Below are 49,455 nucleotides of genomic sequence, written 5' to 3' on the forward strand. Positions count from 1 at the left end.
ACATTTCCAAAGTAAACGACGGATACATACACTTTCCACTGTTCTTCCTAAGGTTCTTCTCCATCACTCAAATAAAGAAGATACCCTATATATCTATGAGAAAATCCTCAGTCATATAGAACCTGATTTATTGAAAACGGTCAAAACATTACTCGACTGCAATTTGAACCATACACATGCGGCCAAAAAGCTTTTCATTCATCGTAACAGTCTCCAATATCGGATTGAAAAGTTCACTGACCTTACCGGGCTGGATCCAAAAGAATTTGATGATGCGGTAACCATTCATTTGCTTCTCACGATAGTAGAGTGAGAAGCTTTTGTACAAATCGCCTAAACCTCGACAGAATTTTTGTGCATCCCTCCAATTTACGTTTGAAATGCTTAGGTCTACACTATATATAACCAAAGTAAAGAAAACGTTTGCAAACGAGAGGAGATTCACCCAATGGCAGAAATCACAATGAAAAATATCGTAAAAGAATACGATAACAAAGTAACAGCTGTACAAGACTTCAATCTTGATATCAAAGATAAGGAATTCATCGTCTTCGTAGGTCCATCCGGTTGCGGTAAGTCAACAACATTACGTATGATCGCCGGGCTTGAAGAAATTTCGGACGGTGACCTTTTTATTGGTGAAAAACGCGTAAACGATGTAGCTCCTAAAGACCGTGATATTGCAATGGTGTTCCAGAACTATGCTCTTTATCCACATATGAATGTTTATGACAACATGGCATTCGGACTTAAGCTCCGTAAATTCGATAAAAGAGAAATGGACAAGCGTGTTAAAGATGCTGCCCGTATTTTAGGGCTTGAAGAATATCTGGATCGTAAACCGAAAGCACTATCCGGAGGTCAGCGCCAGCGTGTTGCATTGGGACGTGCCATCGTCCGTGACCCACAAGTATTCTTAATGGACGAGCCGCTTTCAAACCTGGATGCAAAGCTCCGTGTACAAATGCGCGCTGAAATCACAAAGCTCCACCAGCGTTTGCAAACGACAACGATTTATGTAACACATGACCAAACTGAAGCAATGACAATGGCTACTCGGATTGTTGTTATGAAAGACGGCGTCATCCAACAAGTTGGTTCACCGAAAGAAGTGTATGATACACCTGAAAATGTTTTTGTCGGTGGGTTCATCGGGTCACCAGCAATGAACTTCCTCCATGGGAAGCTGCAGGACGATACGTTTGTAATGGACAACATCAAAATCAAAGTACCAGAAGGAAAGATGAAACTTCTTCGGGAAAATGGACTTGCAGGTAAAGATGTCATTCTTGGAATCCGTCCAGAGGACATCCACGATGAACCTGTGTTCACTGAAGCGTCAGAAGGCTCGAAGATCACAGCAGCGATCGATGTTGCCGAACTGATGGGTGCTGAGACCTATCTCTACTCAACGGTTGCAGGTCAAAACTTCACTGCTCGTGTGGATTCACGAACAGATATCCAAAACGGACAGAAGCTTGAACTAGCTTTCGATATGAACAAATGTCATTTCTTTGATCCCCAAACCGAAAACCGCATTCGGTAATTCGTTACAATACAAACTCACTTGATTAACCTAAAAGTGTCAGAGTCACTCCGAACTTAACAACATACAAAATGTTGTGTTCGAGGTATCTGACACTTTTCTTTTTAGGGTGTTGATTTCTGCCTGCGGAAAGCGAGTATATTTCTCGTCCATTAATTTGTGAGAAGCAGTAATTTTACTAAAAGAGCTATCATACCCCTCTTTCCCCAACATTCTTTTTGAGAAGATGTACATACTACAATATAATTGACTTGATGAAGGATTCTTATTAAAATATAATTTGTACTTATCCTATGAAATTAATCAGATTTAAATAACATAAAAGGGAGAAATAACATGAAAAAGAAATACTTCTTATTTACACTGATTTCCGTACTTATGCTTAGTTTAATTTCAGCTTGTGGAATGAAAGAAAATAAGGAAGGTGCCGGTGGAGATGTACGGGAAAAGCTGAAGATTGGAACAGAAGCTACTTATCCTCCTTTCAGTTACCGTGATTCAGAATCCAATGAAGTAACTGGTTACGATGTAGATATTGCACGTGAAGTTGCTAAACGTATTGGTATGAAAGCTGAATTCATCCCAACAGAATGGAAAGGTATGTTCGGTTCTCTAGACTCCAAACGTTTCGATATGGTGGCGAACCAGGTTACGATAACAGATGAACGGAAAGAGAAGTATGCATTCTCTGAGCCTTATACAAAATCAGGAGGGCAAGTCATCGTTCATCAAAATAACAATGAAATTAAAAGCATCGAGGATTTAAAAGGAAAAACAGTCGGAACTACACAAGGTAGCAACTATGCTGAGGCTGCTAAAGAAGCTGGGGCGAAGATCAAATATTATAAAGGGATTGCTCAGGTCCTTGCAGATTTGAATGTCAATCGAATCGACGCTGCATTGAATGACAGACTGTTCATCCAGCAGGAATTGAAAGACAGTAATTATAAGGTGAAACCTGTCGGTGATCCTTTCAATGAAAATCAGATGGCATTTGCATTCCGTAAAGATCAGGACGAACTGATTGAAAAAGTGAATAAAGCTTTGAACGAGATGAATGAAGATGGCACAATCGCTAAAATATCAGAGAAATACTTTGGAGAAGACGTAAGTGAATAAAGAAACATTAGACCTGATGATCAACTCCCTCCCGTTCTTACTGGAGGGAGTTCAAATTACCGTAATGTTAAGTGTCATTGCGATTTTCGCATCTTTAATCTTAGGTCTAGTGATCGTTTTGATGAGGATATCCGATTTTAAAATCCTTTCAGGGGTTGCAAGGTTTTACGTATCCTTCTTTCGCGGTACACCTTTGCTTACACAGCTGCTTGTCATCTATTTTGGTTTGACATGGCTTTACGCCTTTAGTGGTTGGCAAGCTGCCATTCTGGGATTGACGTTACATTTCAGCGCTTATATTTCGGAATCTTACCGTGCTTCAATTTTATCGATTTCCAAAGGACAATGGGAAGCAGGTTATTCACTGGGAATGAATACCGCTCAGGTTTTGAGAAGTATCATCCTTCCACAGGCATGGAGACGCTCAATCCCTCCTGTTTGGAATTCACTGATCGATATCGTCAAAGCGTCTTCCCTTGCTTCAGTATTAGCTGTCGAGGAACTTACAGCTCGTGCGGAACAAATTGCTGCTTCCAATCTGGTCGTTTTCTGGATCTTCCTTGAAATCTTATTTATGTACTGGGCTTTGACGACAATACTAAGCGTCATACAGACTTACCTGGAGCGTAAACTCAAAACTTAAGCTGTTACCTTAAAGAGCAATAGCCATTCGTGCTGTTGCTCTTTTTAGTTACACTCAGCCCTCCATTCATGGATCAATAAGACGTTATCTGCAGCACATTGTGTACAGTGGAAAACATGGGGACATTGTTTTTCCTGTTCATCCTCTGGATAGCCATCTTCCATTTTCAATGAATCGATATCGAAATATGGACTGTAGTCATCATAATAATCCATTACTCTCCCATTATCCTGCATCATTCCTAAACATGATGGACAACGGTATTGTGTGTCACTCAGTTGGTTACATACAGGGCACATCGACATGATACCTACTCCTTTACTGATTGATTCTTTTATACGAAAGCTGTTTTCGCAAACTTTGTTGCACTTGAAAGTCGTTGATTTCCGCTCCAGGATGCTCGCTTTCCGCGGGGCGTGCGGTGAGCCCACTCGTCGCCTTGCGACATGGAATGGTCTCACCTGTCCCGCTGACCCCGCAGGAGTCTCGCACCTTGCTCTCCCATCAACTTGCACAAGGTGATTTTTTTAAATGACTCAAAAGAAACAATCTTTTAGAAAAGAGCCTATATGAAAGCTGCAATATGGAGCCTGATAAATGGAAATGTGGAAAGAAGGGATGGATTTCTCCACCCCTTCGGAAGCCATAGTTTTAATGTTATCTTCCACCCATTTGGGATTGAGCTTGTTGAACAAGACGCTTAGTGATTTCTCCACCTACAGATCCGTTAGCACGAGAAGTTGTGTCTGGTCCAAGTTGTACACCAAATTCAGAAGCGATTTCAGTCTTCATTTGGTCTAAAGCTGCTTGAGCACCTGGTACTACTAATTGGTTACGGTTGTTGTTTTGAGCCATGTATCTCACCTCCTCCTTGGTACACATAGTTTGCGTTATTGAGAATGCCTTATTCATATATTTCGATTGGAAATTATTACAGCTATAGACATATCAGAAGGAAAATAAACCTTGATGAATAGGGATGCTTTAATGAAAAAATTGCAAAGGCAATCCTTGTAGGCTATGCCTTCTTTACACTTATACTTTCTTAATGCAAAACAAAAAAATCGACCAGGCTTTCGCCTGATCGATCTAACCGATAATGACCTGTTCTTTTGGATAATGATATGTTTCTTTTACAATCTTTCCTCGGATGATGAACAAGAAAGAAAGAATTCCTACACGACCGATGAACATCAATAGGATGACAATGATTTTGCCAAAAGAGCTCAACTCCGGTGTCAGCCCCATCGATAAGCCGCATGTACCGAAGGCAGATGCAACTTCAAATACAATCGGGATCATTGGTGCAGATTCGCTATACATCAATAATAGTACTGCGATAACAAACATCATGACAGCAACACTAAGCACGACGAATGCTTTATGGACATCTTCCATCAACAGTTCACGTCGGAATACTTTAATCGTCTGATTTCCTTTTGCAAACGATAGGATCGCTAAAATGACAATCACAAATGTCGTGGTCCGGATACCTCCTCCTACTGAACTTGGGGAAGCACCAATGAACATCAATGCAGATAGAAACAACTGGGTCGGCTCTGAAAACAAATTCATGTCCATTGTGGATAAACCGCCGCTTCTCGTCGTAACAGATTGGAATAAGGAATAAAACAGTGCTTGATGCCAGGACTTATCTTCATAAAACAAATCATGTTCTAGTAAAATGATAAATAAAGTCCCTGCCACAACTAAAAACAAAAAAGTGACAGTTGTGAGCTTTGTAAAAAGGGAAAATTGATATCTTCCATTTTTTGAAACCAGATATTCTTTAACTTCAAGGAGTACCGGAAATCCGATGGCCCCTAATATCATCAGCAGGATGTTGATGAATTGTACAAAGTAGTCATTTGCAAATGGACTCAAGGATTGTCCAGTGATATCAAACCCGCCATTTGTGGTCGCGCTGACCGAAGCAAAGAATCCTTGCATGAATGATTGTTGCCATGTATCAAAATAATTTATGAAATAGACCCCTAGGATCAATGTCCCAATGGACTCAATGATAAGGATCAGAAACAGAATCTGCTTCATGATCCGAACAAGACCTTGAAGGGTCGAGAGATTTTGGTCAGCCATGATCAGTTGGCGTTCTTTCAGTGTAATACGCTTACCAACCAAAAGCCAGATGAATGTGCCCAGGGTCATGATTCCGATTCCACCGAATTGCAGGACAAAAGCCAAAATGAAATAACCGAATTCATTGAAGGTTTCTGCTGTGTTGACAACAGTCAATCCTGTAACGCTGATGGCACTGACCGCGGTGAATAGAGCATCTATGAAAGACCATTCCATCCCGTCACGATGAGCGAATGGCAGACTAAGCAGTGAGGTTGCCAGAACTACTGCCCCTAGATAGAACAATATGATCATTTGTACGGAAGTTAAACGTATTTTTCGTAGTCTTGGGTTTCTTTTCATTTTCATACAACCTTTTACTATGCCATATATAACGCATCTATCGTACCTAATTTATCGGGCTCTGAAAACCCTCTTTATTAAAATAGTCTTCCCACGATTTGTTTTTTCTTCATTTTTTTATTAACAGGCCTGTCATTAAGAAGTATAATATTGGTATTGTTTCATAAACCCATATAGTGAATACTAAACCTGTCATTAAGCATTTGGTATCATTAGTATCATTTTTAGGAGAAAAACATGAAAATTATATTGAAATATCTTTTATTTTGTTTGCCTCATCATGCCATCACTTACTTTATCGGTTCTTTTATGAAAGCCTCGATCAGCAGATATGCAATAAAGGCATATGCGAAATTTTATAAAATCGATATAAGCTTGATCGGAAAGCCGATTCATGAGTATAAAAACCTGAACGAATTTTTCAAAAGAACCTTAAAACCACAAGCAAGACCGGTTGATGCACACGTTGATACATTAGTAAGCCCTGCAGATGGCACAGTTACTCAGATCGGTGAGATCAAAAACGGCACACTCATCCAGGCGAAAGGTGAATCATACACTGTAGAAAGCCTTTTGAATGATAAAAACAAAGCACGGGCATTCCGTAACGGGTCCTTTATGACCATTTATTTAAGTCCAAAGGATTACCATCGGATCCACGCCCCTATTGATGGTTCAATTACAGACTATTCCTACATACCGGGTCGCCTCTATCCAGTAAATAAATTCGGGGTCGATACGGTTAAGGGAATTTTCACTAAGAATGAACGGATTGCCACCTATCTCCATAGTGCTACCGGCCAATTGGCTATCGTGAAAATTGGCGCCTTGATTGTCGGAAGCGTGCAACTGGCATTTAAGAATCAGGTTGATGAACATCATAAAGGGCAACCATTGAAAAATACATTAGAAACATTACTTCCTGTCGATAAAGGCGATGAAATCGGTCATTTTGAGTTTGGTTCGACTGTCATCCTTTTATTCGAAGAAAATTTGATTGCAATCAACTCCACTTTAGAACCTGGCTCTTCTGTAAAAATGGGGCAACCGGTCGGCTATCGTGTGAAACGACTTGAACGGAAAATCAATTGAATGATTGAATCGACCTCACCTCTATTAAGAGCGGGTCGTTTTTTTTTAGTCTAAGTGTTAATGATTAAAGGACAGATAAGCGAGCCTTGCGCACCACCGAAGAGAGCTCGAAAGCAAGAGTTCACTCACCTCACCAATATCGCTTTTTCAGGGTCGGTCCTGGATTGTTTATAATACGTGATGATCGTTTCAGCATATTGATCGAATGTCGGGCAAATGATACCTGAACCTTGAAGGTCGATAACTGTATTCGAAGTATCATGATGGGTTTCACAAAGGAAATAAGCCATGGTTTCCTTTTCCACCTGGACCCATCTGCGAAAAGCTGGTATAGATAGAAGTCCACTGATAATAGAAGTTGGAATAACCCAGGATGGTTTTTTTTCAAGCAAATGATGAACGATTTCCTGATACAATTCCTTTGCAGGAAAAGGATTTGGATCGGTCAAATGATAGGTTTTCCCTTCCCCAGCCTCAATGTGTGTCAAAAAGCAGACAGCTTTGACGATATAATCAACTGGAACCAGGCAGACGGGCACATCACCTCTCCCGATGTATGGAATCGGGAGTTTCGCAAATTTATCGAGGAATCGCATGATGAAATAAGGGCCATCAAATTTGACCGTCTCTCCAGTCTTCGAATCCCCACGACAATACCAGGGCGGATAATGGTGGTTGGTATCTTCGCCATTTGTTCTTGGACAAGGACTTCCGCCTCAAATTTCGTCGACTCGTAATGATTTTTAAAAGATTGTTTCTTGTTGAGCTCATGCTCGTACACGGTACCGGTGCGGGTCCCTGACACATATGCAGTACTGAAATAGACGAATCTTTTCAAATTACTCAGCGTCGAAAGCCACTCCAACACCCTCCTCGTCCCTGAAACATTTACAAGCTGAGCTACGGATTGTGGCACAGCAAGGTCATAGATGGCAGCTAAATGAAACACATGCGTGATGTCTCTTCCACATAGTGTATCTTCCAATCCCAGTCCTTCTTGCGTGATATCACCAGACAATATTGAATATCTTTCCTGGTTCTCGAGCTTCTCGATTCTCGCCATGGCCTTTTCCAACTGTGAGTCATGAACCAACAGAAGGAAGGATGCATCCGGATCTTGAATAGATAATTCTTCAATCAGCTTTGTAGCGAGAAATCCGGGGAAACCGGTAAAAAAGTAAACATTGGACACATTCTTTCCCTCCAACCGTTTTCATAAATTTTGATATCCGATATAATTCAGGTAGAAGATAAAAATAAAGGTGGCGATCTCATGCCTAATGTCTGGACCCATATATACTTTGGGGAAGTTGTATTAAAGCGCACAGGAATCATCAATTTGAATGAAGAGTCAGAACCATACTTCAATTTTGGGACACAAGGACCCGATCCTTTTTTTTATCATAATTTCTGGCCTTGGAAGTCAACCCCTGTCACAGAAGTCGGGGACCGAATCCACCATGAACACTGTGGCGATTTCCTTCTGAAATTGATTGAGTATACGAAAGAAAAACTTAGGGACGAGAAACTGACTGCATTTACGACCGGATTCATTACGCACCATATCCTGGACAGAAATACTCACCCTTACATAAATTATCGGTCCGGTACAGAAGGCAATCGACACCAAAAGCTTGAAATCATCATCGATACACTCATGATGAAAAAGCACAAAAACATTGAAACCTGGAACACACCCGTGTATAAAGAGCTGGCGATCGGAAAAAAGCTTCATGAGCCAATCGAGAAAATGCTTGAAGAAAAGATCAATGAGACCTTTCCTGAACTTCATGAAAAAATGCCAGCTGGATATGTACAACAGTCCTATCAACATATGCAGAAAGCATTACGTGTCCTTTACGACCCGTCAGGCTGGAAAAACAAGCTTTTAAAAGAAAAGGTCCATCCATTCTCCTATCAAAAACATGTGGATGATGTCGATTATTTGAATGAATCAAAAACGCCATGGAAGCATCCTGCCCAACCCAACGAACATCATGAAGAATCATTCATGGAATTGTTTGAAAACGCAGTAGATGAAGGAACAGAAATTCTCACGTTACTAAAAGGATATTGGTATGATGACAACATAGAGCAATATGAAAAGTTGAAAGAAAAGCTAGGGAACGTTTGCTATGATGTCGGCAAAGATCTATCCTTGCGCCTCGAAAACAAACATTACGAACCGATTTTATAAAGACAGGGCTGTCTCCAAGAGAGGCAGCCCTGTCTTTTGTTTTACATCGTCAAGTCTGAGGTATAACCGGCTTCTTTTTTTCCTTTATCGATATCCACACGTGACAGGATGAAGATTCCTGCAAGGAAGAAGATGATCAGCGATACGATACCTATTCGTGTTGACCCTGTGAGCTGCCCGACAATTCCGAAAACAAACGGTCCGAAGATCGCAGAAAATTTCGCGGATATACCGTAAAACCCGTAAAATTCCGCATGGCGATTTTCCGGTACCATGCTTCCGAAGATCGACCTGCTCAACGCCTGTGCCCCTCCTTGTACAAAACCGACCATGACAGCAAGCGCGTAGAAGTGTGCTGCGGTCTCCATAAAGTATCCTAAAAGAACAATGACCACATACGTCCATAACGCAATATAGAGCGCACGCTTCGCTTGTAGTCTTCTCGCAAGGTACCCGAAAAGGAAAGCAAAAGGAATACCGACAAACTGAGTGATCAATAGGGCTGCAATTAGATCGTTTGAGCCGATACCAATATCCCTTCCATAAATCGTCGCCATTTTGATGATGGTCGATATTCCGTCGTTGAAAAGCCAAAATGCGACTAAAAATAATAACAGCTGCTTGAACTGTCTGATTTCCTTGAAAGTCGTCAGGACCCGTTTGAAGCCGATTTTGACGTAGGAGCCCTTCATTTGAGGTTGGTCATGCTTCACTTCTTTAATATTACGGAACAACGGTATCGAAAAGATGAACCACCAAACGCCCACACTGGCAAATGAAATCTGTGTAGCAAGCAGCGTGTTCGGAATGAAAAACCAGGATGGATTCATGATCATCATCAGGTTGATGAGAAGCAAGACTCCCCCGCCGATGTAACCAAAAGCATAGCCGCGGGCAGATATCCGATCGATCTCATCCTTAGAAGCGATTTCCGGCAAGAAGCCATCATAAAACACGTTTCCGCCAGAAAATCCAATTGTCCCGGCAATCAATAGGATTGAGGCGAGAATGTAATCGCCTTCACCTACAAATGCGAGGAGGATACTTGCAAGAATCCCCATATACGCGAAAAATCGAAGAAACTTCATTTTAGAATTCGAGTGATCGGCAATTGCCCCCAGAATCGGTGCCAATATTGCAACAATCAAGACAGCGATTGATTGCGAATATCCCCAGTAGGCTGTCGCAGTCGTTTTGTCGATATTCTTGGCAGCGACATCATAATAGAAGATCGGCAGCACCGCAGCCATGATGGTAGTGGCGAAAGCTGAGTTCGCCCAATCATACATCGTCCATGAATAAACCTCTTTTTTCTTCATCTTAAACCCCCTTGTCCTTTCCTCTTCAACCTGATAACCCCTTATTATGAATATATGTGCTCATCTTTAAAGAAATCTCATTACTTAATTCGCTTCCTGCTGTTCGTTCCCCTTTTTGTTTCTACTGATTGCATTTTTTGAGACAGGCTAGCGCTGGATTTCTCTTTTTCTGTCCCGTATCGTGCTGTTTCGGGATAAGTTGCCGCTGGATTCTCCTCCTCTTGTCCCGTATAGCGCGGTTTCGGGACAGCTTAGCGCTTTATTCTCCTCCTCCTGTCCCGTATAGCGCGGTTTCGGGACAGCTTAGCGCATTATTCTTCTTCTCCTGTCCCGTATCGCTCCGTTTCGGGACAGGTTCACGCTTTATTCTCCTCCTCCTGTCCCGTATAGTGCTGTTTCGGGACAGCTTAGCGCATTATTCTTCTCCTGTCCCGTATCGCTCCGTTTCGGGACAGGTTCACGTTTTATTCTCCTCCTCCTGTCCCGTATAGTGCTGTTTCGGGACAGCTTAGCGCATTATTCTTCTTCTCCTGTCCCGTATCGCTCCGTTTCGGGGCAGGTTCACGCTTTATTCTCCTCTTCCTGTCCCGTATAGCGCTGTTTCGGACAGCTTGGCGCCTTATTCTCCATCTCTTGTCCCATATAGCGCTGTTTCGGGGCAAGTTCACGCTTTATTCTTCTCTTCCTGTCCCTATCCGAAGCAAACCGGTCACAACCTCCTCCCTTAGCCAATAAAAAAAGACCTCAGCATCTGACTGATACTAAGGTCTTCCGTGTCTTTATTCTTTTCAAACAGCTTGGGATTCTTTTGCCCCTTGCTGCAGTTGATACATTTGATAGTACTTGCCTTTCGCTTCCATCAGTTCATCGTGTGAACCTCTTTCGACAATCCGGCCGCGATCAAGTACGAGAATCTGATCAGCGCTTTTTATCGTAGAAAGTCTATGAGCAATGATGAATGTTGTACGTCCTTTTTTCAGGACTTCCAATGCTTCCTGGATGATTGCCTCTGTTTCCGTATCGATGTTTGCCGTTGCTTCATCCAAAATCAAAATCGCTGGATTATAAGCAAGCGCACGTGCAAAGGAAATGAGCTGCCTTTGACCTGCTGACAATGTACTTCCTTTTTCAATGACAGGCTCATCATAGCCTTTTGGAAGCTGTTTGATGAATGGCTCTGCCCCGACATCACACAATGCCTTTTCTACCGTATCTCTCGTAATCGTCGGATCATCCAAGCTTACATTGGATGCGATCGTCCCTGTAAAAAGGAACGGATCTTGAAGGACGATCCCCATATGCTTACGAAGATCCTGCCTCGTCATCTTCTGGATATCTTGCCCATCGATCATGATTTTCCCGTGTTCTACATCGTAAAAACGGAACAATAGATTCATGATCGAACTTTTTCCAGATCCAGTGTGGCCGACAAGAGCAATTGTCTGGCCTTGTTCCGCTTCAAAGGATATGTTCTTCAACACATATTCATCCTCTTTATAAGCGAATGTAACATCGTCAAAAATAACATTCCCTTTATACCGGGAAATCTCCGTATCTGAAACGTCCTCTCCTTCACGATCAAGCAGTCGGAAAACCCGCTCGCCTGAAACAAGTGCCTGTTCGAGGTTTGCTAGCTGCGTTACGATCCCTGTGATCGGTTGGAATAGACGGTTCAAGTAATCGACAAATGCATAGAGAACACCTACGGAAACAGCAGTCGTCGCCGTCAAGGACGCCCCACCGAAATACCAGATCAACGTCACGAACGCTACGTTTCGAAGCAGGTTTACGAGGTTATGGGACATCAAGGCATCCAAACTCAACAGTTTGTTGCGATAACTAAAGTATTCTTCGTTGATCTTTTCAAATTCATCTGTCGTCTGCTTTTGACGACGAAACGCCTGGATGATCGTCATCCCCTGGATCGATTCATTGATCATCGCATTAAGATCACTCAAACGTTGACGAATGAGATGGTTGTATTTGGATGCATATCTACGGTACATAATGATCCAGACAAACATGATCGGGATGATGATAGAACAAATCATCGCCAATCGTACATCAAGGAAAAACAATGCAGTCAAAATCCCAAAGATGTAGATGATCCCAGTAAAAAACTGTGCTAAAACCGTTACATACAACTCACGGATCGCTTCTGTATCATTCGTGATCCTTGAAACGACCTTACCCGCTGGTAAATTATCAAAATAATTGACCGGAAGCCGTTGGATCTGTCCGAATACATCTGTCCGCATGTTCTGGATGATCCGGTTCGCTGACTTCTGCAGGATATATTTTTGCCAATACGTGAAAATAGCTGATACGACCAGCAAGCCCATGTAGAATGCACTCAAATAGATGAGCCACTTCACTTCAGGCCGGTAAAAGGCCAAAAGTTGATCGGTCGATAATTCTTCTGCATCGTATACAGCTTTCTGATCTCCTTTTTCAATGGTGATCGAGTTGCCATCAACTGAACGGTTTCCATCAAACTCAATCGGTTCATTGATAAAGAAATAGTCCCGCTTTATCTGGAGAATCCGGACTTCATCATATTGGGAAGCATCACCATCAAAATACTCCGTGCGGATATAATGATTCCCTTTATACTCGACGGTGTCCTCACCAGCGTTTTCCACCTGTATCCACGGCTTTTCGATGCCTAGGATGTGATTATCAATCATCTTTTTCGCGATGAACGGACCTGTCAGTTCGGCACTGACAGCAATCGTCAACATCGCTAATGCTATGATGATCATCTTTTTATAACGTAATGCGTATTGAAATAGTCTTTTTCCTACGCTCATTTTTGTTACACCACACCTTCTGAGAGACCGTCTTCTAATTGCTGTCGTTCATACTGCTGTTTGTACCAGCCTCCGTTTTTCAATAAATCTTCATGTGTTCCTTCTTCAATGACACATCCCTCATCCATGACGAGGATCAAATCTGCATGTTGCACCGCAGACAGTCTATGTGTCGTGATGAACGTCGTCTTACCTGAGCGTTCATTTCGGATGCTTTCAATGATTTTCGCTTCTGTTTTACCGTCAACGGCTGACATCGCGTCATCCAACAAAAGGATATCTGGATTGACGAGCAATGCACGTGCAATCGAAATACGCTGTTTCTGACCGCCTGAAAGTGCGACTCCTTTTTCACCAACCAGCGTTTTCATACCCTGCGGCAGGTTTTCAATGTCACCGGTTAACGAGGATAGCTCGACGACTTCGTTCAAGCGCTTTTGTGAAGTTTCTGTAACGCCAAACTGGATGTTCTCTTTTACCGATCTGGAAAAGAGAACTTGCTGTTGGGGTACATAACCCATCCAGCTCTGAATCTGTGAAACCGGAATCTCTTCAATCGGAACACCTGAAATGGAGATTTCTCCTTCACCTAATGGATATTCCCGTAAAAGCTGCTTGATCAATGTCGTCTTTCCGCTTCCCGTTTTCCCGACAATCCCGAGTGTTTGCCCCTGCTTCAATGTGAAGGATACATCTTTCAAGTTATCAACCTGGGAACTTGGATAACGGAAGGTGACGTCCTTGAAGTTGATTTCACTAGCTTCAGAGATTGCTGTGATCTTTTCTCCATCTTTTACATCCGGTTCGTAATCGAGCGTATTATTGACCCGGTCAAGGGATGCGTTACCGCGCTGCATGATATTGATCAGTTCCCCGATCGCAAACATCGGCCAGATCAACATTCCTAGATAAACGTTGAATGAAACGAGTTCCCCTAATGTAATTGTTTTATGGAATACGAGGTAAGCTCCGTATCCTAATCCAATCAGATAACTCACCCCGACCAGCACCTTGATCGTCGGTTCGAATAGCGAATCGATCCGGGCGACAGAAACGTTCTTTTTGTAAACATCATCCGCTAGATTCTCAAAGCGTTTATGGTCTGCTTTTTCTTGGACATAAGCCCTGATGACGCGAACGCCTGAAACGGATTCAAGCACCTGGTCATTCAACTCTCCGAATGAATCCTGGGCCGTCGTAAACCGTTTATGCATCATCTTTCCGTAACGGTTCATGAGAATGGCCATGATCGGAAGTGGCAGCAAGGCTGCAAGCGTCAGCTTCCAACTGATCATGAAGCCCATTACGAAAAGGATCGTGATTAAGAAAAGCGTAGAATCAACTAATGTTAATATTCCGAATCCTGCTGTCATCGATATCGCTTTCAGGTCGTTTGTAGCTCTTGCCATCAAATCCCCTGTGCGATATTTTTCATAAAAGGTCGGCGTCATTTTCAATAAATGGCGCATGAAACTTGAGCGCATCGTACGCTCGACCAGAAATGCTCCCCCGAATAGCTGATACATCCATATGTAACAAAGGATGTAGTTCACAACCATCAGCGCAAGATAAAAACCGACGAACTGGAATAATCGTTCTGCCGTCAAAGACCCGATCGTCATTTCATCGATCGCCATTCCAATCAGTTTTGGAGGTACGACCTCAATCAAGTTGACGATTTGAAGCAATACGATCGCAACCGTATAGCGCTTCCAATGTTTTTTAAAAAACCAACCTAGTTTGATTAATACTGAAAACATGCTTTATCCCCTCTCTTGCCTTTGTTCTCTCCTTCTAGTTGTCAGCCGCCTTCAATCCGATCCAGCAGCCTAGATGTGTTTTTGATTTTTACATGCATTTTCATTTCTCCCTTCGAATTGTAAAAAATAATGTTCAAATTGAACTTCATTTATAAGAAAGTTTGGCAAGAAACCAAACTGTTCTCCCCTGGTTTTATGGATAAAGAAAACTTGGCAAAGCCCAGCCTTGGCGCGAAGAAAGTGTTCTAAACTTTCTTTAAAAAGGACAAAAAAAGTATGCCACACGTTCGCGACATACTTCTTCCTTGGTAATGGAACAGAAATATAAAAGCTCACGCCGAAAAATTGGGCGCAAGCTGATCAGACACTTTATTTTAAAGATAGAAAAGGTCTTTATCGGTTCACGCCACACATTATGAAGTTGTTTGAAGACAATACGACAATTCTTTGTTTCTGGATGATATCGATATATTTTTGCATGACGCTAACCTCCTTTTCTTTTTTTATGATTTATCTTTATTAAGTACTTTAAAAGTTTATACCAACCGTTTCCATTTGGCAATAGACTTTTGTCTATTTTTTAAATTTTTTTGCAATTTCAGCATTTTTTAGACTTGGCTACAGAGTCGCACCGGCACACCTTATTATTTTTTCACCCAGTATTCACTGCAATCTTTGTTCCGATCAAGGAATCCATATTCGATGAGATACCGTCTGACGGTCACATAGTCATCAATGACCGGCTTCAGCACTTCATTCACTTCCATTTCAGTATAGACCCGCTCCGGATCGAACTTGCGGATAATATGCTGCAAAACGATGATCTTCCGCTTTTCCTTACTTGGAAAATGAGTGATCGGGCCATCTGGACCTTTTTTAAAATAAGTCGATAATACTTTTTCCCTTTCCTTTGTGGTAATTGCATAACGTTCATCCACTTGCGTAGCCCCCTTATGAATTTGGACAAGGTCATCTTTTTGATCAGCCTTTTTCAACATTTCCATGATCGCCAGGAAGACCTTTGCCTGTTTTTCTTTTTCCTTCAGCTTGAATCGATGTGTGCGGATCGTCGATGTACTGCCTATATCCAGTTGTTTCGCGATCTCCTTATCCGACTGTCCGCTCTTGAAGCTCATCAGGATTTTTCGTTGTACATCAGTGAGTCCCGTGTACTTTTTGTTCATGCTTAACAAATACTCAAGCATCGATCCATGTTCATCGATGATATGCTGTTTGATTGCCCTTTCTGCATCCATGTACAGTCCCTCTGCCCAAGGAAAGATCAAGCCTTTCTGAAAGCGTTTCCGGCAAATGAGGCAGGTGAATTCTTCAGTTGTTTGATTGAATATATAGCCTTTTTTCAACTCATCTGTTTCTGCATCCCAAAAAAGATCTCGGTCATTCATTATTATAAACACTCCTGATAAATATTCTCTATTTAGTAAACATTTTACACTATCGTTTACTAATATTCAACGCATAAATGGAAAGCGAATCCAAATTTCCATCAATACGCGAAAGCTCATGAAAAAAACCGCCTGTCAGGGCGGTTTTTTTAACAAGCATTCTATTTTTAACAAGCATTCTATAAATTCTTCTTGTGCACGGCTTTACCATCGTATGTGAAGACGACGCCTTTGTTTTCGACTTTAGTTTCAAGATGAACGGATCTTCCCCATAGGTAATGGATGTAAGGCAGTACTTTTTCAAGGTACTTCAAATCGAGTTCCATGTCTTCAAAATGATGCACGAGGAAGAGCTCTCCATTTTTCAAATAATCGCCGTCATTGACCGTGATATATGGGAACCCCCCATTCACTCGGCTGTTGATGAGTTGCTCGCGAACTTCTTCCCACATTTTCGTCGTAATTCTATAATCCTTCCCTTGTTTTTGGAACAGATACAAGTCCTCACGATCACAGAGATCCTTCGTCAAATAGTTGCGGATGAACGAAATGTCCGACTCGATTTCACGGACTTCGAAGATTTTTTCCCTTCCGTCCCCCTTCTTGACCCCTTGCTTCTGTAATTCTTCTGAAGGGTTGTTATAGGTTTCTTCAATATCTTCGAAAATCTTCACTCCGAGGTAATAAGGATTGATCGATGTCCTCGACGGCTGTACGACACCAGCATTAAGCTTGGCAAACTCGATCACTTCATCCGTCGTCAAATCCATCTCCCGTAAAATACGTGCATGCCAAAATGATGCCCAGCCTTCGTTCATGATTTTCGTCTCTAGCTGCGGCCAGAAGTACAGCATTTCTTCCCGCATCATCGAGAGGATATCCCTTTGCCAATCATCCAGTTCCCGACTGTATTCTTCAATGAACATCAGCAAATCTTTTTCAGGATGAGGCGGGACTTTCCGTTTCTTGTTCAATTTCTTCTTTTCCTTTTTCTCAGTCTCATCCATTTCCCACAGGTCATCATAAGGAGTCGCTTTCTTCTCAAGCTCCTCTTCTTCCTCTTCCAACTTGTAATTGAGCTTTGGTCTCATGATGGAAGGATCGATATGTTCCTGGATACTCAACACGGCGTCCAAGAAACTTTCGACTTCTTTTTTCCCATAGAGATGTTCATAGTTGGCGATCCGTTCTGCAGTCGAAGTCATGCTTTCGACCATGTCCCGTCGTGTATTCGTAAATCGTATGTTGTTTTTGAAGAAATCACAGTGTGCAAGTACATGTGCGATGATCAATTTGTTCTGGATCAATGAATTACTGTCTAATAGAAATGCATAACATGGGTCAGAGTTGATGACGAGTTCATAAATCTTACTTAATCCAAGGTCATATTGAAGTTTCATTTTATGGAATTGCTTACCGAAGCTCCAATGGGAAAATCGAGTCGGCATTCCGTAAGCACCAAATGTATAGATGATATCAGACGGACAAATTTCATAACGCATTTGATAAAAATCAAGTCCGAATCCCTCAGCGATTTCTGTAATTTCGTGAATGGCGTTTATTAACTCCTTGTGTTCATCAATGCTCATGCCAGTCCCTCCTAAAAAGGATTCTATAAGACAATGTATGTCAGAAATCCTTTTTCATGAACAGGAGAGTGAATTCGTCATCCTTCTATTTTGGCTGATTGCAATAGTTGAGCAGTTGTCATGATCCTAGCAAATTCCTCATTAAGATTCACGATTGTCATCTGGTGGATATCTTCTGCAAGATAGATCTTTCCATCAGGTCCGCTTCGGTCGAAAGTCGCACAGGCATCCTCAACGAGAATCGGATTCATTCCGTAATTTCCAGCCATTCTCGTCGTCGTTTCCACACAATGGTTGGTGGTCAATCCCACAATGACGACATTTTTACAATGGCGTCTGGTAACCTGCTGATACAAGTCTGTTCCGATGAAAGCACTGTTCACCGTTTTCCGTATAATCACCTCATCGTTCACGGGCCTGCATTCTTCTTCAAAACAAACCCCTTCTCCCCCCACATAGAACAATGACTCAGGATTGTCAGAAACATGTTGAACAAAGAAAATCGGTCGGGAATTCGTTCTCCAATCATCGATCAGGGATGCAATATTCTTTTCAGCTTCGGGATTATTTCGGTTCCCCCAGTTCGGATGTCGGAATGCTTGTTGGACATCGATCACAATCAGTGGTGTATTTTGCTCTATATCCATACGATTACCTCCTTGAATTACTCTCCATTCTTCTTTCTTCATTATTATAATGGACACCTTTTACGGATATTAAGTAAACGGAATTTTCTAAATAAACAGTCTAATAATGGTGTGTGGAATTTCCAGCTTCCAAATACTATCCTCAGTCGAGATTATTTATCCTTAGGGCGGATTTGAATCAAATAAAAGTCGATGTAAACGTTTACCTGGACTTTTTCGCCAATATGCAACCTATTTGGTAATAGCTGTTGAATTAATTTCCGTGAGTGTTACGATAAAAAACGTTGAATTGAACGGACAGAAAAGGAGTGGTTACTTTGTTGAAACAACGCGTTGCCTTTTTAGGCGCTGGGAATATGGCTGAAGCAATGATTTCAGGAATCGTCGAATCAGGAAAATTTGCACCGGGACAAATCATTGCAACCAACCGTAGTAACCAAGAACGTTTAAATACAATCAAAACGAAATATGGAATCGAAGCTATAATGAAAGATCAACTGGATTTCAGTAAGATAGATGTATTTGTTCTTGCGATGAAACCGAAAGATATCGAGACGGTCCTAGCAGATCTTAAAGATCGATTGCGACCAGATCAACTGCTTATTTCAGTATTAGCTGGAATTTCAACCTCTTATATGGAAGAAAACTTGAATGACCGTCAGCAGGTCATACGGGTAATGCCGAATACCTCCAGCATGTTAGGTGAATCAGCAACCGCAATCAGCCCAGGTAAGCATGTATCCATGGATCAAGTATTACTCACAAAAGAATTGATGAAATGCATCGGGGAAGCTTATATCATTGAAGAGGATCAAATGGATATATTCACTGGTATTGCAGGAAGCGGACCGGCTTACTTCTATAATCTGATGGAACACATGGAACAGGCAGGCTATGAAGGTGGTCTGGATCGTGAGTTAGCGAGACAAATCGGAGCTCAAACCATCAGAGGTGCGGCTCAGATGATGCTAGAACGCGAAGAAACACCGACTCAGTTGAGAAAGAATGTAACCTCCCCGAACGGAACGACAGCTGCTGGATTGGAAGCATTAGCTGAACATGGCGGAGGAAAAGCGATCGCTGAAGCGGTAAAAGGAGCAGCATCCCGATCAAAAGAGCTACGCGAAGAACTAGAAAAAGTTTTTGCAGAACAATAAAGAAAACTTGGCAAAGTCAAGCCTTTTGCGCAAACTGAGCTTTAGTTGCGCTTATATTGAAGAAAGTATAGACTACTTTCTTTTAATGAAATAAATCACAGTTAAAACAAACATTTAAAGATAGATATTTAGGAGTGATGGAGAGACCAGTTATGGATAAAAAACGAATTGTAATCAAAATAGGAAGTAGTTCACTAACAAGTTTACACGGAGAGCTTAGCCGTAGAAAAATAGAAAAAATAGTAGATGAAGTGGTTCGATTGAAAGATGACGGACATGAGGTCCTGCTAGTCTCATCTGGAGCAGTGGCTGCAGGCTATCGGAAGCTAGGGTTCATCTCTCGTCCAGAGTCATTGCCGGAAAAACAAGCGGCAGCGTCGATCGGCCAGGGACTTTTAATTGAAACCTACTCTGACCTTTTCATTTCACATGGATATGTAGGTTCTCAAATCTTGATTACGCGTGACGATTTCAAATATGAAACACGATACAACAACGCAAGAAGCACGTTGACTGTCCTGTTGGAAAGAGGAATCATCCCGATCGTCAACGAAAATGACACGATCACGATGGACTTCTTGAAATTCGGAGATAACGATACATTGTCTGCAAAAGTAGCAGGACTCGTTGACGCGGATCAACTCATCATACTATCTGATATCGATGGTCTATTTGATGATGATCCTCGTAAAAATGAAAATGCTCAGCTGCTTGATCAGGTCCATGCAATCACACCTGAGATCGAAGCGGCAGCAGGCGATCCTGGAAGCGCAGTCGGAACAGGCGGAATGAAGTCGAAAATCGACGCTTTCAAAATTTCATTAGCATCAGGAATTCCTGCATTCTTAGGTAAAGCCAACACAAGCAACATCATTTACGACGCGGTCAATCGTGAAGCAAAAGGAACGTATTTCGAACCGAAAGAAGACAACGAGAACTTGAACCAGAAGAAACAATGGATCGCGTTCAATTCAGGTCCTGAAGGTGAAGTCACGATTGATGATGAAGTGAAGGTTTCGATTCAAGAGGGGAACACAAGTCTTGCACCGACTGATTTGCACAGCGTCAAGGGGCGTTTTGATAAAGGTGCGGTCGTCCGCATCATGGACCTCGATGGCGAAAAGATCGGTCTAGGTGTCATGAAATATTCATCAAAAGAATTGAAGAAAGTCATTGATAATAAAAAAGAAGATCAGTTGAAGGACTATTCCGTTGCTGCAGTCGAAAGTGAAGACATGGTTTGTCACCTGGATGCTGCGGTACCTGTAGGTGTTTAATAGGGGAACGATTGTAACTTCGCCCCCCACCCGCTCCTCGCGGAATAAGATGAAAATTGCGCAAGCAACAAATTGATGAAAAAACATTCGAAAGGAATTGATACCCATTACACTTACGATTGAAAAACCAAGTGTTGAAGAACAAGCGATTACAGCTAAGAAAGCTGCAAAGACACTATCTCTATTGACGACTGAGGAAAAGAACCAGGCACTGCATACAGTTGCAAACATCCTCGAAGCTGAATACGAAACGATTTTAAAAGCGAACGAAGAAGATCTTGCTCAAGGTCGTGAAAAAGGCTTTGACGCTGCGTTCATGGACCGTTTATCACTGGATAAAGAACGAATTTTCGAATTTGCGCAAGGTCTTCGTGAGGTATCAGAGCTTGAAGATCCGACAGGTGTCGTGAAATCAGACTGGACACTTGAAAATGGATTGAATGTACAACAAGTGAGCGTACCGCTCGGCGTCATCGGAATGATTTACGAAGCACGCCCGAACGTAACAGTCGATGCGACTGGTCTTGCTTTGAAATCAGGTAACGCAATCGTTCTGAAAGGCGGATCTTCTGCCCTTTCTTCAAACAAAGCGATTGTCGAAGTGATGCATCGTGGTTTGGAACAGACTAAAATTCCAAAAGAGGCAGTACAGTTCATCGCCAGCACAGACCGCTCAGCGACTCAAGAGTTGTTTACGATGAAGGAACACATCGACGTGTTGATTCCACGGGGTGGAGGTTCCTTGATTCAAGCAGTCGTCAATAATGCGACTGTACCTGTGCTTGAAACAGGAGTCGGAAACTGCCACATCTACATCGATAAGGCTGCTGATGTAGAAAAAGCAATCAACATCCTTGTGAACGCAAAGACAGACCGACCTGCAGTTTGTAATGCTGCAGAAACAGTCATCGTTCATACAGAATGGTTGGATACAAATAAAGACGTTCTTATCAAGGCGTTTGAAGAGAACTCGATCACAGCGCATGGTGATGATTATGCTCAACAGGTTCTTCCGGGAACCGTCCCGGCTGGAGAAGCAGACTGGGCTAACGAATATCTTTCAACAGATATCGCTGTAAAAACCGTGACTGATGTGACTGAAGCGGTTGATCATATTGAAGAGTATGGTACAAAGCACTCTGAAGCGATCGTAACGGAAGATGATCACGCTGCGAAAACATTCTTAGGTCTAGTAGATGCAGCAGCAGTCTATCATAACGCATCTACACGATTTACAGATGGCGGAGCACTTGGATTTGGTGCGGAAATCGGCATTTCAACTCAGAAACTACATGCACGTGGTCCAATGGGACTCCCTGCACTTACAACCGTCAAGTATGTAATGACCGGAACTGGACAAATCCGATAATATACTGAAGAAAGCTGCCTTAGAGGGCAGCTTTTTTGTATTGTGTTAGGAATCTGTTCACTTGGCGCGGTATTCTGTTCACTTCTCGGATTATTCTGTTCACTTCCCGAGATAATCTGTTCACTATCTCAAAAGCTTATCCCCTTCGAAAACCTCGCTCCCCCTCATATCATCGAGAACTTGTACATATCTTTTTAGTAAAGCTTCTTTTTGGGGAGAGGTTGAGGATGAAAAAATGGTTTGCTATCTTCATAGGCAGTTTGTTTATCGGGGTCGGTATCAATGGTCTTCTTGCCCCTCACCATTTGTTAGATGGAGGCATCATCGGAATCAGTCTGATAGCCAACTATACATGGGGGCTACAGCCTGGCCTTGTCATCATCCTTTTAAGTTTGCCGCTTTATGGACTAGCCTGGTTCTACCATCGTTCTTATTTTTATAATAGTTTACATGGCATGCTGATTTCTTCTTTTTTCATTGATGCATTTGCTCCGATTCGGCATTGGAGCCATCCCCCGCTTCTTCTTTGCGCTTTGATCGGCGGTTTTTTGGTCGGAACAGGCATCGGAATCATGCTCCAACAGGAAACAACCACCGGGGGGACCGATTTACTCGCACAAATGCTGTCTCGGATGACAAAAGTGAATGTCGGAATCCTCATTTTCCTGATCGATGCAATCGTCATCGTATGCGGAGGTTTGATTCTTGGCACACAATCCTTCTTTTATTCTGTGATAACCATCATCGCAGTCGGAGTGACGACGACATTCATTACATTGACAAAAAGGTCCCCTTCTCTTACTAATTGATTCGCGGTGCACAACCTATCTAGTTCTTTATTCTCATGATTTTGCCAAGACAATGTTTAGCAACGCCGTATCATACATAGAATGATAATAGAAGTTTACCCATGAATAACTGAATTCACGCAATTTCAGGTAGGTGATGATAACTGATGGCAATATTCGTTATTTGCCCAAAATGCAAAGGCACTGGCAAAAAGTCTTCATTGTTCTCTTTTATGAAGAAAAAGAAATGCCTCTCGTGCAATGGAATTGGAAAAATCAAATCAACCAGAGACTTGATAAACACCACTCAATGAAAGAGGCTTCCCCGATCCACGTGTCAGGCTACTCCATGAATGGAGTGACACACGTAAGGGAAAGCCTCTATTCTATGTTCAAAGGATTCGATTCACTTTGTCCATTACATCCTTCTTGATGTTGGCAAGTTGTTCTTTGCTATCTTCGAGTGTAGAGGATTGGACCCCGAAATAGAATTTGATCTTCGGTTCTGTCCCCGACGGGCGTAAGCATACCCATGTTCCGTCCCCAAGTGTGTATTTGATTACATTGGACGGAGGAAGAACGATTTCTTCTGTTTCAGTAGATTTTACTAATAATCTTTCACGGCTTTGGTAATCTTCAATGACCGAAATCGGGATACCGCCAAATTCTGAAGGTGGTTGCTTTCTGAAAATCGAAAGGATCTCCTGAATTTGTTCAGCACCCTTCTTCCCTTTCAGTGTCAACGATTCCAATCCTTCCTGGTAGTATCCATACTCTTCGAATACTTCTATCAAGCCTTCATATAGGGTCATCCCTTTGGATTTATAATAAGCGGCCACTTCAGCTGCCATGAGACATGCTTGTACGGCATCTTTATCCCGTACGAAATCGCCGATCAGATATCCATAGCTTTCTTCGTATCCGAATAGGAATTCATATTCACCCGAACGCTCATACTCACCCATTTTTTCACCGATGAACTTGAACCCTGTCAATGTATCGACAGTAGCAAGACCGTATTTCTTGGCAATCGTCCGACCGATTTCGGACGTAACGATCGTTTTCAATACAACACCGTTCTCTGGCAGGGTCCCCTGCTTCTTCTTTTGTTTCAGCAAATAATTGAGTATCAAAGCACCGGTCTGGTTTCCGGTCAGCACAATATACTTCCCTTGATCATCCTTTACAGCAACACCGACTCTGTCTGCATCCGGGTCTGTAGCGATCAATACATCTGCACCTTCACGTTCTCCATATTTGATGGCAAGTTCAAATGCTGCGTGTTCTTCAGGGTTTGGAGATTTGACTGTTGAGAACTCAGGATCAGGCTTCTCTTGCTCGCTGACAACCGTGACATTTTTGAATCCTAAAGACTCCAGACCTCGACGGACCGGAATGTTCGCTGTTCCATGTAAGGGTGTGAAAACAATTTTTAAATCTTCTTGTTCTTTGATCAATGCAGGATCGACAGAGATTCCGACTAATTTTTCATTATAAGGACGATCGATTTCTTCACCGATGATCTTCAGCAGCCCGATCTTTTTCAATTCTTCCTCTTCAACAACTTCAATATCCAATTCATTTTCAACATCATTCACGAAATTGATGACGTCATTCGCTGCTACTGGAGGAAGTTGACCTCCATCTTCTCCATACACTTTAAAACCGTTGTATTCCGGTGGATTATGACTTGCTGTCACGACAATTCCTGAGAATGCGTTCAAATAACGGACTGCAAAAGATAATTCCGGTGTAGGACGAAGATCTTCAAATACATAAGTTTGTATACCATGGCGTCCTAAAGTCTTAGCTGCTTCCATAGCAAACTCTGGTGATTTATGACGTGAATCATAGGCGATCACAACCCCTCTTAACTTCGCGTTCTCACCAAATGGTTCTATGTACCGTGCCAGCCCTTCAGCGGCCTTCCGTATCGTATATTTGTTCATCCGGTTCGTTCCAGGACCGATTTCCCCACGCATTCCCCCGGTTCCGAACGCTAATGTTTTATAAAAACAATCTTCAAGCTTCTCATCTGAATCCTTCATTAAAAGAAGCTGCTCATGTAATTCTTCATCAAGTTGTTGAAAATTACGCCAACGTTCATAATCTTTTTTCCAGCTCATGACTTCCTCCTAAACTCTTTTATAAAACAGGTATATCACCATTGTATAAGAATTTCACTAATTCAACCACTTCTCTGATGAAGATTTTCCAGAAACCTGACAGGATCACGGCATACTCTTCATAAAATTCGTCAAACAAGGATGGTTCTGAAGGGTTCTTGCCATACTGAGACCTAATGTGCTGTCGAAAACAGTTTGCGGCAAATATTGCAGGGAGAATATGTCAATATTCCCCGGAAAATATAATACGCAAAAAAAGACAGGGCGAGTGCCTGTCTTTACCTTTAGAATCATTGTTCGTCTTGTTTTTTCATGATCACTTCATACAAGTCGCGTCGGCGGTCTCTCAGTTGCATGACACTCCCTGACCTTCTATGTCTCCTTAAGATCTCTAAATCGACATCGCCAACAACTACCGTTTCGATATTCGGGTTACATTCTCCGACAATCCCATCTCGAGGGAAGGTGAAGTCAGATGGCGTAAAGATCCCCGATTGAGCATATTGGATATCCATGTTTTCCGTTTGCGGCAGATTCCCGACCGTTCCAGACAATACCGTATACACCTGGTTTTCGATTGCGCGAGCTTGTGCACAATAACGGACTCGGAGATATCCTTGACGATCATCTGTACAGAATGGGGTGAAGATGATCCGCGCCCCCTTATCGGTCACATATCTCGAAAGCTCTGGAAACTCGATGTCATAGCAGATCAAGATCGCAATTTTTCCGCAATCGGTATCAAAGACGTTGACCTTATCTCCGGGACTGACTCCCCACCATTTCCGTTCATTCGGTGTAATGTGAAGCTTGTATTGTTTTTCAATGGTTCCGTCTCTTCGGAATAGGTAGGCAATGTTATAGATCTTGCCATCTTCCTCGACAAAATGAGATCCCCCAATGATATTTACGTTGTACCGCACAGCCAATTCAGTAAAAAGTTCAATATAATCTTCCGTGTACTCCGTCAATCTACGCACAGCCTGGCTAGGACTCTTTTCATCCAAATACGACATCAGCTGTGTTGTGAAGATTTCAGGGAAAACGGCAAAATCCGAACCGTAATCTGAAGCGACATCGGTATAATATTCAACCTGGTTTGCAAACTCATCAAACGTATAAATCTGCTTCATCATATACTGGATCGTCGTAATCCGCACAGGGAATGACGTTTTGAAATGGCGTTTGGAAGTTGCCCGGTAATCGATATTGTTCCATTCCATCAATGTGGCATGTGCGTTTGACGCATCATCATCCGGCAAGTAGGATGGGTTGACCCGCATCAACGTGAATCCATTCATCAACTGGAAGGTTAGAACAGGATCGAAAATGTTGTGATTGACGACTTCTTTCACATATTCCCTGGGTGACATTTTATCAGCATACTTGTGGTAGTATGGAATTCGACCTCCAATGATGATGCTCTTCAAATTCAGTTTCTCAGCCAGCTCTTTTCTTGCTTCATAAAGCCTGCGACCGATTTTCATACGCCGGAATTCAGGGTGGACCATGACCTCGATACCATAAAGGTTGTACCCTTCAGGATCATGATTCGTAATATACCCTTCATCCGTAATTTCATCCCACGTATGTTTTTCATCATACTCATCGAAATTCACAATCAAGCTCGAGCACGTACCGACCACTTTACCGTCATATTCGACGCAAAACTGTCCCTCAGGAAAGATGTTGAGATGACTCTCGAGATGCTCTCTTTTCCATGGATCCATGTTGGGAAAACAAATCTCTTGTAATTCAAGGATTTGTTCGATATCTTTCTCTTCAATATTCCGAAGTATGATTTTCTTTTCGTATTTCGACTCATCAACCGATGACATGACGCACCATCCTTCCTTATCGCCAATCCTTCATTCTTGTTTTTAAATCTGCGGTGTTCAGTTCCAGTTCGATTCCATTCGGATCAAGGAAGTTCACCACAAGCCCTCCACCCCGTTCAATCGGTCCACGGACAATTGGAACCTGGAATTCATTCAATCGCTGTACGAAATAATCGAAATCATCTGCGTCAACTGAAAATGCAAAATGATCTACACCCGGGGCTTTATTTCCAAGCGTTTCCAGATTCTTTTTTTCTAGAAGACAGATCCAGGCAGAGCCGCTTTCAAGATAAGCATCTGTATTACCGAGATGTACCCTTTTCATACCAAGTATACCTTCATAGAAAAGTAATGATTCATCAAGTGCATTCACATTAAGTGTAATGTGATTGAAGCCTTTTATAGTCATATTCCCTTTCATCATTTATTCGAAAACTGCTCAATCATCTCATTTAGTTTCAATTCAGCGAGTGATTCAAGTTTTAGGTCATATTCTTCGAAAGTCAGATGTCGTGTAACCATATTCGGTATGATGACTGTATGTAATCCTGCTTTTTTAGCGGCCTTCGCACCGTTCGCTGAGTCTTCGAAAGCCAAAGCTTCTTCAGGTTTTACACCCAGGCATTTCACTGCTTCTGAAAACAGCGTCGGATCTGGCTTTACTTTTTCCACGTCATCTGAGGTCTTGATGCATTCAAAGCAATCAAAAATCCCGAGGTTTTTCAGATGGTTCGAAACCCACTTGTACGAAGAACTGGAGGCTAGACCGATCTTTAGTCCTAGATGTTGTGCCGCTTCGAGATACTCGACTACTCCCGGCATTGGTCCTTTGTCTTTGATGAGTTCCTGGAAGATATCTACGCGCTGCTGTTTGATAGTGTCCCGATCGAGTTTTTTCCCAATCTGTTTCTCGAGGTATGCATGAGCATCGAAAAAGTTGGAGTGCGTGCCGATGCACTCTCCCCAGACTTCCAAAGGCAGCTCTGCACCATGCTCCTTATATATCTTCTGTAAAACGTTATATTCACACGATTCCGTATCTAATATGATGCCATCGAAATCGAACACGATCGCTTTGATCATTCCGCCACTCCCTTTCCATGATCTAACACAAATATATCGGGAAATCAGGCTGATTGACAAGCAGAATGGTATTGGTGTTTGGTACTTGCTTCATTATCAATTAGAGGACATCAGAGACCTTATTTGTCCCCAAACCCCCATTTTTAGAAAATTAGAGGACACCAGTGATCTTATTTACCTGAAACAAATAGCGGAACAGTTGTCCTCTAAAAATATTAACAGGTCTCCACTTTACGAAAACATGTTCAATTCTGCAGTAATCTGTGAAACCTAGGAGGCTTTTGGATCGCTCGAGGAAACCTGGCTGAGGCAAAGCTGTCCTTATCCTTTCATACAGTAAAAGAAAAGTGCCAGACACCTCCAACACAACATTTTCTCTAAAATGTTGTGTTAATTCAGAGAGAGTCAGACACTTTTTTGGACAGTCCCGTTCTCAGGTTATTGTTGAGCGTTATTCGGGTTTGAAGGAGTAGAAATGCTTGATAAGGCTTGCCCAGCATCATTAGGATCCTGATCTTTCGTAGCAAGGTCACCAAGTGAAACCATCCCTACGACCTGGTTGTTTTCAACGACAGGAAGACGACGGATCTGGTTTGTGGACATCAATTGAGCAGCCTCTTGAGGAGTCATATTCGGATTCCCCGATACGATGTTGTTGGACATACATTGAGATACTTGTGTATTTCCATCCAAGCCTTGAGCAGTTGAACGTAATGTGATGTCACGGTCTGTGATGATCCCTCGAAGTTGACCATTTTCGACGACCGGTAAAGCACCTACGTTATACTGATTCATTAAAGCTGCTGCCTCTTTAAGCGATTGCTGTGGAGTGACAGAAGCGATGTTATTGGACATAAGTGAACGAAGTTGTTGATTAGTATTCATTGTAAGCATATCCTCCTTTCGTCTTTAGTTTAGCCGACGAAAAAGAAGATTATTTTGCCTATATTTACAACGAATTGAGCATTTCATTTTGTTGGTAATTCATCTACACTAAGAAAGGATCCATATTTTACATCATGAGGTGGAACAATGGCAAAAGAATATTACAATGTTTTAGAAGAAATCGTCCCGACCGTTGTTACAGTATTATTGAATAGTCCTGATTATCAAACCATTTGCCGGTGTAATAAATGTACTGTTGACATCATTGCCTTGAGTCTGAACAGTATCCCGCCAAGATATGTGACTTCACCAGATAAGCGTGAAATCATCTATCAGCTTTTCAATAAGCCTTTCATGCGAACGATGCTCAATAAACATATCATCAGCGCGATCCATGTGGTACGAAAAAATCCGAATCATGATTGATGAAATTCGGTAAAGAACCGTACTGATTTACCATCGCTTTTCATAATGATCGTTCCCAGCTTGTCAGTTCTGAATACCTGTACATTGTGAGTGTTCAATCGCTTCAACACTTCCTTTGAAGGGTACCCATACTTATTTTTCCGTCCGACGGAGATCACAGCATAATCTGGGTCTGTTTTTTTCAACAATCCATTACTTGTCCCCGTGTTCGCCCCGTGGTGCGAGACCTTCAATACGTCGATCTTTTCATCATCCAGTTTTTTCAACAATTCATTTTCTGAAGCCATACCTGCATCTGCCATAAGTAAAATTGTTTTTTTGCCATGGTCGATTTTCAACACTGCAGAATGATCATTAAGTGATTTATACTTTTTCCTTGATGGAGCTACGAACTCCATCTTGATATTTCGGGCTAGTTTCTTCTTAACCCCTGCTTTTGCTTCGATCGGTTTGATTCCAGATTCCTTAATCAATCTTTTCAGCCGTTTATAATATGTCGTGTGGTATTTCACTGATGGCATATAGATCGACTCGATTTGGAAGGATTCGAAAATCGCATCCATACTCCCGATATGATCATGGTGCGGATGACTTGCAATCAAATAATCAATTTCTTCAACTCCACGTTTCTGCAGATAAGAAACCACCTTAGGGCCATCATGTTCATCACCAGAATCGATCAAGATATTCTTCCCATTGGACAATTCGATATAAATGCTGTCTGCTTGTCCAACATCAATCACATGCATTTCGAGACTCGTCTTCCATAAAGCTTCGGCCGGTTGGGGAAAGATGAATATAAGCATCACAATTACAATAATTAGTCTCATTCGATTTTTGAAGAACCTCCCCTTAGATTATGGTCGTCTTAGTTTATGTAGGAAAGGGGAGATTATTTTACCATAAGGCTGTTTTCGAAAAAGTTTATTACTGAATGGATAATGTTTTTCTAAATGTTGTTGCGATTAATTTCTGTATGCGGAAGAACAATACGATACTCCTGGTGACCAGCTTTAGCGACCAGTCACTTGGATCACTTCAACGGAATGGTGTATCCGTAAATTGCATTAAGTATGAAAACTTCCATAAAAATCCCTTCATCGATTATCGTTGATGAAGGGTCAGCTGGCTTAAGCCAAATTCTGTTCGCCTTTCTTGAAAAAGCTTTTCATCGAATGATATACATCTCGTTTTTCTTTTAAAATGTAGTAATTGAATTTAGGATCTTTGATATTTTTATAAACACTCATCAAAGTCGAATGACGGTTGTAAGGATTCACTTCACCATAACCGAACATATTCGATACTTCCATGATCTGTTGAACCAGTTTTATACAGCGTGCGTTATCACTTGTAAGGTTGTCACCATCTGAGAAGTGGAATGGATAGATGTTATAACGGCTCGGAGAATACTTGCCATCGATCAGTTCAAGCGCTTTTCTATAAGCAGATGAACAAATCGTACCACCGCTTTCACCTTTAGAGAAGAAGTCTTCTTCAGTCACAACTTTCGCTTCAGTATGATGTGCGATGAATTCAATTTCAACTGTTTCATATTTAGAGCGGAGAAAACGTGTCATCCAGAAGAAAAAGCTTCTTGCCATATATTTTTCCCAAATTCCCATTGAACCTGACGTATCCATCATCGCAAGTACGACTGCTTTCGATTCTGGTTTTTCTTTTTCATTCCAAGTTTTGAAACGAAGGTCTTCTGGAAAAATAGGTATGATCGACGGGTCGCCTTTTAGCGCGTTTCGTTTATAAGCTGTAAGGATCGTTTTCTTCTTATCGATATTACCCATCAATCCTGTCTTTCGGATATCATTGAATTCGATCTTCTCAAGTACGATATTTTCCTGTTCCTTCTGCTGCAGATTTGGAAGTTCAAGTTCCTTGAACAACAGCTCTTCAAGTTCTAAAAGGGATACTTCTGCTTCATAATAATCTTTACCTGCCTGGTCACCAGCACCTTTTCCTTTGCCGGCACCTTTATTACCGCTGGGCTTTCCATCACGAGCAATGACATCACCGACTTGGCTTTCCCCGTCTCCCTGCCCGACATGCTTTGATTTATCATAATTGTAACGGATTTTATATTCATCCAGGGAACGGATCGGAATTTTAATGACATCGTGACCATTGGATAAAATGATGCTTTCCTCACTGATCAAGTCCGGTAGATTGTTCTTTAATGCATCTTGAACTTTTTCCATGTGACGTTGTTGGTCTTGATAACCTTTTCGGTGGAGGGACCAGTTCTCCTGTGACACGACGAAATTGCCTTTTTTATTGACGGTCATTTATTCCCCTCCTTATTTGATTTCCCCTTAAAGAAAACTTAGGCTTTGCCAAACCTTAGCGCTGGCTGAGCCTTAGTTGCCCTTATATTTGAAGAAAGTATTCATACTTTCTTTAAATGTAAAATAAAAGCACGTTTATACTTTCGGGGATTACTCTATCCTATGCAGTAAATGTTCAGAATTGCTAATAAATTCAAACAAAAAGATGCTTGTCTATGAAGTTCCGCACCTTTTGCAGGAAAGGAAATCAATTCGGGACAAAACTCCTATTACATAAAGGGACGATTATTGCTTTTTGCGAAATAACTCCTTTTCCGATGGCGGCTCTCCAATCAACTTGCACAAGGTGATTTATTAAAAAACCAACAATCTTTAGAAAAAAGCCAAAGCATAAAAAAGGATCAACCCTCATAGGGCTAATCCTTTATTGAAACTGATTATTTATCGTCTTCATCTGTCTTATGTTGCTCTGGATCAGGTACCTTACCGCTTTTCTTCACATCTTCATTGGAAGAAAGATGTTCCATTACTTTGCTGTGTTCTTTCAGTTCTTTTTCATTGCTTACCATTTCACTGTTGCGAGTCTTCTCTTCTTTATTCTTTTTAGTCATCGGTAACCACCTCTTGAACTAACGATACCCAGATTCTTCATAATATAAACATTCAATGGATGACTTCGAATTCTGACATCGGCCAATATCTTAGATTGACTTCCCCGACAACATTTTCAATCGGGACGAATCCGATATGACGGCTGTCGATACTATGAAGGCGGTTATCGCCTAGCACGAAGACGGTTCCCTCTGGCACCCGCGCCTTACCGGTTATGTCTTTCAATGTGAAGTCCCCCGTCAACTGGGAGCCCTCCTGAAGGTCTTTCCTGAATCGTTCTAAGTATTTTTCTTCCACAGGTTGATCATTAATGTACAGTTTATCGTCGCGATATTCGATTTTATCACCAGGAAGACCAATGATCCGCTTGATATAATCCTCCTGTTCATTCGCTTTGAATACTATCAAGTCAAACCGCTGGGGCTTTTTGATGTCATAGTTGATTTTATTAACGATTAAACGATTACCTTCCTGAATGGTAGGCATCATAGATTCACCATATACGACATAGTTCGTAAAGAGAAAATGACGAACTACAAACGCAATCAGAAGTGCAATTCCAATCGCCTTGATCCATTCCCAAAAACTATTTTTTGTTTTGGTCATGTATGCTTACACACCCTTTTTTCTTATTATATTCAATTTACCATTTTATACAATTTAATAGCAAGTACACAACGTGTTAAATTTTTGTAAACAGTATAACAACATCATTCAACAAATACAAAGGAAGTGTATCAAAGGAAGTGTACCAGGCACCGTTTCAGACTCCTTCTCCCACAGGGGGTTTCATTCTGTGCCTGGCACCGTAAAAGGCCCGCAAACAGCACTGAAAGAATAGAGATGCAATTGAAAAAGGCGTGCCGCTCGGGTACGCCTTTCCATTATTTTTTGCACCTTCATTGGTTTATCTGTTAAGGAGGCTTCCGACATATCGGAGAAGTTCGTTTGCAGAGATCGAGTTATAGCCATATTCATCGATTAAACGGGCGATGACTTCATTGACTTTCTTCAGTTGTGATTCATCCGGTGTTTTCGTGGATGTGGTGATTTTCACAACATCTTTAAGATCAGCGAACAGTTTCTTCTGGATCGCTTCGCGGAGACGCTCATGTGAGTTGTAATCGAATTTCTTCCCTTTACGTGCATAAGCCGAAATACGAATCAAGATTTCTTCACGGAACGCTTTCTTCGCATTCTCAGAAATACCAATCTGTTCTTCAATCGAACGCATCAGTTTTTCATCTGGATTCATTTCATCACCAGTCAGTGGATCACGCAGCTTGTTCTTATTACAATACGCTTCGACATTATCGAGATAATTGTCCATAAGTGTTTTCGCTGATTCTTCATAGGAATACACAAATGCTTTTTGTACTTCTTTCTTTGCGATATCATCGTACTCTTTACGCGCAACAGAAATGAAGTTGATATACTTTTCACGGTCTTCTTTGGAAATGGACGCGTGCTGATCCAGTCCATCCTTCAGCGAGCGGAGTACATCAAGCGGACTGATCGCAGGAACATCTTTACGTATGATTGCAGAAGAAATCCGATTGATGACATACCGCGGATCGATCCCGCTCATCCCTTCATCAGGAAACTCTTTTTTCAATTCTTCCACATCAGCATGATTGAACCCTTCAACATTTTCACCATCATAAAGCCGCATTTTTTTTACAAAATCGACGCCCTGTTTCGTGGATTCTTTCATACGAGTCAAAACAGAGAAAATTGCTGCAACTCTCAAAGCGTGCGGCGCAATATGGAAGTCGGCAATATCGCTGTCGTTGATCATTTTTTCATAAATCTTCTCTTCTTCTGTCACTTTCAAATTGTACGGTATCGGCATGACGATGATCCGTGAATGCAATGCCTCATTTTTCTTATTTGATATGAACGACTTGTATTCAGCTTCGTTCGTATGAGCCACGATAAGTTCATCAGCGGAAATGAGAGCGAATCTTCCGGCTTTGAAATTCCCTTCCTGTGTCAACGATAGCAAATGCCATAGGAATTTTTCATCACACTTCAACATTTCCTGGAACTCCATCATTCCGCGATTAGCCTTATTCAGTTCTCCGTCGAACCGGTAAGCACGAGGATCGGATTCTGAACCAAACTCTGCAATCGTGGAAAAGTCGATGCTTCCAGTCAGATCTGCGATATCCTGGGATTTCGGATCAGAAGGGCTGAATGTACCGATACCTGTCCGCTTATCCTCGCTAAAGAAAATCCGCTCGATCATGACGTCTTCAATACGCCCGTCATATTCCTGCTCAAGCCGCATCATATTCAACGGCGACAGCGATCCTTCTACTCGGATCCCATACTGTTTGAAAAAGTCTTCGCGCATTGATTGGGGAATAAGATGCAGCGGGTCTTCATGCATCGGGCACCCCTTTATGGCATAAACAGCGCCTTCATCTGTTCTAGAATAAGCCTCCAAACCTCTTTTCAACATCGTCACAATCGTAGATTTACCACCACTCACGGGCCCCATCAATAGTAGAATACGTTTACGGACATCCAATCGTTTTGCGGATGGATGAAAGTACTCTTCAACTAATCGCTCAACCGCATCTTCCAGCCCGAAAATCTGGTTGGAAAAGAAATTATATCGTTTCTTCCCATTCACTTCTTCAATTCCGTGGCTCTTAATCATATTATAAACACGAGAATGGGCAGATTGAGCAACTTCAGGACGCTCTCGTAAGATTTCCAAATATTCAGCGAAGGTACCTTCCCAAACCAATCTTTTTTCCTCTTCCCGGTATTGCTGTAGTTTCCCTAAAATATCCATGAGTACCCCCTCCAAGGAATAATCGTACATGTAATACATCGTATGCCCCGTCTTGCTTTATCATTCGATGTTCTTTTTCAACCAATTACTTTCATACATGGTAAAATGAAGAAAAGACATGCTTATAGAAGGACAGGATGTAACATTGAAACTTTTCATTGGATATATTGTAATCGTCGCCCTGCTGCTCAGTTCCTTTTTCTTGACCGAAAAAGTTTGGGGAGGAATCGAGAGCATCAAGCCGCCCTCTGAAATAATCGAAAATGAATTGCCGATCGACTCGATCCACTTGTCAAGAAGCTCCACGATTCTTGCAGATGACGGCTCTGTCATTGACATGATCCATGGAACCGAGCATCGGATATACATACCATATGAACAGCTGCCCATTTCGGTGATTCATGCCTTTGTAGCAGCTGAAGATAATCATTTTTTCAAACACCCTGGAGTCGATGGAACCGCAGTTGCTCGTGCCATCGTCGTCAATGCGAAATCCGGAGGGATAGACCAGGGCGGAAGTACCATCACACAGCAGCTCGCTAGAAATTTATTTTTATCCCATACGAAGACATACAAACGAAAGCTGCATGAAGCCTTTTATTCCTATCGTTTGGAACAGGAATTGACGAAGGAGAAGATACTGGAGCTCTATAGCAATGCCATCTATTTTGGAAATGGCATCTACGGAATCGAAACGGCGAGTCAATTTTATTTCGGAAAATCAGTTGATCAGCTTTCCCTAGCTGAAACCGCTCTGCTATGCGGAATTCCGAACAGTCCGAACAAATATGACCCGACTAAAAATATAGATCAATCATTACAACGTCAGCATCATGTCTTGAAAAAGATGCTTGAAAACAAGTACATAAAAGAAGAGGAATACAATAAGGCTTTGGACGAGGAAATTACACTGAATGTCACACGGCCGATCCACGCCTTTCCAGATTATACGTCCTACACGATAAAAGAATTGAAAGAGCTTGTGTCACAATCAGAGGGTTATGAAGATAGGATTGAAAAAGCGGAAACCTCAAAGGAAAAGACCGCAATCCGATCAGAATTGGACCGCTTCGTCCATCAATTGATTTATGAAACAGGGATTCGCGTGGAAACACACCTTGAACAAACCATTCAAACAAATGCTCAAAAACAACTGCAGCATTTACCTAAAGATGTCGAGGGTGCATTTGTGGTGATCGATCACGCCACACACAGATTGAAGTCGATCGTCGGTGGTAAAAGCATGAAAGCGAATGAATTCAACCGGGCATACCAGGCTTATCGCCAGCCAGGTTCAGCTATAAAACCACTGCTGGCGTTTGTCCCCTATATCGAAAAAAATGCACTGCCTCTCAATGTTCCTGTTGATGCGGCGCCATTTTGTAAACGAGGGTATTGTCCTGTTAACTATGGCAATGCAACTTACAACAACGTATCTCTGAAAAATGCACTTGGCAAATCGATCAACACAGCTGCAGTACGAATGGTCGACTCAGTAGGTACCGAATATGCTTTTCAATTTCTAGAGCCTTATTCTTTTCAAAAGGTTTCAAAAGAAGACTACAGAATCACAGCCGTACTCGGAGGCTTCGAGCACGGTATCTCCCCATTGGAGCTAAGCGATGCCTATACGACTTTCAGTAACAAAGGGCAATATCAACCAACACGAGCAATCAAAAGTGTGTACACGACTGACGGGAAGCTTCTTTATCAGTGGAAGGAGAAACCGGAACAAGTTTGGTCTGCTGATACGAATCGAAAAATGCGCACACTGCTGAACTATGCCATGACGGAAGGAACCGGGAGGAAAGCCAGGATCCAATCCAGCTATATCGGCGGGAAAACAGGTACTACCAATAACAATAAAGATTTATGGTTCGTAGGAATGACAGATCAATATACAGCAGGAATATGGGTCGGAAAAGATCGACCAGCTCCAATCAATTCTGTACAAAGTCGAGCACTTCACCTGAAAATTTGGAAAGACACCATGAACCAGATTGAAAAGTGAGGTGACATCTAGTTTGATGTTCTTATCTCCTGAAACAATGGCTTTATTTCCTGAATAGACCTAACTACTGAAAAAGCTGCCTCCAAACAGGCAGCTTTTTCATTATGCTGACATGATTCCAGACATCAGCGCTTTATAAACTTTTAAAACTGAATAAGTGACACCTGTCGAAAAGCTCACCCAAAAAAACAAATGCATGAAGACGAGCCCGAACATCCCGGCAATCGATAGCGTATTACTCGCTTTAAAAACGAAGTAAAAGAAATAAATGAAACAGGAAAGCAAAAAGATGATTGGCAGCAAGGTCGAAGTCTGAACGACAACAATGGAGCAAAGACTCCCTATCAAAAATATCGAACTGCCTCCACGGATTCTCTTCAATGTATCCCCTTCACTTTCTTTTGAAAAGAAAAAAAGTGAGAGCTCGACAAGTGTATCGGAAATCAACTTGAGTGCGGCAAACAACATGAAGAACAACAATGCACAAACGAACCAGAGAGCCACCTGCACCTGACCAATTGAAAACAACTCCGTCATCCCCCGGTATATGCCAAGCCGCTCCAGCTGCCCGATCAATAGAACCTGCGAGTAAAACCCGAAAGATGCACTGAACAAGATGATCGCAAATAACGGAAAATACCCGGTCAAATATGTATTTTTCCCCAACATGACATTCCCCTAATTTTTTCTAGTAGCTCTCTCTATTATTACATTTTCGTCACAGTTTTTCATACACATTTATGTGAAATTTGCTATAATGGGATGTATGAATGGATATACTATGCTCTAAAGGAGGATGTCATATGAGCTTTATCCTCATTTTAGCTGTAATTTTAGCCTTTTTGGTATCTATTTTTACTGCTGGATATAACGATCGTCCAGGTACAAAAAAATAAGGTGGTATCTACATACCACGAAAAAACGACTGAACGATTCAGTCGTTTTTTATTTTCCGTTTGAGGAGATAATTCCTTACTGGATTACAATTGGAAACATGCGAGACTCTTGCGGAAATCAAGCTAAGCGGGATATTTCCATTTGTATAAAAACAGCAAATAGCCTTTCATCATCTCAAATGCAGATAATCCTGCTGCCTCAACGCTTCATATACGAGAATCGCCGCTGTGTTTGAAAGGTTCAAAGAACGGACATTCTCGTTCATTGGAATTCGTAAACACCGCTCTTTATTTTTCTCTATGACCTCATCCGGAAGCCCGTCCGTCTCACGTCCAAACACAAAATAGTAGTTCACTTCCGGTTTGTTGTATTCGAAGGAGGTGTGCGGTTTTTCACCATATTTCGTCAGGAAAAAATATTCCCCTTCTGTTTGCTCGAAAAATTCATCTATCGAATCATAATAAACGATATTCACATACTGCCAGTAATCCAATCCTGCTCTCTTCAGCATCTTATCATCTGTTGAAAACCCAAGAGGACGGATCAGATGAAGTGTCGTATCTGTTGCAGCACAGGTTCTTGCGATATTCCCGGTGTTAGCTGGAATTTCGGGTTGGAAAAGCACGATATGTACAGCCAAATCAATTCACCTCTATATGCACTAAACTAAAAATCCTATCTATTATAGCATGTCCAACCCGCTTCGAAAATCGCCAACTACATTGAGTGTCTTTTACCGGACATCAGAACCTCTATTTGTGACAAAAAAGCGTATTCCAGCATTTTAACGGACACCGGAGACGCTATATGGGAGAAATCAGCTATTTTACGATGAATCACCCTAAATAAGAGCGCTGGTGTCCGTTAAGTTCCAAATCATATCGAATTGGGCTAAATAAGGACTCCTGTGTCCGCTAAAAAATAAATAGACGGATGCTTTTATCCGTCTATGATCCGAAAGAATTTATATTTGATTTCCGGAGTGTATGCAGTAGAGTCGGTATAGTCCCAATAGCGCATCCGGCTGTTATGTGTATGGGCATTCACCAACGGCATGCCCTGTTCATCCTTTGCGACGACAATCGTATTGTGCTGCCATCTTCCGTCACCATTGAAGTCATAACAGATGACATCACCTGGGACCAAATATTCTGGTGAAGGCAACTCCTGACCACGCAGCCCCTGCTTTGAACCGCTCAAGTGCCACCTCAACGTATTGGCAACCGTCCAACTGTAGCTCCAATTGTTGTTTCTGAACCACCAGCCTTTGGAACGATTCGGATACCCTCTCATCGGTGCCCCGCCTGCATGCAAGCACTGTGAAATGAAATTCGTACAATCATTCTCGAACAATTTATAGGCTGGGTTATGTGAATTCCACCATCGTTCTGCATATTTCACCGCTTCAAGCCGATTGTATTGATAACGGGGCATCGACATCACTTCTTCATCACGCTCGACCGAAGGCAAATTAGTGTCATGAAGCCCCTCTTTTTCTAAAGAGTGATCAAGCTCGATTTCGTTATTTTTTATCAACGCTTTCCGTCTTTCGATGGCTTCCTCCACATAAAAGTTGGAAGGCTGTTTGATTAGATATGATCGTTTTATCAGGTACTTGACCTCTTCAGTCTTGGCGTCGACAGAATTCCGTTCAAGAATTTTCGCTTTTACTTGAGCATTGACGATTACTGCATTCCTTGACTTGAGACTTTTTGTACGCCGTAGTAAAGCTTCACGCTCCAGAGTGCTGATACGGCTATCCCTTATCCGGTCTGTGGTGAAGGAGGCATTCTGTTCTTCGATAAATTTTTGCAAAGAAATGAGCCAATCCATTAATACAACCCCCTCAGTCATTCTCCTTTCATGTCTATGTTGGATCAATAAAAAAAGAACCTTAGAAAAGAGGTGGGCCCTAACCTACGAAATACACATCATCCTTTAACCAAGGCATAAAGAAAATTTGGCACAGCCAGGCTTAGCGTAGGCTGTGCCTTAGTTGCTCTTGAAATTCGTTGATTTCCGCTCCAGGAAGCTCGTGTTCCGCGGGGCGTGCGGTGAGCCCACTTGTCGCCTTGCGACCCTTTTCAAGGAAGCATTTGTGCTCCTGCGTCTACAAGAAAGTCCTGTCGAAGCGAGCTTCCTCGTCGCATGCCTTGCGAGGAGATTATTCAGGTAGTAGGCACGCTGATCCCGCAGGAAAAGGAAAGCTCCAACAGCGTTACATCGCACTAAGAAAATGTGATTTTCATTTTCGAGGAGTCTCGCACCTTGCTCAATCAACTTGCACAAGGTGATTTTTTTTACAATCTTTTGGAAAAGAAGCTACATAAAATAAAAAACCTACTTCAGAATGAGTAGGTTATCCATTAAACGCTATTGATTATGAACAGATCTGTGACGGTTGTTGTTCTAAATCCAACAATACTTCTTTCTTATCAAGTCCCCCGCCATAACCAACGAGAGCCCCGTTGCTTCCAATCACACGGTGACAAGGTATGACAATTGGAAGAGGGTTCTTATTGTTTGCACTTCCAACAGCTCTGACAGACTTAGGCGATCCGATCATCGTCGCGACATCCTTATACGAATAGGTTTCGCCATAAGGAATTTTTCTAAGTCCTTCCCAGACTTTACGCTGGAACGGGGTGCCAAATAGTTCAATCGGAAAATCAAAATCCCTGCGCTGATGCAGGAAATATTCCTCGATCTGCTTCATATAAGGGCCAAAAGACTCCTGGTGATGAAAAAGCTCAGCCTTCAAAGATTGTTTCTTCAACCAAGCTTTGATAAGAGGAAGATTCTCCTCGGCAGACCCAAAATCAATGCGACATAAACCATTTTCAGTTTTTAATAACGTAAGTGGACCGATTGCACTGTCCATTTCCCCATATTGTACACTGATTGTCGTCTCCATCTTATCCCTTCTTTTACCCTTTTGCATTATCATACTGAACGCAAAATAATAAAACCATCACGATTTGACGCCATTATCGATCATATCAAGTCCTCTATTTATTTCAGCTAGTACATTCTCCTCATTTTCTCTCTCTTTCGCCGATTTAAGCACGTACTCTGCTTCAGACCCTCCGATTTTTCCGAGTGCCCATGCTGCAGTCCCTCGAATCACAGGACGAGGGTCTTCATTAAGGACATGCACCAGTTCCGGAATAGCTGTATCATCTTTAAAATTACCTAAGGCGATGATGGCATTTCGCTGAATCGGTTTCTTCCCTCTCCAAGAACCAGATACCGGACCGAATTTCTCTTTGAATTCCCGGTTACTGATTGTCAGTAAAGGTTTCAATTTTGGTTTTGCGACTTCCGGGTCAGGCTCCATATCAGGATGTTGATGAAAGTCTTTTCCTTTGTTTTCAGGGCAAACCTGCTGACAAGTATCACATCCATAAAGTCTGTTTCCGAGCTTTTCACGGTACCGTTCTGGAAGAAATCCTTTCGTCTGTGTCAGAAAAGCAATACACTTAGTCGAATCCAATTGGCCGCCTGTTACAAGAGCACCAGTCGGACACGCATCAACACACTTATTACACGTACCACATTGATCTGTCATCGGTTGATCAGGTTCAAATGCAATCGTCGTAATCAATTCGCCTAGATAAACATAGGAGCCAAACTCAGGTGTGATGGTTGCACAGTTCTTCCCGCTCCAACCGATCCCAGCACGCTCAGCAACTGCACGATCCGATAATTCACCAGTATCGACCATCGACAAGACTCTCGCTTCTGGTTCTTGTTCAAGAATATATTGTTCCAGCTGTTTCATCTTTTCACGCAATACATCATGGTAATCTTTCCCCCATGAAGCACGGCAAAAAATCCCTCGTCGCTCTTCCTTTGTGCTTCTCGGTGCATCCTTCATTTTTGAAGGATAGGCGAGCGCAATCGATATGATCGATTTTGCTTTGGGGAGCAATAGTTCTGGATGTGTTCGTTTCTCAATGTCCTGTTCTTCAAATCCAGATTGAAACCCGTTCTCTTGCTGTGTTCTTAGCCGCTCCTTCAATTCAGTGAACGGATCAGCTGTTGTAAAGCCTATTTTATCGATTCCGATTGATTTACTATATGCAATGACCTTTTCTTTCAACTGGGCACCTGTCATGGTTTGACCCCCTTTCTTTAAAATCTCTTAGGAACCAGCTACTGACGTATAGCTAGCGTCCTCAATCTATTCAATGCTGAAGCTAATTCTAACATACGCGGCCTCGCCAAGTCACCAGGATGCTGATTGGGAAAGTCTGTAAAAGAAGCAAGCCCTTTTTCATTCAACTGGGTTTCAATCCGCTCCAAAAGGTCGGCTACCGAAAGCGATCCTAACCATTTCTTTTTCTCTACAAAATGAAGGATTTCAGCAATCGCTCTCGTCTGGCTTGCATCAGTCACCTGCTCAACAAAATCGATTTTGATATCAGTCGTACCGTACTGGATCGTATGAAGTCCTCTTGCCGCCACCTTCGATCGTTTCCCTTTCCTGCTATCGAGACTGGATGCTTGGGGCTTCCTTGACTGAACTTCCCCAAAGCGCTCTCCACCTTCCCTTTTTCGATTGGAAATCGAGTTACTGGCGATGTCTTTTGCTTCACTTGTAACGTCGAATGGGCGGTATTGATCCATTAAAATCACCGTATCCGCTACATCAAAATAATCACCAGAACCACCCATGACGACCAATGTGGAAACTTCATGTTCTTCATAAAGCTGCTTCACTTTATCAATAAATGGTGTGATCGGTTCTTTATCCTTTGATACAAGCTGCTGCATCCGTTCATCCCTGATCATGAAGTTTGTCGCACTTGTATCTTCATCTATCAACAATGCACTAGCCCCAGCCTCCATGGATTCAATAATCGTAGCCGCCTGTGACGTACTACCGCTTGCATCCTCTGAAGTGAATTGAGTTGTTGTTTTTCCATATGGTAAGTTTTGAATGAACGGAAAAATATCCACACTCGTGATTTTACGTCCATCTTCTGCACGTACTTTCATTGCATTCGGATCTGTTAAAACGAACTCACGACCGTCTCCGCTGATATGATCGTAAATTCCCTTCTCAATCGCCTCAAGCAACGTACTCTTGCCATGATACCCACCGCCGACGACGAGAGTGATGCCTTTCTGGACCCCCATCCCTTGAATCGGTTCTTTTCTGTGCGGCACAGGTATCGAGACATTTAAGGACTCTGGTGTTTCAAATGCGATCACATCATCCGAGCGTAGTGGACGGTCATTGATCCCACTCTCCCTCGGTAGAATCGATCCTTCAGCTATAAACGCAACGAGATTGTTTCCTTTCATAAACTCGCGGATCGCATCTTGTTGATCGCACAATTCGATCGCTTCTACAACAGTATCGTCTTTTAATGAGAAAATCGAGTCATCTAGAATTTGTGGGATGATCGTAAACAACATCTTTTCTGCCTGTCTTCCAAGTACTTTCCTTCCTCTTGCTGGTAGTCCGATTGAAAGACAGATGATGACCGCATTTGCCGTCAACCCGACAGCAGTGCGTTGCAACACTTCCTGGGCAGGGCGATCGATGGTTATGACTCCACTTTTACCCGAACCGCCTGCACGCGTCTCCTGATTCCGGATCGCACTCCCTACACTTCGAGCAATCGTATCTTCAACTCTAACCTTACGGGAAGACGTCGATTCCCAATCTTCCCTTAAAATTGTTTTCGATTTTGGCACCTCTAACCTGAGCTTAGATGGGGCTGCAAAAGGATCTCCCTGCACGTGATCGATATGGAGGGTAAAGTCATCAAATCGATATTTCCCCCGGATATCCTTATACGCTTTATAGCCCTTACCGTCAATCCGTTTCAGAATGTCTCTCAGCTTGTCCATAAACGTAAGCACTCCTTTTTCAGTTGCAAAATCTATTATGGTACACTATGGTAAAATACATAAGTTCTTGAGGTGATCAGTATGAAAATATCCATCTCTGATAAATTGAAGAAGCTTGTCCCCGATTTTAAAGTCGGGATCATCCAATACTATGATATCACGGTTGATGAATCACCTAAAATGTTAGCTGGCCGCCTGCAGTTATTCCAGGAATCACTGATGCTTGAAGCAGAAACAAAGCCTATTTCAAAGATTGAACCTATCCAAGAATGGCGGAGTCTGTTTAAGAAAGTCGGAACTGATCCTTCGCGATACCGCCCATCCTCAGAAGCACTTCTCCGCCGGGTTTATAAAGGTTCCCAGCTGGGCTCGATCCACTCTGCAGTCGATACGAATAACTTCTTCTCCCTACAGTACCAAATTCCGCTCGGCGTCTATGATCAATCACATGTCGTTGGAGATGTGAAAATTGATATCGGTTCAGATGATGATGTGTATGAAGGAATCAATGGCCGAGACGTCAATATGGGAGGTAAGATCCTGACCAGGGATGATAAAGGTGCTTTTGGAAGTCCGATCGTTGATTCGAAACGGACAATGGTGACTGAAAAGACGAAACAAGCCCTTCATATCGTCTATTTTCAACCTTCTTTATCACAGGAGCACGCAACTGAAATGCTCCTGGCCATCAAAAAAATGTTCATCCAAATCCATGGCGGAACAGCAGAAGTGGATATCATCAAATAAGAGGAAACCTTAAAATCAACTAAGTTCTTTAACGGACCCGATAAAAAACTTGGCAAAGCCAAGCTTTAGGCGTAGGCTGAGCCATTAGATCCTCGAAAAAGTAAATGGGTTTCCTTCGTACGGAGTTTTGCTTCCGAAACCACCCGCTTGTGCACTTATATTTTCTTTAAGTGGATATAAAAAACGCAACACCCCGTTTCCGAAAAACGAAGCACTGCGTTAGACATGTTTTATTCATTATAAGTACAACTGCATGAAATTATGTACAAAACCTCCTATAAAGGAGGTTTGTTTTTTCACATTTGAAGAAAGTATAATATACTTTCTTCAAATAAGGGCAACTAAGGCTCGACCTTCAGATAGCTTGGCCTAGCCAAGTTTTCTTTATCACGCGATACTTTCTGCGCTTCCCTTATTTACAACCAATAATGCATGAACTGCTCCAGGTATCCACGCGATGATTGTAAGTATGACATTAATCAACGTTTGTGATTTGCTACCATGTAGAAATACAGCAAGAGGTGGAAGCAAAACAGCTAATAGATAACGCATTATTTCTACCTCCTTATCTGTTGTACTTCTAGAGATACCCGCCTAAGGACAAGTGTAAACAAGTAAAATGTTTACAGTAAAAGCAATTACTATATATACCCTCCGTGGGGAGTTGGTAACAAAAGAAAAAGCCAGGAACAAATTTGTTCATTCCCGACTTTTTACTTATAGTTTGTTTTAGTATTGTACCAATTGATACTCACGCTTAACCGGGGAACCAATTTTCTCATTGCGTAAGAGACGTTTTGCTTTTTCGGAAAGATTATCATATGTCTCTTGCGGTATTGAAATGCTCCCATTTTGTGGCGCATTAGCTGCAGATTTATAAATCAGTGCGATGTTAGTTCTAGGCTGTTCGGAGTGATTTGGTGTACCCCGATGCCACATCCTATCATCCCTGATCATGATAGACCCTGCTGGCATCAATGCCTTGAAAGAATGCATATGTTCTGCAAGCTTAGATTTGTCGTAAGCATTAGGCCCATACCAGTTGTCAGGGTGTAAATGCGTCCCTCCCGGCCATACTTCCATTGGTCCATTGTTTTCAGTTACGTCAACAAGTGGGAAGTTGACAACCAAATTAATAATAGGCAGGTTTACCTCACATCTATCACCATATCTCGAACCAGTATCAGCATGAACGTCTTGCGGAGTTTTCCCTCCTTGAACTGAGGTATTCGTATGGAAATAGTTTAGAACACAATCATCGCCTAATATCTGATCTACTACATCTGTTACGAATGGATGAGCAATGATTGATTCATCACAAAATGGTTCCTCGAATGGTAAGTCCATACCTACATGGTTTGTGCCATTATGGAAACCATCGTCAGGATTGAGATCACGGTTCTTCATATAAGACTCTAAATTCTCTCCAAATTTGTTATTTAAGTTTTCTACTTGTTCTTTAGGAAGTACCCCTTCAAATAGTACATACCCGTTAGTTTTTATCAAATTAACAGCTAACTCCACAGTCTCCGGTAGCAGTTTCCCAGCAGCAGTTTCTTTTGCACTTATTCTCATTTAATTTCCACCATCCATTTAATTTTTGTATGCTCCTTAACAACTCATACATAAAACTCTTTCTGTAGTTTAAAAATCCGTAAACCATACAAGTCATGCCTCTACACTTCTAAAGTATATAACTCTTGATGAATGGACTAAGACTCACCTCTTTTTTTATGTTGATAGTAGCACAATAGAAATAATGATACTATCAACAATTCATAATAGTTTGTATATTTCATCAATTAAGTTTGGAGTGATGTTCTATATACTGATTGTTGAAGGATTATCATGATAACAAATCAGCAATGAAGCTTTAGTACATGTAGATGTTCCGAAACATTCGTTTATGTTTGGGTTTTGGGTATTATTAGGTTAGTGTAATAAAATGAGTTCCTGGCAAGAACGGAAGCATCTGTTTGGATGAATCCAATACTGTTGTTGGGGATGATCTTCATATACAATATACAACCGCGAATTTTAACTGGCATGAACCAATGAACTTTATGCATCTTCTTCTAAGTATCAGAAAGCTATTTGGTCGTACTTCATTCACATTCTCTGCACATAATGGATGGGTACACCCATCCCCAATGTGGTGACACAATCAGTGCACAAGATTTGAAGTAAATTTGTCGTGTGAATATCATTTATTCAAAACAACAAAAAACGCTTTCCTACAAACTGTAGAAAAACGTTTTATACGTTGATATCACTTAATTCTTCTGTAATTGATAGTAATAAAAATGGTACCGGTGGTCGGGGTCGAACCGACACTCCGTGAGGAACACGATTTTGAGTCGTGCGCGTCTGCCAATTCCGCCACACCGGCATGTGTCTAATATAACATATTTAATTAATGGTGCCGAGGGCCGGACTTGAACCGGCACGGTAGTCACCTACCGCAGGATTTTAAGTCCTGTGTGTCTGCCAATTCCACCACCCCGGCTGGGTAGTTAGATGGAGGCGGCACCCGGATTCGAACCGGGGGATAAGGGTTTTGCAGACCCGTGCCTTACCACTTGGCTATGCCGCCATACTTCATTTGTATGCTTGATACGAAAATGGAGTACTATTTTCGGCAGTTCATTGTTATTAAAATGAATGGAGCGGAAGACGGGATTCGAACCCGCGACCCCCACCTTGGCAAGGTGGTGTTCTACCACTGAACTACTTCCGCGAAAATGGCTGGGCTAGCTGGATTCGAACCAACGCATGACGGAGTCAAAGTCCGTTGCCTTACCGCTTGGCTATAGCCCAACGCATATGGGGCGACTGATGGGAATCGAACCCACGAATGCCGGAACCACAATCCGGTGCGTTAACCACTTCGCCACAATCGCCATAATACAATTTTTAGAAATATAAATTGGCAGGGGTAGTAGGAATCGAACCCACACTGGAGGTTTTGGAGACCTCTGTTCTACCGTTAAACTATACCCCTAAATGGTGGAGGGGGACGGATTCGAACCGCCGAACCCGGAGGGAGCGGATTTACAGTCCGCCGCGTTTAGCCACTTCGCTACCCCTCCAAAAGAGACAATTTATATTTTAGTACAGTTTACAAAGTGATTCAAGACCTAATTTCAGGAATTAGAACCAACCTTTGCTAAATGCAAAATGGTGCTGGCCAGAGGACTTGAACCCCCAACCTACTGATTACAAGTCAGTTGCTCTACCAATTGAGCTAGGCCAGCAACATGGTGGCTCGAGACGGAATCGAACCGCCGACACGAGGATTTTCAGTCCTCTGCTCTACCGACTGAGCTATCGAGCCATGAAGTTAAATATAAAGTCCGTCGGTTCCCCTGTCCCTTTCTCTACAAGTTAATGCTGACGCTTCTTGCTGCGTCGGGACAACTCGCTGATCATTCAACGATGAACCGCTCGTGACTGAGCTATAGAGCCAAAATGTATTTTTCAAAATGGCGGACCCGACCGGATTCGAACCGGCGATCTCCTGCGTGACAGGCAGGCATGTTAACCCCTACACCACGGGTCCAGCACTAATTATTTTGGTTGTACCCCTTCGGGTACTCCATATGTTCATTGAAAATAAGATATCTCGACGTTGGACAATGAACTTAATTTGGTTGCACCACAGGCACCACGATCTAAAACTAGCTTTGTTGATTAATCGACGTAGTAAGTTTTAAATTGGTTGCACCCCTTCGGGTACTCCATATGTTCATTGAAAATAAGATATCTCGACGTTGGACAATGAACTTAATTTGGTTGCGGGGATAGGATTTGAACCTACGACCTTCGGGTTATGAGCCCGACGAGCTACCAGACTGCTCCACCCCGCGACGATAAAAGTATATGATATGGTGGAGGATGACGGGATCGAACCGCCGACCCCCTGCTTGTAAGGCAGGTGCTCTCCCAGCTGAGCTAATCCTCCATATGAGAATGGTGACCCCTACGGGATTCGAACCCGTGTTACCGCCGTGAAAGGGCGGTGTCTTAACCACTTGACCAAGGGGCCGATAAAATTATGTATTACAGATAGTATCTTATGGCGGAGAGCGAGGGATTCGAACCCTCGGTACGGGTTTAAACCGCACACACGATTTCCAATCGTGCTCCTTCGACCTCTCGGACAGCTCTCCGTGGCTCCACAGGCAGGACTCGAACCTGCGACCGATCGGTTAACAGCCGATAGCTCTACCACTGAGCTACTGTGGATCGAAATAATTAGCCCGGCGACGTCCTACTCTCACAGGGGGAAGCCCCCAATTACCATTGGCGCTGAAGAGCTTAACTTCCGTGTTCGGCATGGGAACGGGTGTGACCTCTTCGCCGTCGTCACCAAGCTTTACTACTTGGATATTCATCTTTGTTAGCTTGCGCCGAGGAAGCATACGACAGAGCGTTGCTCGTCAGACGCAGGCGCAGACTCTTTTAAAGGAACCATTCCTTCAAAACTAGATAATGTCTTTCTTGAAAACATCTTCGATGTAAAATGTGGTTAAGTCCTCGATCGATTAGTATCTGTCAGCTCCACGTGTCGCCACGCTTCCACACCAGACCTATCAACCTCATCATCTCTGAGGGATCTTACTCGCTTGACGCGATGGGAAATCTCATCTTGAGGGGGGCTTCATGCTTAGATGCTTTCAGCACTTATCCCGTCCACACGTAGCTACC

At 42.4% G+C, this 49,455-nt stretch carries 43 protein-coding genes, 16 tRNA genes and 2 rRNA genes (1 of these 61 only partly in view); 13 read left to right on the forward strand and 48 right to left on the reverse strand.

The annotated features are described in order from the left end of the window. From N8M93_RS05510 to N8M93_RS05525, 4 genes are all read left to right on the forward strand, one after another. Positions 1–313, forward strand: partial view of a CdaR family transcriptional regulator gene (locus tag N8M93_RS05510; protein ID WP_261130216.1) — the end only. It extends 581 nt beyond the left edge of the window; 313 of the gene's 894 nt are visible here — the last part of the coding sequence; its start codon lies off the left edge, out of view; it ends in the stop codon at positions 311–313. Between the two features lie 135 nt (positions 314–448). Beyond that, positions 449–1,546, forward strand: coding sequence for an ABC transporter ATP-binding protein (locus N8M93_RS05515; RefSeq protein ID WP_261130217.1), 1,098 nt, complete (start codon positions 449–451; stop codon positions 1,544–1,546). 336 nt (positions 1,547–1,882) lie between these two features. Further along, positions 1,883–2,665, forward strand: coding sequence for a transporter substrate-binding domain-containing protein (locus tag N8M93_RS05520; RefSeq protein WP_261130218.1), 783 nt, complete (start codon positions 1,883–1,885; stop codon positions 2,663–2,665). Beyond that, entirely contained in the window at positions 2,658–3,308 is a 651-nt protein-coding gene (locus N8M93_RS05525) for an amino acid ABC transporter permease (RefSeq protein WP_261130219.1), read from the forward strand. Before N8M93_RS05520 ends, N8M93_RS05525 begins: the two co-directional genes overlap by 8 nt. A 44-nt stretch (positions 3,309–3,352) precedes the next feature. On the opposite strand, the gene N8M93_RS05530 is transcribed toward N8M93_RS05525, so the two are convergent. The 3 genes from N8M93_RS05530 to N8M93_RS05540 form a co-directional block, all read right to left on the reverse strand. Then, positions 3,353–3,613 (reverse strand): hypothetical protein, encoded by a 261-nt coding sequence (locus tag N8M93_RS05530; RefSeq protein WP_261130220.1) that lies wholly within the window; start codon positions 3,611–3,613, stop codon positions 3,353–3,355. 352 nt (positions 3,614–3,965) lie between these two features. Then, positions 3,966–4,163 carry an alpha/beta-type small acid-soluble spore protein gene (locus tag N8M93_RS05535; protein ID WP_221568817.1) on the reverse strand — a complete coding sequence of 66 codons (198 nt, stop codon included), beginning with the start codon at positions 4,161–4,163 and terminating at the stop codon, positions 3,966–3,968. Positions 4,164–4,397: 234 nt separating this feature from the next. Beyond that, a complete protein-coding gene (locus N8M93_RS05540) occupies positions 4,398–5,753 on the reverse strand; it encodes a TrkH family potassium uptake protein (RefSeq protein ID WP_261130221.1) in 1,356 nt (451 codons plus the stop codon). A 231-nt stretch (positions 5,754–5,984) separates the two neighbouring features. Here N8M93_RS05540 and asd point away from each other — a divergent pair, with 231 nt between their 5' ends. Beyond that, entirely contained in the window at positions 5,985–6,839 is an 855-nt protein-coding gene (gene asd / locus N8M93_RS05545) for an archaetidylserine decarboxylase (protein ID WP_261130222.1), read from the forward strand. Between the two features lie 125 nt (positions 6,840–6,964). On the opposite strand, the gene N8M93_RS05550 is transcribed toward asd, so the two are convergent. After that, a complete protein-coding gene (locus tag N8M93_RS05550; RefSeq protein ID WP_261130224.1) occupies positions 6,965–7,327 on the reverse strand; it encodes a hypothetical protein in 363 nt (120 codons plus the stop codon). Next, positions 7,324–8,031 (reverse strand): SDR family oxidoreductase, encoded by a 708-nt coding sequence (locus N8M93_RS05555; protein ID WP_261130225.1) that lies wholly within the window; start codon positions 8,029–8,031, stop codon positions 7,324–7,326. The genes N8M93_RS05550 and N8M93_RS05555 overlap by 4 nt, the downstream gene beginning before the upstream one ends. An 81-nt stretch (positions 8,032–8,112) precedes the next feature. Between N8M93_RS05555 and N8M93_RS05560 the strand changes: the two genes are divergently transcribed. Next, positions 8,113–9,036: a zinc dependent phospholipase C family protein gene (locus N8M93_RS05560; RefSeq protein ID WP_261130226.1), complete on the forward strand. Its 924-nt coding sequence runs from the start codon at positions 8,113–8,115 to the stop codon at positions 9,034–9,036. A gap of 41 nt (positions 9,037–9,077) precedes the next feature. Here N8M93_RS05560 and N8M93_RS05565 read toward each other — a convergent pair whose 3' ends face one another. The 7 genes from N8M93_RS05565 to N8M93_RS05595 all read right to left on the reverse strand — a co-directional run bounded on the left by N8M93_RS05565 (position 9,078) and on the right by N8M93_RS05595 (position 18,567). Next, positions 9,078–10,355, reverse strand: coding sequence for an MFS transporter (locus N8M93_RS05565; protein ID WP_261130228.1), 1,278 nt, complete (start codon positions 10,353–10,355; stop codon positions 9,078–9,080). Between the two features lie 561 nt (positions 10,356–10,916). Beyond that, on the reverse strand, positions 10,917–11,087 hold the full coding sequence (locus tag N8M93_RS05570; RefSeq protein ID WP_261130230.1) for a hypothetical protein: 171 nt from the start codon (positions 11,085–11,087) through the stop codon (positions 10,917–10,919). 56 nt (positions 11,088–11,143) lie between these two features. Then, complete coding sequence (locus N8M93_RS05575) at positions 11,144–13,165, reverse strand: ABC transporter ATP-binding protein (protein WP_261130232.1); 2,022 nt, start codon at positions 13,163–13,165, stop codon at positions 11,144–11,146. A gap of 5 nt (positions 13,166–13,170) precedes the next feature. Beyond that, the gene (locus tag N8M93_RS05580) at positions 13,171–14,925 is read right to left on the reverse strand and encodes an ABC transporter ATP-binding protein (protein WP_261130234.1); all 1,755 of its coding nucleotides are present in this window, start codon (positions 14,923–14,925) and stop codon (positions 13,171–13,173) included. A gap of 644 nt (positions 14,926–15,569) precedes the next feature. Beyond that, a complete protein-coding gene (locus N8M93_RS05585; RefSeq protein WP_261130236.1) occupies positions 15,570–16,331 on the reverse strand; it encodes a DUF2087 domain-containing protein in 762 nt (253 codons plus the stop codon). A gap of 179 nt (positions 16,332–16,510) precedes the next feature. Next, positions 16,511–17,920, reverse strand: a complete 1,410-nt coding sequence (locus tag N8M93_RS05590; protein ID WP_261130237.1) for a SpoVR family protein — start codon at positions 17,918–17,920, stop codon at positions 16,511–16,513. A 77-nt stretch (positions 17,921–17,997) separates the two neighbouring features. After that, positions 17,998–18,567, reverse strand: coding sequence for a cysteine hydrolase family protein (locus N8M93_RS05595; RefSeq protein ID WP_261130239.1), 570 nt, complete (start codon positions 18,565–18,567; stop codon positions 17,998–18,000). Positions 18,568–18,923: 356 nt separating this feature from the next. Here N8M93_RS05595 and proC point away from each other — a divergent pair, with 356 nt between their 5' ends. From proC to N8M93_RS05615, 4 genes are all read left to right on the forward strand, one after another. Further along, a complete protein-coding gene (gene proC, locus N8M93_RS05600) occupies positions 18,924–19,724 on the forward strand; it encodes a pyrroline-5-carboxylate reductase (RefSeq protein ID WP_396125375.1) in 801 nt (266 codons plus the stop codon). 152 nt (positions 19,725–19,876) lie between these two features. Beyond that, a complete protein-coding gene (gene proB / locus N8M93_RS05605) occupies positions 19,877–21,001 on the forward strand; it encodes a glutamate 5-kinase (protein WP_261130241.1) in 1,125 nt (374 codons plus the stop codon). 106 nt (positions 21,002–21,107) lie between these two features. Next, positions 21,108–22,370: a glutamate-5-semialdehyde dehydrogenase gene (locus N8M93_RS05610; RefSeq protein ID WP_261130290.1), complete on the forward strand. Its 1,263-nt coding sequence runs from the start codon at positions 21,108–21,110 to the stop codon at positions 22,368–22,370. Between the two features lie 227 nt (positions 22,371–22,597). Next, complete coding sequence (locus N8M93_RS05615; RefSeq protein ID WP_261130242.1) at positions 22,598–23,179, forward strand: YitT family protein; 582 nt, start codon at positions 22,598–22,600, stop codon at positions 23,177–23,179. 371 nt (positions 23,180–23,550) lie between these two features. On the opposite strand, the gene N8M93_RS05620 is transcribed toward N8M93_RS05615, so the two are convergent. The 5 genes from N8M93_RS05620 to N8M93_RS05640 all read right to left on the reverse strand — a co-directional run bounded on the left by N8M93_RS05620 (position 23,551) and on the right by N8M93_RS05640 (position 29,090). Continuing rightward, positions 23,551–25,284 carry a phospho-sugar mutase gene (locus N8M93_RS05620; protein WP_261130243.1) on the reverse strand — a complete coding sequence of 578 codons (1,734 nt, stop codon included), beginning with the start codon at positions 25,282–25,284 and terminating at the stop codon, positions 23,551–23,553. Positions 25,285–25,574: 290 nt separating this feature from the next. Continuing rightward, complete coding sequence (locus tag N8M93_RS05625; protein WP_261130244.1) at positions 25,575–27,122, reverse strand: bifunctional GNAT family N-acetyltransferase/carbon-nitrogen hydrolase family protein; 1,548 nt, start codon at positions 27,120–27,122, stop codon at positions 25,575–25,577. Positions 27,123–27,138: 16 nt separating this feature from the next. Continuing rightward, the gene (locus N8M93_RS05630) at positions 27,139–27,531 is read right to left on the reverse strand and encodes a VOC family protein (protein ID WP_261130291.1); all 393 of its coding nucleotides are present in this window, start codon (positions 27,529–27,531) and stop codon (positions 27,139–27,141) included. Positions 27,532–27,542: 11 nt separating this feature from the next. Further along, complete coding sequence (locus N8M93_RS05635; RefSeq protein WP_261130245.1) at positions 27,543–28,205, reverse strand: HAD family phosphatase; 663 nt, start codon at positions 28,203–28,205, stop codon at positions 27,543–27,545. A 438-nt stretch (positions 28,206–28,643) separates the two neighbouring features. Further along, positions 28,644–29,090 (reverse strand): CBS domain-containing protein, encoded by a 447-nt coding sequence (locus N8M93_RS05640; protein ID WP_261130246.1) that lies wholly within the window; start codon positions 29,088–29,090, stop codon positions 28,644–28,646. Positions 29,091–29,237: 147 nt separating this feature from the next. Here N8M93_RS05640 and N8M93_RS05645 point away from each other — a divergent pair, with 147 nt between their 5' ends. Further along, positions 29,238–29,516 (forward strand): late competence development ComFB family protein, encoded by a 279-nt coding sequence (locus tag N8M93_RS05645; RefSeq protein WP_261130247.1) that lies wholly within the window; start codon positions 29,238–29,240, stop codon positions 29,514–29,516. On the opposite strand, the gene N8M93_RS05650 is transcribed toward N8M93_RS05645, so the two are convergent. The 5 genes from N8M93_RS05650 to N8M93_RS05670 all read right to left on the reverse strand — a co-directional run bounded on the left by N8M93_RS05650 (position 29,507) and on the right by N8M93_RS05670 (position 35,231). After that, on the reverse strand, positions 29,507–30,265 hold the full coding sequence (locus tag N8M93_RS05650; RefSeq protein WP_261130248.1) for a ComEC/Rec2 family competence protein: 759 nt from the start codon (positions 30,263–30,265) through the stop codon (positions 29,507–29,509). The two genes, N8M93_RS05645 and N8M93_RS05650, sit on opposite strands and share 10 nt — an antisense overlap. A 381-nt stretch (positions 30,266–30,646) precedes the next feature. Then, positions 30,647–31,816: a sporulation protein YhbH gene (gene yhbH / locus N8M93_RS05655; RefSeq protein ID WP_261130249.1), complete on the reverse strand. Its 1,170-nt coding sequence runs from the start codon at positions 31,814–31,816 to the stop codon at positions 30,647–30,649. Between the two features lie 437 nt (positions 31,817–32,253). Then, positions 32,254–32,427: a hypothetical protein gene (locus N8M93_RS05660; protein WP_261130251.1), complete on the reverse strand. Its 174-nt coding sequence runs from the start codon at positions 32,425–32,427 to the stop codon at positions 32,254–32,256. 52 nt (positions 32,428–32,479) lie between these two features. Next, on the reverse strand, positions 32,480–33,034 hold the full coding sequence (gene lepB, locus N8M93_RS05665) for a signal peptidase I (RefSeq protein WP_261130253.1): 555 nt from the start codon (positions 33,032–33,034) through the stop codon (positions 32,480–32,482). A 301-nt stretch (positions 33,035–33,335) separates the two neighbouring features. After that, a complete protein-coding gene (locus tag N8M93_RS05670) occupies positions 33,336–35,231 on the reverse strand; it encodes a PrkA family serine protein kinase (protein WP_261130254.1) in 1,896 nt (631 codons plus the stop codon). A 145-nt stretch (positions 35,232–35,376) separates the two neighbouring features. Between N8M93_RS05670 and N8M93_RS05675 the strand changes: the two genes are divergently transcribed. Beyond that, a complete protein-coding gene (locus N8M93_RS05675; protein WP_261130255.1) occupies positions 35,377–37,242 on the forward strand; it encodes a transglycosylase domain-containing protein in 1,866 nt (621 codons plus the stop codon). A gap of 102 nt (positions 37,243–37,344) precedes the next feature. Here the strand turns inward: N8M93_RS05675 and N8M93_RS05680 are convergent, their stop codons facing one another. The 6 genes from N8M93_RS05680 to N8M93_RS05705 form a co-directional block, all read right to left on the reverse strand. Beyond that, a complete protein-coding gene (locus N8M93_RS05680; protein WP_261130256.1) occupies positions 37,345–37,908 on the reverse strand; it encodes a YufK family protein in 564 nt (187 codons plus the stop codon). A 400-nt stretch (positions 37,909–38,308) separates the two neighbouring features. Further along, on the reverse strand, positions 38,309–38,779 hold the full coding sequence (gene trmL, locus N8M93_RS05685) for a tRNA (uridine(34)/cytosine(34)/5-carboxymethylaminomethyluridine(34)-2'-O)-methyltransferase TrmL (protein ID WP_261130257.1): 471 nt from the start codon (positions 38,777–38,779) through the stop codon (positions 38,309–38,311). A 299-nt stretch (positions 38,780–39,078) separates the two neighbouring features. Then, positions 39,079–39,972, reverse strand: a complete 894-nt coding sequence (locus N8M93_RS05690) for an amidase domain-containing protein (protein WP_261130258.1) — start codon at positions 39,970–39,972, stop codon at positions 39,079–39,081. A 547-nt stretch (positions 39,973–40,519) separates the two neighbouring features. Beyond that, positions 40,520–41,053 carry a methylated-DNA--[protein]-cysteine S-methyltransferase gene (locus tag N8M93_RS05695; RefSeq protein WP_261130259.1) on the reverse strand — a complete coding sequence of 178 codons (534 nt, stop codon included), beginning with the start codon at positions 41,051–41,053 and terminating at the stop codon, positions 40,520–40,522. Positions 41,054–41,110: 57 nt separating this feature from the next. Then, positions 41,111–42,256 carry a tRNA epoxyqueuosine(34) reductase QueG gene (gene queG, locus N8M93_RS05700; RefSeq protein ID WP_261130260.1) on the reverse strand — a complete coding sequence of 382 codons (1,146 nt, stop codon included), beginning with the start codon at positions 42,254–42,256 and terminating at the stop codon, positions 41,111–41,113. 38 nt (positions 42,257–42,294) lie between these two features. Further along, on the reverse strand, positions 42,295–44,001 hold the full coding sequence (locus tag N8M93_RS05705) for an ABC-ATPase domain-containing protein (protein ID WP_261130261.1): 1,707 nt from the start codon (positions 43,999–44,001) through the stop codon (positions 42,295–42,297). Between the two features lie 81 nt (positions 44,002–44,082). On the opposite strand from N8M93_RS05705, the gene N8M93_RS05710 reads away from it, so the two are divergent. Further along, positions 44,083–44,748 carry a B3/4 domain-containing protein gene (locus N8M93_RS05710; RefSeq protein WP_261130262.1) on the forward strand — a complete coding sequence of 222 codons (666 nt, stop codon included), beginning with the start codon at positions 44,083–44,085 and terminating at the stop codon, positions 44,746–44,748. A 387-nt stretch (positions 44,749–45,135) separates the two neighbouring features. Here N8M93_RS05710 and N8M93_RS05715 read toward each other — a convergent pair whose 3' ends face one another. The 20 genes from N8M93_RS05715 to N8M93_RS05810 form a co-directional block, all read right to left on the reverse strand. Further along, the gene (locus tag N8M93_RS05715) at positions 45,136–45,300 is read right to left on the reverse strand and encodes a YqaE/Pmp3 family membrane protein (RefSeq protein ID WP_221568785.1); all 165 of its coding nucleotides are present in this window, start codon (positions 45,298–45,300) and stop codon (positions 45,136–45,138) included. Positions 45,301–45,477: 177 nt separating this feature from the next. Continuing rightward, entirely contained in the window at positions 45,478–46,323 is an 846-nt protein-coding gene (locus N8M93_RS05720; RefSeq protein ID WP_261130263.1) for a phytanoyl-CoA dioxygenase family protein, read from the reverse strand. A 729-nt stretch (positions 46,324–47,052) separates the two neighbouring features. After that, positions 47,053–47,137, reverse strand: a tRNA-Leu gene (locus N8M93_RS05725). Positions 47,138–47,165: 28 nt separating this feature from the next. Beyond that, positions 47,166–47,254, reverse strand: a tRNA-Leu gene (locus N8M93_RS05730). 12 nt (positions 47,255–47,266) lie between these two features. Next, positions 47,267–47,341, reverse strand: a tRNA-Cys gene (locus tag N8M93_RS05735). A 69-nt stretch (positions 47,342–47,410) separates the two neighbouring features. Continuing rightward, positions 47,411–47,485, reverse strand: a tRNA-Gly gene (locus tag N8M93_RS05740). Between the two features lie 5 nt (positions 47,486–47,490). After that, positions 47,491–47,565, reverse strand: a tRNA-Gln gene (locus N8M93_RS05745). Positions 47,566–47,572: 7 nt separating this feature from the next. Continuing rightward, positions 47,573–47,648, reverse strand: a tRNA-His gene (locus N8M93_RS05750). 27 nt (positions 47,649–47,675) lie between these two features. Beyond that, a tRNA-Trp gene (locus N8M93_RS05755) sits at positions 47,676–47,749 on the reverse strand. A gap of 3 nt (positions 47,750–47,752) precedes the next feature. Beyond that, positions 47,753–47,837 (reverse strand) — tRNA-Tyr (locus N8M93_RS05760). An 89-nt stretch (positions 47,838–47,926) separates the two neighbouring features. After that, positions 47,927–48,002: transfer RNA gene (locus tag N8M93_RS05765), tRNA-Thr, on the reverse strand. Positions 48,003–48,006: 4 nt separating this feature from the next. Beyond that, positions 48,007–48,082, reverse strand: a tRNA-Phe gene (locus N8M93_RS05770). A gap of 149 nt (positions 48,083–48,231) precedes the next feature. Then, positions 48,232–48,307, reverse strand: a tRNA-Asp gene (locus N8M93_RS05775). Between the two features lie 230 nt (positions 48,308–48,537). Next, positions 48,538–48,614, reverse strand: a tRNA-Met gene (locus N8M93_RS05780). Positions 48,615–48,633: 19 nt separating this feature from the next. Next, positions 48,634–48,709: transfer RNA gene (locus N8M93_RS05785), tRNA-Val, on the reverse strand. Positions 48,710–48,718: 9 nt separating this feature from the next. Continuing rightward, a tRNA-Glu gene (locus tag N8M93_RS05790) sits at positions 48,719–48,793 on the reverse strand. 31 nt (positions 48,794–48,824) lie between these two features. Continuing rightward, a tRNA-Ser gene (locus N8M93_RS05795) sits at positions 48,825–48,917 on the reverse strand. Position 48,918: 1 nt separating this feature from the next. Further along, positions 48,919–48,993: transfer RNA gene (locus tag N8M93_RS05800), tRNA-Asn, on the reverse strand. A 12-nt stretch (positions 48,994–49,005) separates the two neighbouring features. Beyond that, positions 49,006–49,121: ribosomal RNA gene (gene rrf, locus N8M93_RS05805) — 5S ribosomal RNA — on the reverse strand. Between the two features lie 151 nt (positions 49,122–49,272). Next, positions 49,273–49,455 (reverse strand): 23S ribosomal RNA (locus N8M93_RS05810); the annotation flags it as partial.

Origin of the sequence: Bacillus sp. Marseille-Q3570 (assembly GCF_946151055.1) — a bacterium.
Classification (GTDB): Bacteria; Bacillota; Bacilli; order Bacillales; family Fictibacillaceae; genus Pseudalkalibacillus.

Bases quoted from the DNA above. Each gene is read 5' to 3' on its own strand.
- N8M93_RS05515 (WP_261130217.1), top strand. From the start codon at position 449: ATGGCAGAAATCACAATGAAAAATATCGTAAAAGAATACGATAACAAA.
- N8M93_RS05520 (WP_261130218.1), top strand. From the start codon at position 1,883: ATGAAAAAGAAATACTTCTTATTTACACTGATTTCCGTACTTATGCTT.
- N8M93_RS05530 (WP_261130220.1), bottom strand. From the start codon at position 3,613: ATGTCGATGTGCCCTGTATGTAACCAACTGAGTGACACACAATACCGT.
- N8M93_RS05535 (WP_221568817.1), bottom strand. From the start codon at position 4,163: ATGGCTCAAAACAACAACCGTAACCAATTAGTAGTACCAGGTGCTCAA.
- N8M93_RS05540 (WP_261130221.1), bottom strand. From the start codon at position 5,753: ATGAAAATGAAAAGAAACCCAAGACTACGAAAAATACGTTTAACTTCC.
- asd (WP_261130222.1), top strand. From the start codon at position 5,985: ATGAAAATTATATTGAAATATCTTTTATTTTGTTTGCCTCATCATGCC.
- N8M93_RS05560 (WP_261130226.1), top strand. From the start codon at position 8,113: ATGCCTAATGTCTGGACCCATATATACTTTGGGGAAGTTGTATTAAAG.
- N8M93_RS05565 (WP_261130228.1), bottom strand. From the start codon at position 10,355: ATGAAGAAAAAAGAGGTTTATTCATGGACGATGTATGATTGGGCGAAC.
- N8M93_RS05575 (WP_261130232.1), bottom strand. From the start codon at position 13,165: ATGAGCGTAGGAAAAAGACTATTTCAATACGCATTACGTTATAAAAAG.
- N8M93_RS05580 (WP_261130234.1), bottom strand. From the start codon at position 14,925: ATGTTTTCAGTATTAATCAAACTAGGTTGGTTTTTTAAAAAACATTGG.
- N8M93_RS05585 (WP_261130236.1), bottom strand. From the start codon at position 16,331: ATGAATGACCGAGATCTTTTTTGGGATGCAGAAACAGATGAGTTGAAA.
- N8M93_RS05590 (WP_261130237.1), bottom strand. From the start codon at position 17,920: ATGAGCATTGATGAACACAAGGAGTTAATAAACGCCATTCACGAAATT.
- N8M93_RS05595 (WP_261130239.1), bottom strand. From the start codon at position 18,567: ATGGATATAGAGCAAAATACACCACTGATTGTGATCGATGTCCAACAA.
- proC (WP_396125375.1), top strand. From the start codon at position 18,924: ATGGCTGAAGCAATGATTTCAGGAATCGTCGAATCAGGAAAATTTGCA.
- proB (WP_261130241.1), top strand. From the start codon at position 19,877: ATGGATAAAAAACGAATTGTAATCAAAATAGGAAGTAGTTCACTAACA.
- N8M93_RS05615 (WP_261130242.1), top strand. From the start codon at position 22,598: ATGAAAAAATGGTTTGCTATCTTCATAGGCAGTTTGTTTATCGGGGTC.
- N8M93_RS05620 (WP_261130243.1), bottom strand. From the start codon at position 25,284: ATGAGCTGGAAAAAAGATTATGAACGTTGGCGTAATTTTCAACAACTT.
- N8M93_RS05625 (WP_261130244.1), bottom strand. From the start codon at position 27,122: ATGTCATCGGTTGATGAGTCGAAATACGAAAAGAAAATCATACTTCGG.
- N8M93_RS05630 (WP_261130291.1), bottom strand. From the start codon at position 27,531: ATGACTATAAAAGGCTTCAATCACATTACACTTAATGTGAATGCACTT.
- N8M93_RS05635 (WP_261130245.1), bottom strand. From the start codon at position 28,205: ATGATCAAAGCGATCGTGTTCGATTTCGATGGCATCATATTAGATACG.
- N8M93_RS05640 (WP_261130246.1), bottom strand. From the start codon at position 29,090: ATGAATACTAATCAACAACTTCGTTCACTTATGTCCAATAACATCGCT.
- N8M93_RS05645 (WP_261130247.1), top strand. From the start codon at position 29,238: ATGGCAAAAGAATATTACAATGTTTTAGAAGAAATCGTCCCGACCGTT.
- N8M93_RS05650 (WP_261130248.1), bottom strand. From the start codon at position 30,265: ATGCATGTGATTGATGTTGGACAAGCAGACAGCATTTATATCGAATTG.
- yhbH (WP_261130249.1), bottom strand. From the start codon at position 31,816: ATGACCGTCAATAAAAAAGGCAATTTCGTCGTGTCACAGGAGAACTGG.
- N8M93_RS05660 (WP_261130251.1), bottom strand. From the start codon at position 32,427: ATGACTAAAAAGAATAAAGAAGAGAAGACTCGCAACAGTGAAATGGTA.
- lepB (WP_261130253.1), bottom strand. From the start codon at position 33,034: ATGACCAAAACAAAAAATAGTTTTTGGGAATGGATCAAGGCGATTGGA.
- N8M93_RS05670 (WP_261130254.1), bottom strand. From the start codon at position 35,231: ATGGATATTTTAGGGAAACTACAGCAATACCGGGAAGAGGAAAAAAGA.
- N8M93_RS05690 (WP_261130258.1), bottom strand. From the start codon at position 39,972: ATGGATTGGCTCATTTCTTTGCAAAAATTTATCGAAGAACAGAATGCC.
- N8M93_RS05695 (WP_261130259.1), bottom strand. From the start codon at position 41,053: ATGGAGACGACAATCAGTGTACAATATGGGGAAATGGACAGTGCAATC.
- queG (WP_261130260.1), bottom strand. From the start codon at position 42,256: ATGACAGGTGCCCAGTTGAAAGAAAAGGTCATTGCATATAGTAAATCA.
- N8M93_RS05705 (WP_261130261.1), bottom strand. From the start codon at position 44,001: ATGGACAAGCTGAGAGACATTCTGAAACGGATTGACGGTAAGGGCTAT.
- N8M93_RS05710 (WP_261130262.1), top strand. From the start codon at position 44,083: ATGAAAATATCCATCTCTGATAAATTGAAGAAGCTTGTCCCCGATTTT.
- N8M93_RS05715 (WP_221568785.1), bottom strand. From the start codon at position 45,300: ATGCGTTATCTATTAGCTGTTTTGCTTCCACCTCTTGCTGTATTTCTA.
- N8M93_RS05720 (WP_261130263.1), bottom strand. From the start codon at position 46,323: ATGAGAATAAGTGCAAAAGAAACTGCTGCTGGGAAACTGCTACCGGAG.